This window comes from Pseudomonas sp. FW305-70, from assembly GCF_058783925.1.
Genome location: NZ_JBYSYZ010000009.1, coordinates 57,672 through 115,056 on the forward strand (window position 1 = coordinate 57,672; position 57,385 = coordinate 115,056).

Below are 57,385 nucleotides of genomic sequence, written 5' to 3' on the forward strand. Positions count from 1 at the left end.
GACGCCGTAGGTCATGATCTCGTTCAACCGCTGGCTAAGACGCTTGACCGTCTCCAGGCTACCTTTCGCTTCGATTGGACGAAGCAATGCGATCACCATCGGCGCGGTGATTTTTACGAGTGGTGTCGTCCTCAAGTCGGGCAACACGTGCAGCGTGAGCGACCGCCAGATGTCCTCGGCGTAGGCCGGGGTGACCGAGTCTTTTTTGAGCTCGAACCAGGCAGTGGCCACGTTCTCGAAGGTATGTTCCGTTTCTGCGCGCTTGGCTTCATTCAGCGTATTGCGCTGCACCTTCGGATCGATGCCCTGTGCGAGCAGCTCGCGCGCATCGACTGCCATCTTCCGTGCATTCGCCAGTGACAGTTCGGGGTAGGTCCCGAAGCCGATGTTGATGCGCTTCTTGGTCACCGGTTCGCGGTAGTTGAAATTCCACAGCAACGAGCCGTTGCTGCGTACGCGGAGCTGCAAACCGTCACCGTCCGTGAGGACGTAATCCTTGGACGCGGGTTTGACTCCCTTGAGCTGTCGATCGGAGAGGCGGAGGTTTTGAGCAGGCATGAGATTGTCCTCAGGCACTGATTCGGTATTCCAAAGATTAGCACCGGATGGACTGGAATACCGTCTGGAATACCCGAACGGCTGGAACTCAAAAACGCTCAAAAGACCGCAAAAGCGCTGGAGGCCGCGTATTTACTGGGCTTCAGGCACAAAAAAAGACGTCCGTGGACGTCTTTTTTTGATCATTTGGTGGAGCCGGGGGGATTTGAACCCCCGTCCGCCAGTACTCCGCTGTCGGTACTACATGCGTAGCCGTGTCTATTAAGTTAACCCTCAGCGACCCGACGGGCAGGGTGCTTTGGGCGAGTTGTGTAAGTTTTAGCCGCTTCGTCCACAACGTACTGCACGGCGATTCTGTTCTATATGACAATCACTTTGGGTTTACAGACATCCCCTGGTGATTGCTGGACCCGAAGGTACCAGAAGCTCAGGTCTAAGGCTGCTTACGCAGCGATAGCGAATTCCTGGCCGTATTTATCGTCATTGGCAACTATAAGTAGTTGCAACAGTGGATTTACGAGTTCTGTTACCAACTCGGCATGCACCTAAAGTTTCGCAACCGGCGTCGAATCCTAAACGGCCCCGAGCCTGGTGCTCTGTGAATCAAGTGAGCAACAAGCCTGTACAGTGTACGTCAACGCGACTCAGAAGGCCAACCCGAAGGTAGACCATCACACATTATGGGTTGGGTTCGTTGCGCTGTTTGTCAGCGAGTGCCAATGCCTGGGTGGCTTCGGTGACGCATTTTGTGTCGTCTCCGGAGGCTTGGGAGGCTTCGGCGCTGGACATCAGTCTTTTGATCTCCATGGCGGTGTTTCCGGAGGTCGCTGGCAGCGCATTCACTTTGCCTTTGAGCTCTTGCAGCTTGCTCGTGCAAAGGTTGTTGTCCGCCGCCAATGCAGGAGAGGCCAGCATTGCAGCGGAAATGAACAGACCAGCGAGTGTGGTGCGCTTCATGGGTATCACCTTGAACGGATAGGGCCTACCTCAAAGACTACGATTCAACACAAGAATTCGGTTTTTTCAGACAACGTGTCGGGCTTTTCCTGCGATGCGGGCGGTTACACATTCCCGGACCCCGAATGCAACAAAACCCGCCGTCGGCGGGTTTTGGTTTGCTTCGTATCGGATTACTTCCCGCCTTTTTTCGCGTCGGTGACGGCCTTGATGATGTCGTTGGTCTCGGCGACGCAATCATCAATGCCTGCCTTGGTGCCTTTTGCATGGTCAGCTTTGGCCTGCTTGACGGAGTTTTCTACCTGCTCAGTCATTTCCGGAGGAATCTGTGCCTTGGCGTTTTCGATGGTTTTCAGGTTGACAGCGCAAAGGTCTTCTTCTGCAGCAAACGAAGTGGAAGCCATCATGGAAGCAGTAATAAACAAACCTAACAGCACAGAACGATTCATGTGTATCTCCTTGAGCTGAAGGGCCAGGCATTGCTGGCCATCAAATCGGGCTACCGAGTGTTGGGAGAGTCCCGCATTTACGGGACTTGATCAGTGGACTGCGGCGGCACCTCAGGGTTCTGTTTTTTACTGTGGAGCTATCGATTCCGGCAAGTAGGTACATCTTTGCACCTTCCTTGGGTCCTGCTATCAGGGCACCCTAGCCTGGGTAACGCGGTCCACCAGATAGACTAGACCGTGGTAATCAATGCCGCCATGTTGCGTCAGCCCGATCTCACAAGTGCGACTGGTGGAAATCCCCTCGCTGCACTGCTGTACCGCGTCCTTGAGTGTGCGCAGCGAATGGGCATTCAATTGCGGCGTGGTGAAGCCCTTGTCGCCGGCGAAGCCGCAGCAGTGAATGCCTTCGGGAATGACCACGTTTTTGCTGCATTTGCGCGCCAGATCGATCAACGCCTGACTTTCGCCAAGGTGCTGAGTGCTGCAGGTGACGTGCACCGCAATCGGCGCTTCCTGTGGTGTGAAGTCGAGGCGATCCACCAAGTGCGTGCGGATGAAACGCACCGGGTCGTAGAGGTCCAGTCGAACATCGCCAAGGTCTTGAGTGAGCCGTAACGTACAGGGGCTGGTGTCGCAATAAATCGGGTCGAGCCCGCCGCGACTGGCGTGCAGCAAGGCGCCGATCAGCTCCTGGCGTTTGTGTTCGGCTTGTTCGGCGTAGCCTTTGGAGGCGAATGGCTGGCCGCAACAGAGGTTGTCCAGATTGTCCGGGAAGACCACCTGGTAACCGGCCTTTTCCAGCAGTCCGCGGGTTTTGTCGTACAACGACACCTGCTCTTTATCCCCCGCTGCTGGCCCCATGACCCGCGACACACACGCTGCCAGGTACACCACCCGCGGGCGTTCGTCCGACACGGCGGGACTGAAGCGGATGGCTTTTTCCGGCTGCGGCATGGCGTTGGTCCATTGCGGGACCTGACCTTTGGACAGCTTCGTCAGCGTCGCCGAGAGTTTTGCCAGGCGTGGCGCGCCCAACAACATCCGTGCGCCATTGGCGACGTGCAGGGTGAACCGCGCCCCTTGTAGCGCCGTGGCGAAATTTCCTTCAAGCCAGTTGGCGGTTTTCGTATGGGTTGCCGTGCGGCTACGGAGTTTTTTCACCAGCTCGCCGGTGTTGATGCCGACCGGGCAACGTTGCGCGCACAGGCCGGTGGCAGCGCAGGTATCGATGCCCTGGTACTCGTAAGCGGCTTCGAGTTCGGTGGTATCGATGCCGGCGCGTTTTCGCGCCTGAATGTCGCGCCAGATCACGATGCGTTGGCGTGGGCTCAGCGTCAGGCCCTTCGACGGGCAGACCGGTTCGCAGAAGCCACACTCGATGCACTTGTCCACAATCTCGTCGGCGGCCGGCAAGGGCTTGAGGTGCTTGAGGTGGATCTGCGGATCTTCGCTGAGCACCACGTCCGGGTTGAGAATCCCGTTGGGATCGAGCAGACGCTTGAGTTGCCACATCAGCTGGTAGGCATCGCTGCCCCATTCCAGCTCGACGAATGGCGCCATGTTGCGCCCGGTGCCATGTTCGGCTTTCAGCGAACCGCCGAACTCCACTGCCACCAATTGCGCCACGTCATCCATGAACGCCTGATAGCGTGCGACTTCTTGCGCGTTGTTGAAGCCTTGGGTGAAGACGAAGTGCAGATTGCCTTCCAGGGCGTGTCCGAAAAGGATCGCTTCATCGTAATGATGTTTGTCGAACAGTTCGATCAGGCGATTGACGCCGATGGCCAGTTGTTCGACCGGGAAGGTGACGTCTTCGATGATCACCGTGGTGCCGGTCTTGCGCACCGCACCGACGGCGGGGAAGGTGTCTTTGCGGATGGCCCAGAGACGGGCGTTTTCCTGTGGGTCCTCCGTGAAGTCGACCTGCTTTTCCACCGGGAACGCCTGTAGCGACGCCATGATCTGCGCCAGTTGTTCATGCAGCAGGGCGGACGAGGCGGCGCGGGATTCGATCAGCAAGGCGCAGGCATTGTTCGACAGATGCTGTACGAAAGGCGGCATGCCGGGTTTGTCCTGCACCGAGCGCAGGCTGCGCCGGTCCAACAGTTCCACGGCCGACACCGGTTGGCTTTTCAGTACGGTGACCGCGTTGCAGCAGGTCTCTACATCCGGGAAGACAATCAGGGCCGAGGCCTTGTTCGGGTGGTCGATCACCGTGTCGTAGGTCACCGCACTGATGAACCCGAGCGTGCCCTCGGAGCCCACCAGCAGGTGGCTCAAGATATCCACAGGCTCGTCGAAATCCACCAGGGCATTGAGCGACAGGCCGGTGGTATTTTTCAGACGGTATTTATGGCGGATTCTCGCAGCCAGATCAGCATTCGCGCGGGTCTCGCGCCCCAGCGTCGCCAGGCGCTCCAGCAGCGCGGCATGGCTTTGGCGAAACGCCGCGACGCTGGCGGCATCTTCAGTGTCGAGACGATTGCCGTCGGCCAGCACCAGACGAATGCCGGCCAGGGTGTGGTAGGTGTTTTGCGCCGTGCCGCAGCACATGCCGCTGGCGTTGTTGGCGACGATGCCGCCGATCTTGCAAGCGTTGATCGAGGCCGGGTCCGGGCCGATCTTGCGCCCGAACGGCGCCAGCCAGGCGTTGGCCTGGGCGCCGATCACACCCGGTTGCAAGCGGATTTGCGTGCCCTGGTCGCGGATCTCGCGTGCGTTCCAGTTGTCCCCCAGCACGATCAGCACCGAGTCGCTGATCGCCTGACCGGACAAACTGGTACCGGCGGCGCGGAAGGTCACCGGCACCTGATCGCGTTGCGCCAGTTGCAGCAGCGCCACCACTTCGTCTTCGGACTCGACGCGGATCACCAGTTGCGGAATCAATCGATAGAAACTGGCATCGGTGCCGAAGGCCAGGGTCGACAGCGGGTCGTCGAACCGTCGCTCTTGAGGAATCAGTTGCTGTGCATCTCGCAGGAAAGCGGCCGGTAGACTCATTGGTCCTCCAGGATCAGCACCACCAGGTCTTTCGGGCCGTGGGCGCCGTACGCCAGCACTTGCTCGATGTCGGCGGTCTTCGACGGGCCAGACACCAGCAGTGCGTTGGTCGGCATGCCTTGGGCCCATTCGAACTCCTGCTGCACCTGATAGAAGTTGTCGCGGATTTCACTGGCCTTGAGCAGGGCGAAATGCACCGGTGGCGCCAGGCTCATCAAGCGCGGTTCTTCCCGGGTCGGCCAGAGAATCAGGCTGCCGGTTGCCGCGATGGCACCGAGGCTGCCGGTCAGGCTCGCCGGCGTGTCGTTGAACAGCTCGGCTTTCCATTCTTCAACCGGGCGGTCGTAGGTCTTGAGCATCGGCAGATCGGGATTATTCGCCCAGTGCTGCGTGATGCGTTGACCGTGGGGCGTTGTCGGTGCGATCAGCAGGCTTGGCAACTGGCGGTCCCGCAGCAATTGCGCCAACAGCACCGGCCACTGTTCACCGGACGTCAGGTGGATTTCCGTGTGCACCGCTTCCATCAGTTTGCGTAGCTGTGGAATGCGTTGCTCAGGCGGGTAGGTGTAAGGCTGGGTCACCAGTTCGACATCAAAGTTGTCGGCCACCGGCGTGGTGCCTGTCAGACTTTTACGCAGTTTGGCGAGGATATTTTGCTTGGCGCTCATCAGCGGTCTCCCTTGGCAAAGTGCTCGCGGGCCATGTCATGCAGTGAGCGGGCGGCGGGTTTCGGTGCGCTGTGGTTTTGCGTCCACGGGCCGACATTGCTCGGCGTGAGGGCACGCAAACGGGTGGCGAAAAAACCGAACAGGCGATACAGCGTCGGCGAACTGTTGAGCTTCGCCCAGGCGTTCCAGAGGAACCGCTCCTTGCGCGAATACTTGCTGCCCTGGCCACGCATCACTTGATGGGGGCTGTCCGGGGCCTTGACGTTTTCTTCGCGCAGGCGTCGCAGCAACGCCGGGATCGGGATTTTTACCGGGCAGACTTCACCGCAGGCACCGCACAGCGAAGAAGCGCTCGGGTGATCCGGGACTTTCGCCAGGCCGACCATGTGCGGGGTGACGATTTTTCCGATAGGGCCGGGGTAAACCTCCCCATAGGCATGGCCGCCGATTCGGGTATACACCGGGCAATGATTCATACAGGCACCGCAGCGGATGCAGTTCAGGGTCTGGCGCAATTCGCTGTCGGCAAAGGCCTGGCTGCGACCATTGTCGAGCAGTACCAGGTGCACTTCCTGTGGGCCGTCGAGTTCATGCTCCTTGCGCGGGCCGGAGATCATGTTGACGTAGGTCGTGATCGGGATGCCCAGGGCCGAGCGGGTCAGTAGCGACAACAGCGGCACCACATCGCGCAGGTTTTCCACGACTTTTTCGATACCGGTGACGGCGATGTGCACGGGCGGTACGGTGGTGGTCATGCGCCCGTTGCCTTCGTTTTCCACCAGCAGCAGGGTGCCGGTTTCGGCTACGGCGAAGTTGACACCGGAGACGCCGATGTCCGCTTCGAAGAATTTCTGCCGCAAGACCTTGCGACCGATCTGAATGAGTTGGTCAACGTCCTTGGTGTATTCCACCCCAAGTTTGTCGTGGAACAAGGACGCGACCTGACCGGCATTCTTGTGGATTGCCGGCATGATTATGTGTGAAGGCTTCTCGTGGTCGAGCTGGACGATGTACTCGCCCATGTCCGATTCCAGGCATTCAATGCCCCGGTCAGCCAGAAAATGGTTCATCTCCATTTCTTCGCTGACCATCGATTTGCCCTTGATCACTTGCCGCCCCTCGTGAGCGCGGATGATCGAGAGGACGATGCCATTGGCCTCGTCCACCGTTTCCGCCCAGTGCACTGTCACACCGTTGCGGGTCAGGTTCTGTTCCAGTTGCTCGAGCAGGTCGGGCAACTTCGAGAGCGCGCGGGCACGGATTGCATTGCCCAATGCGCGCAAGTGTTCTCTTTCATGGGCATCGCTGAACGCCGCTGCCCGTTTGGTCATCAGTGAATCCATCGCCTTGCGAAAGTTGCCTCGCAATTGCGCGTCACCCAGCGCGTTGTGGGCGCGGGTGCGGAAATCTTCTTCTACGGCAACCGTAGGAATAATCGTGGAGGTGCTCATCGGGCACCTCCGGTACGCTGCCAGAGGAAGCTGGCCAGATGCTGACCGCGCAACGCTTCCTGCTGTTTTTCCAATGAGCCGTTGATGTTCATCAAACAGCCGCAATCGGCACTCAATACCTTGTGCGCGCCGGACTCCTTCAACGCCCGGGTCTTGTCAGCCACCATCGCGCCGGAAATGTCTGGCATACGGACGCTGAATGTTCCGCCAAAGCCACAGCATTCACTTTCGTGATCGTGATTGACCCGCTCCACATTGCTCAACTGCGACAATAACTCGCGGCCGTGCAGGTGGGTGTTCATTTCGCGGCGTGCCGAACACGAAGTGTGCAGCGCCACTTTCACCGGCTCGCCGCTGTCCTTGAGCTGCACCTTGCAGACGAACAGCAGGAACTCGGCCAGCTCAAAGGTTCTGGCAGCCAGCGCCTGAACCTGTTTCAACGTGTGCGGCTCGTCCTTGAACAAGTCGGCATAGTGTTCGCGCAACATCCCGGCACAAGAGCCTGACGGCACCACCACCGGATAATCCCCGGCAAACAGCGCCAGTTGCGAGCGCGCCACGGTCCGTGCCTGTTCGGTGTAACCCGAGGTGTAGGCCGGTTGTCCGCAGCAGCTTTGCCCTTGCGGGTACTCGACACGAATGCCTTCGCGTTCCAGCAGGTGGATCGCATCCATCCCGGCTTCGGGGTAGAACAAATCGACCACGCAGGTCCCGAACAGGTAGACCCGTGACGGTTTCTCGCTGGGGTATTGCCGAGGCTCGGGCAGTGGCGGGGCGACACGGGTCGCATTCGGCACAGCGTTGTAAAAAAGCTCGCTCATCAGGCGTGTCTCCGGGTGGTCCCGGTTATTCGTCTGTTGAGGCCGCTGAATATAGAGCCGGAAGCTTTCAGCAGCCTTACAGACCGGGGTGTGAATTGCGGACGCCGGGGGCGTGGCCCGGCGTCGGTTTTTGCCGTTTTGCTTGTAGTCCTTAGTGCACCAGCATGCCGGTGAACCAGTAGGCCTGAGCCAGGGTGATCAAGCCGACAATCGTTGCAAAGAATAGGCTGTGCTTGAGGGTAAAGCGGAACAGATCCGATTCCTTGCCCACCAGGCCGGTCGCGGCGCAGGCCACGGCGATCGATTGTGGCGAGATCATCTTGCCGGTCACGCCGCCGCTGGTGTTCGCCGCCACCAGCAAGGTGTCGTTGACACCGATCTGGTGCGCGGTGGTTGCTTGCAGCGAACTGAACAGAGCGTTGGACGAAGTATCGGAACCGGTGAGGAACACACCCAGCCAACCGAGGAACGGCGAGAAGAACGGGAAGGCTGCACCGGTGCCTGCCAACACCAAGGCCATGGTCGAGGACATGCCCGAGTAGTTGGTGACGAAGGCGAACGCCAGCACCATGCCGATGGACAGGATCGGCCAGCGCAGCTCGTAGAAGGTCTCTTTTAAAGTGGTAAGACCAGTTTTGATGTTGATCTTCAGCACCAGCATCGAGATCAGCGCCGAGAAGAAAATCGCTGTGCCGGTGGCGGAAATCGGGTCCAGTTTGAACACTGCCGGAAGGGCGGTTGGCGCGGCCACGATCGGCGCGACCTTGATCACCATCTGATCCAGGTGCGGAATGGCGAAGTTGAACACGAAGCTGTACATCGAACCGCCGGCGGCGAACATCGCCTTGAACGGCTTCAGGGTCCAGAGGGTGACCAGTACGGTCAGGATCAGGAATGGCGACCAGGCCTTGAAGATTTCCCCAAGGCTGTAAGGCGAAGCCACGGTTGTACGCTTCTGACCGAATCCACCGACGCTGGCGCTCACCACGGAGGCCGAGACAGCGCCGACGATGTGCTGGCCGGCGGCGCGTTTTGGTTGCCAGACTTTCAGGAACAGGGTCAGGGAAATCAGGCTGGCCAGGGCCGAGGTGATGTCCGGCAGTTCCGGGCCGATGAAGTTCGAGGTGAAGTACTGGGTCACGGCAAAGCTCAAACCGGCCACCAGGGCTGCTGGCCAGGTTTCCCGCACGCCGCGCAGGCCGTCCATCATGAACACCAGCCAGAACGGTACGAACAGCGACAGCAACGGCAGTTGGCGGCCGGTCATGGCGCCGATCTTGAACGCGTCGATACCGGTCACTTGCCCGGCCACGATGATCGGAATGCCCAAGGCGCCGAAGGCCACCGGCGCGGTGTTGGCGATCAGGCACAAGCCGGCGGCGTACAGCGGGTTGAAGCCCAGTCCTACAAGGAGTGCGGCGGTAATCGCCACTGGCGCGCCGAAACCGGCGGCACCTTCCAGGAATGCACCGAAGCAGAAGCCGATCAGCAGCACCTGCAAGCGTTGGTCGTCGGTGATCGACAGGACCGAACTGCGGATGACTTCAAACTGACCGCTCTTGACCGTCAGCTTGTAGAGGAACACCGCTGCCACGATGATCCAGGCAATCGGCCACAGGCCATAGGCGAAGCCATACCCGGCGGCGGCAAGCGCCATATCGACCGGCATCTGGAAAGCGAAGATCGCCACCAGGATCGACAACGCCAGGGTGATGCTGCCGGCCACGTGCCCTTTGAGGCGGAACACGGCCAGGGCGAGGAAGAAAAACACGATGGGGATGACGGCTGCGAGTGCGGACAGGCCGAGGCTGCCGAGCGGGGTATAGAGCTGTTGCCAGGTTTGCATATGGGGTGGCCCCTAATTGTTGTTGGTCAGGCACTGATCAGCGTTCTTGGATAATTGGTAAGACCAATTTACAATCGCTGTTGGCTAGGGTAAAAGCCTTGTAGGCGGTGTGTCAATTTGCCGCCCTAAAACTTTTGTCGAATGCAAAGTGCGCAGGTCGTCTGTCTGGCATGAACAAATGCGCTGTGACAGGTGCTGGTGTGGCGCCGATAGGCCAGAATAGAGCCCCGGCGAGCCGTCGGATCGTGGAGAAATCGAGTTATGGGGTTTGATCAGATTCGTCAGCGCCGTTTGTCTGACGATATTGTCGAGCAGCTTGAGGGCATGATCCTCGAGGGCACGCTGAAGGCCGGAGAGCGCTTGCCGGCCGAGCGCGCGTTGGCCGAACAATTTGGCGTGTCCCGCCCTTCGTTGCGTGAGGCCATTCAGAAGCTGACCGCCAAGGGGCTGCTGGTCAGTCGCCAGGGCGGCGGCAACTATGTGGTGGAATCACTGGGTACCACCTTCAGTGATCCCTTGTTGCATCTGCTGGAAAGCAATCCCGAGGCGCAGCGCGATCTGCTCGAGTTTCGCCATACGCTGGAGGCGTCCTGCGCCTACTACGCTGCGTTGCGCGCCACTGATGTGGATCGCGAGCGGCTGACCGCGGCATTCAATGCGTTGCAGGACTGTTATTCGCGTCACGAAGAGGTGAGTCGTGCCGAAGAGGGGGCCGCGGACGCAAGTTTTCACCTGGCGATCGCCGAGGCCAGCCACAACGCCGTGCTGCTGCATACCATTCGCGGGCTGTTCGACTTGCTCAAGCGCAACGTAGTGACCAACATCGGTGGCATGTACAAGCAGCGCACTGAAACCCGCGACATGCTGATCACGCAGCATCGGGAGTTGTACCAGGCGATTATCGAAGGGCGGGCTGAGCAGGCGCGGGAAGTTTCCAGTCGGCACATTCTGTACGTGCAGGAGGTGCTGGAAGAAGTGCGTCAGGAAGTGCAGCGCATGGCCCGGGCGGAGCGGCGCAAGGGGATGTAGTCAGTCGGATTTGTATGGCTTGTGGGATTGCTTTCGCGAGCAAGCCCGCTCCCACCGGTACACCGAAACCCTGTGGGAGCGGGCTTGCCCGCGAAGGGGACCTCAAGGCGAAAGTATTACTCTTCCTTGCCCTTGTTGCGCACCGCACGCTGCAACTCGCGACCCGCGTCGCGCTCGCGCTCGGTATCACGCTTGTCGTATTCCTTCTTGCCCTTGCCCAGGGCGATCTCGCACTTGACCATGTGCTTGCTCCAGTACCAGGACAGGCACACGCAGGCATAACCCTTTTGCTGCACGGCAGCGGCCAGCTTGTCCAGCTCGCGCCGGTTGAGCAGCAGCTTGCGGGTGCGCACCGGGTCAGCGATGACGTGGGTGCTGGCGGTCGTCAGGGGCGTAATGTGGCTGCCGAGCAGCCAGGCTTCGCCATCCTTGAGCAGGACATAACTGTCAACCAGTTGCAGCTTGCTTGCCCGCAGACTTTTTACTTCCCAGCCGGCCAGGACCAGACCGGCCTCGAACTTGTGCTCGATGAAGTAATCGTGTCGCGCCTTTTTATTTTGCGCGATGGTCCCTGTTGGGTGTTTCTTCTGTTTAGCCATAGGGGCGGCATTATAGGGAGTTACAACAGAGTCGGCTACGGGGTTGCTACGTGCTTGAGCAGGTTGATTGAATCCCGGACAATGCGGCCTCTTTTTTGAACGCTTGGGCGTGATAACGATGTCGACAGACAAGGTTTCTGTCCACGGCAGTTGGGCTAGCCGCTGGGTCTTCATACTCGCCGCGACCGGTTCGGCCGTGGGGCTGGGTAGTATCTGGAAATTCCCGTACATGGTCGGCGTCTATGGCGGCGGTGCCTTCGTGCTGATGTTCCTGGCCTGCATCGCGCTGATTGGCGTGCCGGTCATGCTGGCCGAAACGCTGATCGGTCGGCGTGCACGACAGAGCCCGGCCAATGCCTTGAAGGCGCTGGCGGTCGAGGCGGGGCACTCGGGCAAATGGTCCTGGGGCGCATTTGCCGGAATGATCACGGCGTTGCTGATCCTGTCGTTCTACAGTGTGGTGGGCGGCTGGTCGCTGGATTACATCATCGACATGGGGCGTGGCGACTTTCAGGGTGTGACCGCGGATCAGGTGGGGGCTTACTTCGGCAATGTCATTGCCGACCCCTGGCGCCTGACACTTTGGCACACGATTTTCATGCTGCTGTCAGCGGTGGTGATCGCAAGGGGCGTGGTCGCCGGGCTTGAGCGCAGTTTGCGCATCATGATGCCGTTGTTGTTCGTGATGGTCCTGGTGCTGCTGGGCTACAGCATGACCACGGGTCATTTCATGGAGGGCGTGCATTTCATGTTCGACTTCCACCCGGAAAAGGTTATGGATGGCTTGTTGCCCGCGATGGGGCATGCGTTCTTTTCCCTGAGCGTGGGCGTCGGTTCGATCATGATCTATGGCGCCTACATGCCGAAGAGCTCGTCGATATCGGGGACTGTCGTTGGGGTGGCGCTACTCGATACCTTCGTTTCCCTGGTGGCTGGCCTGGCATTGTTTCCGATTGTTTTCGCGGCGGGCCTGAACCCGAGCGAAGGACCGGGGCTGATGTTCGTCAGCCTGCCGTTTGCCTTCGGCAACGTGGCGTTCGGGCAATTGATGGGGGTGGTGTTCTTCGTGCTGGTGGCGGTCGCTGCCTGGAGTTCGGCGATTTCCCTGCTTGAACCGATGGTGGCCTACCTGGTGGAACGCACTAAAGTGAGTCGTGCCTGGGTCACCTTCTGGCTGGCTTTCAGCTGCTGGTTCGTCGGCCTGGGTACGGTGTTTTCCTTCAATATCTGGAAGGAGGCCAAGTTCTTCGTGAACGAAGGCGGGGTGTTCCACCTCTACCAATGGGGAGCAACCGGTGGTCTCGACTTCTTTGGCGTGATCGATTTCTTCACTTCGCGACTCATGCTACCGCTTGGCGGTTTGTGTTTCGTGGTGTTTGCGGGCTGGATCATGGGGCGTGAAGCGGTGCGCGACGAGTTGTCGATCCGCAACCCTGCGCTGTTTGGTCTGTCCTTGTTCTTGATGCGCTATGTGGCGCCCATCGGCATCCTTGTAGTGTTTGCCGCCCAGCTGTGGAAGTGACGCTGACATGACGACACACATTTCGCGTTCGGCCTTGCTGCCGTACCCGGCACAAGCGCTGTATGACCTGGTCAACGACGTGGCGCGCTACCCGGAGTTTCTGCCGTGGTGCTCGTCGGCCGAAGTCCTGGAGAGCTCACCCGAACATATGCGGGCGAGCGTTGGGGTGGCCAAGGGCGGCCTCAGCCAGCATTTCGTCACACGCAACACCCTGGTTCCTGGGCAGTCGATCGAAATGAACCTCGAAGAGGGCCCGTTCACCCAATTGCATGGCATCTGGGTATTCAAGGCGCTGACCGACAAAGCCTGCAAGATCAGTCTCGATTTGTCGTTCGATTACGCCGGGCCGCTGGTTCGTGCCACCTTGGGGCCGCTGTTCAACCAGGCTGCCAACACACTGGTGGATGCGTTCTGCCAGCGTGCCAAGCAGATACATGGTTGAGGTCATGATTGAAATCGAGGTGGTCTACGCGGCGGTAGACCGTCAGGTGCTGCTGACAGTGGTCGTGCCTGCCGGAACGTCCGTGCGTGCGGCCTTGCTCAGGTCGGCCGTGGACAAAGAGTTTCCGGAGCTGGATCTGGCCCATTGCCCTGTGGGGATCTTCGGCAAGGTGGTGGCTGACCCGGAGAGTCGGCCAGTCCAGGCCGGGGATCGTATCGAGATTTACCGACCACTGTTGGCCGATCCGAAAGAGGTGCGTCGTCTGCGCGCTGCAAAAGCTGCTGAAGCCAAAGCCAGGAATCAGTGAGGGGCTTGAACTTCAGGCAATAAAAAGCCCGGACATGCCGGGCTTTTTATTGCGTCGCAAATTATTGCGGCGAGGTGTCCAGTGGTTGCGGCGTCGGGACCGGCACGGTTTCTACGCCGTCGACGTCCTTCTGGATCTGGTCCAGTAGCGAACCTGGCTTGACCGGTTTTTCCGGTTTTGGTTTCTCGACGTTTTCTGCCGGGGCAGCCACTGTCGTGCCGCTGTCCTTGCCGAGAATGGCTTCGTCACGGCTCACGCCTGGCATGAAATCACCAGAGAGGCTGACAAGCTGATCATTTGGGTTGAAGATAACGCTGATGCGTTCCTGTTGGCGTTCACCGCCACCCGGTTGCAGGCTGTACAGATAATCCCAGCGATCGGCATGGAACGTGTCAGTCAGCAGAGGGTTGCCCATGATAAACCGTACTTGCTTGCGGGTCATTCCCGGGCGTAACTGGTCTATCATGTCCTGCGTGACGACATTGCCCTGCTGGATGTCGATTTTGTAAACCCCGGGGAATGAACAACCGGCGAGTGCGAGCAGTCCCACAAAGGTGAAACTGGTTAGCAAGAGCTTGGTGTTTTGCATCGGTGGGCGACTTCCACTATCTTGGCTGGGACAACGTAAACGCCGATCATACCCGCATTAAGAGAAGCTGCGAAGCAGCATCGCGAGAAAGCTGACCATGGTTGAAAATAGCGAACTACGCAAAGCCGGCCTCAAAGTGACCCTGCCACGGGTCAAAATTCTGCAAATGCTCGACTCCGCCGAGCAACGCCACATGAGTGCCGAGGATGTCTACAAGGCCCTTATGGAGGCTGGTGAGGACGTCGGTCTGGCCACGGTTTACCGTGTTCTGACCCAGTTCGAGGCAGCTGGCCTTGTGGTGCGGCACAACTTCGACGGAGGCCACGCGGTCTTCGAGCTGGACGACGGAAAGCATCACGACCATATGGTCAACGTCGAAACCAGCGAAGTGATCGAATTCTTCGATGAAGAAATCGAGCGGCTGCAGAAAGCAATCGTCGACAAGTATGGCTTCGAGATGGTTGATCACAATCTGGTGCTGTACGTACGCAAGAAAAAGTAAGCATGTCGCGCGAACATCCGTTCGCGAAACGAGCGAAGGCGACCCCAGGGTCGCCTTCGTGCTTTCTGCGGCATGTGCGGGTTTGCACATGGTTCCTACAGGGTTCGCTTTAGATTTTTGCAGTGACGACCATTTTCTTGGCGTGAGCCAGGGATTCCTTGGTGAGATCAATGCCGCCCAGCATCCGTGCGACTTCTTCGACGCGCTCGTTTTTGCTCAGTTTGGAAACCGCTGTGCGGGTGGCATCTTCGCCGCGTACTTTATGCACAAATAGATGCTGATGGCCTTGTGCTGCCACTTGCGGCAAGTGGGTCACAGTCAGCACCTGCCCACGCTCGCCGAGCCTGCGCAGCAACTGGCCGACGATTTCTGCGGTCGGGCCGCCAATGCCGACGTCGACTTCGTCGAACACCAGGGTCGGTACACGGGAGGTCTGTGCGGTGATCACCTGAATCGCCAGGCTGATCCGCGACAGTTCGCCGCCGGATGCCACTTTCGCCAGGGCCTTCAGCGGCTGGCCGGGGTTGGCGCTGACCAGCAGTTCTACCTGTTCGAGCCCGTTTGGCAGCAGTTCGTTGCCGCTGTTCGGGCGCAGTTCAATGGTGAAACGGCCGCCGGGCATGCCCAGTCGCTGGATTTCCTGCTCCACGGCGCTGGCCAGGCTGTTCGAGGCTTGATGCCTTAGATCGCTCAGTTCCCGGGCCTTTTCCTGGTAGTGCCGGGCATAGGACGACAGCTCATCGCTCAGGCGCTCGATGGATTCGTCGTTGGCGTTCAGGGTCTCGATTTCATCCAGCAGTTTCTGCTGCATCTCGGCCACTTCAGTCGGCTGGATGCGGTGTTTGCGTGCCAGGGTGTAGATCGCATCGAGGCGTTCTTCCAGGTATTGAAGGCGCGACGGATCGGCATCGAAATTGTCGAGGAAGCGGTTCAGTTCGCCCACGGCCTCTTCAACCTGGATCTGTGCGCTGGTCAGCAAACTGCTGGCTTCGCCCAGGGCGTCGATCGAGCTGTTCACGCTCGACAGGCGGTTGAGGCTGGCGGTGAGGGCGTTGAGGACATTCCCGGAATCACTTTCGCTGCATTGTTCGACGACTTGCCGGCAAATCCCCAGCAGGGTTTCGGCGTTGGTCAGGTTCTTGTGTTCCTGTTCCAGCTGCTCCAGCTCATTGTCACCGAGGCCAAGGTTTTCCAGTTCTTCGAGTTGATAGCTGAGCAATTGATGACGTGCACGTTGCTCGTCGCCGGAGTTGGAGAGCCGCTCCAGTTCCTGGCGGGTCTGGCGCCAGCGTTGGGCGGCGAGTTGAACCTGGCGGGCCAGATCCGTCGCGCCGGCATATTCATCGAGCAGGCGACGGTGGGTGTCGGTCTTGAGCAGGGATTGGTGTTCGTGCTGGCTGTGAATGTCGATCAGCAGTTCGCCCAGCGCCTTGAGATCGCCAAGCGGGCAGGGCGTGCCGTTGATGTAGCCACGCGAGCGACCTTCGGATGTGATCACCCGGCGCAGGATGCACGGGCCGTCGTTTTCGAGGTCGCGTTCGGCCAGCCAGGCGCTGGCTTCCGGAATGTCGGCCAGATCGAAGGTGGCCAGGATATCGGCCTTGTCGGCGCCCGGGCGGACCACGCCGCTGTCGGCACGATCGCCCAGGGTCAGGCCCAGCGCGTCGAGCATGATCGACTTGCCCGCGCCGGTTTCCCCGGTGATCACGCTCATCCCGCGATCGAGTTCGAGATCGAGATGTTCAACGATGGCGTAGTTGTGTACGGACAGGTGCACCAGCATATGGGCCGCTCCCAGGTGTTAGGTCTGGTTATTTATACAGTGTTTTGTTTCTGGCTGACAATGCCCCTCGTTAGCTCGATTCGATCGGTCCGACCAATCCCTTATCGCGAGCTGGCATGACAATGCGATTGTTTTTTGTAGGGTTAATCATCGGCGCCCCTTGAAGCCGGATTTTGCGGCCCCATATAGCTGGGCAGAAGCGCGAGTTGAGCTCGCGGACGATATTGAAAGGAGAAATCTATGGCTGACGAACAGACAGTGGATACGCAAAACCCAGACGCCAACCAGGCGCCCGAGGCTTCGGGTGAAGACCTGGCGGCTCGTGTACAAGTGCTCGAAGAGCAACTGGCAGGCGCTCAGGATCAGGCTTTGCGTGTAGCCGCCGATCTGCAGAACGTCCGCCGTCGCGCCGAGCAGGATGTGGAGAAGGCTCACAAGTTCGCGCTGGAAAAATTCGCCGGCGACCTGCTGCCGATCGTCGACAGCCTGGAGCGCGGCCTGGAGCTGTCCAGCCCGGACGACGAAAGCATCCGTCCGATGCGCGAAGGCATCGAGCTGACCCTGAAAATGTTCCACGACACTCTCAAGCGTTATCAGCTTGAAGCGATCGACCCGCATGGCGAACCGTTCAACGCCGTTCACCATCAGGCGATGGCCATGCAGGAAAGCGCCGATGTCGAGCCGAACAGCGTTCTGAAGGTGTTCCAGAAGGGCTATCAGCTCAATGGACGCCTGCTGCGCCCGGCGATGGTCGTGGTCAGCAAGGCGCCTGCGCCGGTTTCGCCTTCGATTGACGAACAGGCTTGAAATCCGCCGCAAGGCCCCCATTTATAAGTCAAGCGTTTAAGTGCTACCGCAGTTAGCCACCACTGCTGCGGCAACCAAATCCAAAGTTTCGGGAGAGTGAACATGGGCAAAATTATCGGTATCGACCTGGGGACTACCAACTCCTGCGTCTCCGTGCTGGAAAACGGCAAGGCAAAAGTTATTGAAAACGCTGAAGGCGCGCGTACCACGCCGTCGATCATCGCTTACGCCAACGATGGCGAAATCCTGGTTGGCCAGTCGGCCAAGCGTCAGGCCGTGACCAATCCGCACAACACCCTGTATGCGGTTAAGCGTCTGATTGGTCGTCGTTTTGACGAAGAAGTCGTGCAGAAAGACATCCAGATGGTCCCTTACAAGATCGTCAAGGCTGACAACAGCGACGCCTGGGTTGAAGTGAACGGCCAGAAAATGGCGCCGCCACAAATCTCGGCTGAAATCCTGAAGAAAATGAAGAAGACCGCCGAAGATTACCTCGGCGAGACCGTGACTGAAGCGGTGATCACCGTTCCGGCCTACTTCAACGACAGCCAGCGTCAGGCGACCAAAGACGCCGGCCGCATCGCCGGTCTGGACGTGAAACGTATCATCAACGAACCAACCGCTGCTGCTCTGGCTTACGGTATGGACAAGGCCAAGGGCGATCACACCGTGATCGTTTACGACTTGGGCGGCGGTACTTTCGACGTTTCCGTGATCGAGATCGCTGAAGTCGATGGCGAGCACCAGTTCGAAGTACTGGCCACCAACGGTGACACGTTCCTGGGCGGTGAAGACTTTGACATTCGTCTGATCGACTACCTCGTCGACGAATTCAAGAAAGAAAGCGGCATGAACCTCAAGGGTGACCCGCTGGCCATGCAGCGCCTGAAAGAAGCCGCTGAAAAAGCCAAGATCGAACTGTCCTCGAGCCAGTCGACCGACGTGAACCTGCCGTACATCACTGCAGACGCCACCGGTCCTAAGCACCTGAACGTGAAGATCTCCCGCGCCAAGCTGGAAGCATTGGTGGAAGACCTGGTTCAGCGCACCATCGAACCTTGCCGCATCGCAATGAAAGATGCCGGTATCGACGTTGGCGCGATCAACGACGTGATCCTGGTGGGCGGTCAGACCCGTATGCCACTGGTTCAGAAGCTGGTCACCGAGTTCTTCGGCAAAGAAGCGCGTAAAGACGTTAACCCGGACGAAGCAGTTGCCATGGGTGCTGCCATCCAGGGCGCGGTACTGGCCGGTGACGTGAAGGACGTTCTGCTGCTCGACGTCAGCCCGCTGACCCTGGGTATCGAAACCATGGGTGGCGTGATGACCGCGCTGATCGAGAAAAACACCACGATTCCTACCAAGAAATCGCAAGTGTTCTCGACTGCCGACGACAACCAGGGCGCCGTGACCATTCACGTGCTGCAGGGCGAGCGTAAGCAAGCCGCACAGAACAAGTCCCTGGGCAAGTTCGACCTGGCCGACATTCCACCAGCTCCACGTGGCGTGCCGCAGATCGAAGTGACCTTCGACATCGACGCCAACGGCATCCTGCACGTAGGTGCGAAGGACAAGGCCACCGGCAAGACTCAGTCGATCGTGATCAAGGCCAACTCCGGTCTGTCCGACGAGGAAATCGAACGCATGGTGCGTGATGCCGAGGCTAACGCCGAGGAAGACCGCAAGTTCGAAGAACTGGCCGCTGCCCGTAACCAGGGTGATGCACTGGTTCACTCGACGCGCAAAATGGTGACCGATGCCGGCGATAAAGTGACTGCCGAAGAGAAGACTGCAATCGAAGCTGCCGTAGTTGCCCTGGAAGCCGCCGTCAAAGGCGACGACAAGGCCGCTATCGACGCCAAGGTTGAAGAGCTGTCGAAAGTCTCCGCTCCAGTGGCGCAGAAGATGTACGCCGAACAGGCTCAGCCTGCTGAAGGCGCTGCACCGCAGGGCGAATCGGCTGAGAAGGCTGACGACGTTGTCGATGCCGAGTTCGAAGAAGTCAAAGACCACAAGTAAGTTGTTGGTCGGCCGGTTGACTGCCTTTAGGCGGTGACTGGTAGGATGTCGCCGCGCGGGAGCTTGCTCCCGCGTTGGCGTATCTGGAATACGCGAATTTTTACAGCATGCGACGAAGTTCGGATGCTGCTGGCATGGCCGGGAATGCTCCTGCTTTCCGAGCCGAAAGTGCCACTTTGAAACAAAGACCAGGATCGTTGAATTGACGTGAGTTGGGTCCGGGCCTGTATTGGGGCTCAACGAGTTCGGCAGACTCAGGAGGGTTTTGCCGGACGTCCTCAAGAGTGCAAAGACTTATGGCAAAGCGTGACTATTACGAAGTGTTGGGTGTTGAGCGTGGCTCAAGCGAAGCGGACCTGAAAAAGGCTTACCGTCGCCTGGCGATGAAGCACCACCCGGACCGTAATCCCGATGACAAGGCGTCGGAAGAGATGTTCAAGGAGGCCAACGAGGCCTACGAAGTGCTGTCGGATTCCAGCAAGCGCGCGGCGTACGACCAGTACGGCCATGCCGGTGTCGATCCGAGCATGGGCGGCGGCGGTGCCGGTTTCGGTGGCCAGAACTTCTCCGACATCTTTGGCGATGTCTTCAGTGACTTCTTCGGTGGCGGTCGCGGCGGTTCCCGTGGCGGCGCTCAGCGCGGCAGTGACTTGCGCTACACCCTGGAGCTGGACCTGGAAGAAGCGGTTCGCGGTACGACCGTGAACATCCGCGTTCCGACGCTGGTCAACTGCAAGCCTTGCGACGGCTCCGGTGCCAAGAAAGGTTCTTCGCCGGTGACCTGTCCGACGTGCGGCGGTATCGGTCAGGTGCGCATGCAGCAAGGCTTCTTCTCGGTGCAGCAGACCTGCCCGCGCTGCCATGGCCAGGGCAAGATCATTTCCGATCCGTGCGATTCCTGCCATGGCGAAGGTCGCGTCGAAGAGTACAAGACCCTGTCGGTGAAAGTGCCGGCCGGCGTTGATACCGGTGACCGCATTCGTCTGTCCGGCGAAGGCGAGGCGGGTGCCCAGGGTGGCCCGACTGGCGATCTGTACGTGGTGATCAACGTGCGCGAGCACTCGATCTTCCAGCGTGATGGCAAGCACCTGTTCTGCGAAGTGCCGATCAGCTTCGTCGACGCGGCGCTGGGTGGCGAGCTGGAGATTCCGACCCTCGATGGCCGGGTCAAGTTGAAGATTCCTGAGGGGACTCAGACCGGCAAGCAGTTCCGTGTGCGTGGCAAGGGTGTGGCGCCTGTACGTGGCGGTGGTGCGGGCGACTTGATGTGCCGTGTGGCGGTCGAGACGCCGGTCAACCTGAGCCGTCGCCAGCGTGAAATGCTCGAGGAATTCCGCAGTTCGCTGGCGGACGACAACAGCCATTCGCCGAAAACCACAGGCTGGTTCGAAGGCGTGAAACGCTTCTTCGGCGATTTGTAAGGAGACAGGCATGCGACGTATTGCAGTGATGGGCGCCGCCGGGCGCATGGGCAAGACCCTGATTGAAGCGGTGCAACAGGCGCCGGGCGCCGGGTTGACGGCGGCAGTGGATCGTCCTGACAGCACGCTGGTCGGTGCGGATGCCGGTGAGCTGGCGGCTATCGGTCGCATCGGCGTGCCGCTGTCCGGCGATCTGGATCGAGTGGTCGACGAGTTCGACGTGCTGATCGACTTCACGCACCCGACGGTGACCCTGAAGAACCTGGCTTTCTGCCGTAAACACGGCAAGGCGATGATCATCGGGACCACGGGCTTCAGTGTTGAAGAAAAGCAGTTGCTGGCGGAAGCGGGCAAGGACATTCCGATTGTCTTCGCGGCCAACTTCAGTGTCGGGGTCAACCTGTGCCTGAAGTTGCTCGACACGGCTGCTCGCGTATTGGGTGACGACGTCGATATCGAAATCACCGAGGCTCACCATCGGCATAAAGTCGACGCGCCGTCCGGCACTGCCGTGCGCATGGGCGAGGTGATTGCCGATGCGCTGGGTCGTGACCTGAAGAAAGTGGCGGTGTATGGTCGTGAAGGCCAGACGGGTGCGCGTGATCGTGAAACCATCGGCTTCGCCACTGTGCGTGCCGGCGACATCGTCGGTGATCACACCGTGCTGTTCGCCGCCGACGGCGAGCGTGTCGAGATCACCCACAAGGCGTCCAGTCGCATGACCTTCGCCAAGGGCGCGGTACGTGCTGCATTGTGGCTGGACGGGCGCGAACCTGGCCTTTACGACATGCAAGACGTGCTCGATCTGCGTTAAGATGCACCCGAAATCGGGCTCGCGCACAGCGTTTGAGCCCGGTTTTGTTCCGCCAAGCGACGTCCTGTCGCATTCTCCAGCCTTTAAGGCTCATTGGCGGTAGACCGAAAAGGCCTTTTTCTGTAAGCTACAGCTTTAGTGTGTCCACTAAAAGCGCGCAGAATAATTCAGTGAAGAAGCGGGGTGACGTGTCCATACGTCACTCCGCTTTTTTACAACCTGCGATCGCCCTTTCAGGCTTTATTTACGGGAGGTCTTCTTGACTAAGCCAGCCATACTCGCCCTTGCTGATGGCAGCATTTTTCGCGGCGAAGCCATTGGAGCCGACGGTCAGACCGTTGGTGAGGTGGTGTTCAACACCGCAATGACCGGCTATCAGGAAATCCTTACCGATCCTTCCTACGCCCAACAGATCGTTACCCTGACTTATCCGCACATCGGCAACACCGGCACCACGCCGGAAGACGCCGAGTCCAACCGCGTCTGGTCCGCTGGCCTGGTCATCCGTGACCTGCCTCTGGTGGCGAGCAACTGGCGTAACACGATGTCCCTGTCCGATTACCTGAAGGCCAACAACGTTGTGGCCATCGCCGGTATCGACACCCGCCGCCTGACGCGCATCCTGCGTGAAAAAGGCGCGCAGAACGGCTGCATCATGGCCGGTGACAACATTTCCGAAGAGGCCGCCATCGCCGCCGCCCAGGGTTTTCCTGGTCTGAAAGGCATGGATCTGGCGAAGGTTGTCAGCACCAAGGACAGCTACGAATGGCGCTCGACTGTCTGGGATCTGAAAACCGACAGCCACGCGACCATCGAGGCTTCCGAGCTGCCGTACCACGTGGTTGCCTACGACTACGGCGTCAAGGTGAACATCCTGCGCATGCTGGTCGAGCGCGGTTGCCGCGTGACCGTGGTGCCGGCGCAAACCCCTGCTGCCGATGTGCTGGCGCTGAAGCCGGACGGCGTGTTCCTGTCCAACGGCCCTGGTGATCCGGAGCCATGCGACTACGCGATCCAGGCGATCAAGGACGTGCTGGAAACCGAGATCCCGGTCTTCGGTATCTGCCTCGGTCACCAACTGCTGGCCCTGGCCTCCGGTGCCAAGACCCTGAAAATGGGTCACGGTCACCACGGCGCCAACCACCCGGTCCAGGACCTGGACACCGGTGTGGTGATGATCACCAGCCAGAACCACGGTTTTGCCGTGGACGAAGCCACCCTGCCAGCCAACGTTCGCGCGATCCACAAATCGCTGTTCGACGGCACCCTGCAAGGGATCGAGCGTACCGACAAGAGCGCCTTCAGCTTCCAGGGTCACCCGGAAGCCAGCCCTGGCCCGAACGACGTGGCGCCATTGTTCGATCGCTTCATCAACGAGATGGCCAAGCGACGCTGATCGCTCGCCTTGATGTAGCAAAGCTTGAGGGTGGCCCCACACTGGCGGCCCCCTCAAGTCTTCAGAGATTGAACAAGACGGCTTGCCGACTGACCTGCGGATTTGAGTGACAAACCCATGCCAAAACGTACAGACATTAAAAGCATCCTGATTCTCGGCGCTGGCCCGATCGTGATCGGCCAGGCCTGCGAATTCGACTACTCCGGCGCCCAGGCCTGTAAAGCCCTGCGCGAGGAGGGTTACCGCGTCATCCTGGTGAACTCCAACCCGGCCACCATCATGACCGACCCGGCCATGGCCGACGCCACCTACATCGAGCCGATCAAGTGGCAGACCGTTGCCAAGATCATCGAGAAAGAACGTCCGGACGCGCTGCTGCCGACCATGGGTGGCCAGACCGCCCTGAACTGCGCCCTGGACCTGGAGCGCGAAGGCGTTCTGGAGAAGTTCGGCGTAGAGATGATCGGTGCCAACGCCGATACCATCGACAAGGCTGAAGACCGTTCGCGTTTCGACAAGGCGATGAAGTCCATCGGCCTGGCGTGCCCGCGTTCCGGTATCGCTCACAGCATGGAAGAGGCCAACGCGGTCCTCGAGAAGCTCGGCTTCCCGTGCATCATCCGTCCGTCCTTCACCATGGGCGGCACCGGTGGCGGTATCGCTTACAACCGTGAAGAGTTCGAAGAAATCTGCGCCCGTGGTCTGGACCTGTCGCCAACCAAAGAGCTGCTGATCGACGAATCGCTGATCGGCTGGAAAGAATACGAGATGGAGGTTGTCCGCGATAAGAAGGACAACTGCATCATCGTCTGCTCCATCGAAAACTTCGACCCGATGGGCGTGCACACCGGTGACTCGATCACCGTGGCTCCGGCACAGACCCTGACCGACAAGGAATACCAGATCCTGCGTAACGCCTCCCTGGCGGTGCTGCGCGAGATCGGCGTGGAAACCGGTGGTTCCAACGTTCAGTTCGGTATCTGCCCGAACACCGGCCGCATGGTCGTGATCGAAATGAACCCGCGCGTATCCCGTTCCTCGGCGCTGGCTTCGAAAGCCACTGGCTTCCCGATCGCCAAGGTCGCGGCCAAGCTGGCTGTGGGCTACACCCTCGACGAGCTGTCGAACGACATCACCGGCGGCAAGACCCCGGCGTCTTTCGAACCGTCCATCGACTACGTCGTGACCAAGCTGCCACGTTTTGCCTTCGAGAAGTTCTCCAAGGCTGATGCACGCCTGACCACTCAAATGAAGTCGGTCGGTGAAGTCATGGCCATCGGCCGTACCTTCCAGGAATCCTTGCAGAAAGCCCTGCGCGGCCTGGAAGTCGGTGTTTGCGGCCTGGACGAGAAGGTTGATCTGAGCAACCCGGAAAGCATGAGCGTGCTCAAGCGCGAGCTGACCGTGCCGGGCGCCGAGCGTATCTGGTATGTGGCGGACGCCATGCGCGCCGGCATGAGTGTTGAAGACATCTTCGGCATGACCATGATCGATCCTTGGTTCCTGGTGCAGATGGAAGACCTGATCAAGGACGAAGAGAAGGTCAAGACCCTGGGTCTGACCAGCATCGACCGTGACCTGATGTTCCGCCTCAAGCGCAAAGGCTTCTCCGACATGCGCCTGGCCAAGCTGCTGGGTGTGACCGAGAAGGCCTTGCGTGCCCATCGTCACAAGCTGGAAATCTTCCCGGTCTACAAGCGCGTCGACACCTGCGCTGCCGAGTTCGCCACTGACACCGCTTACCTGTACTCGACGTATGAAGAAGAGTGCGAAGCGGCGCCATCGGGTCGCGACAAGATCATGATCCTGGGCGGCGGTCCGAACCGTATCGGCCAGGGCATCGAGTTCGACTACTGCTGCGTACACGCGGCACTGGCCCTGCGCGATGACGGTTATGAAACCATCATGGTCAACTGCAACCCGGAAACCGTTTCCACCGACTACGACACCTCCGATCGCCTGTACTTCGAGCCGGTGACCCTGGAAGACGTGCTGGAAATCGTTCGCGTCGAGAAGCCGAAAGGCGTGATCGTCCAGTACGGCGGCCAGACCCCGCTGAAACTGGCTCGCGCGCTGGAAGCCGCTGGCGTGCCGATCATCGGTACCAGCCCTGACGCCATCGACCGTGCCGAAGACCGTGAGCGCTTCCAGCAAATGGTTCAGCGCCTGAACCTGCGTCAGCCGCCAAACGCCACCGTGCGCAGCGAAGACGAAGCCATTCGTGCCGCGGCCAAGATCGGTTACCCGTTGGTGGTGCGCCCGTCCTACGTACTGGGCGGTCGTGCGATGGAAATCGTCTACGAAGAAGAAGAACTCAAGCGCTACCTGCGTGAAGCGGTTCAAGTGTCCAACGACAGCCCGGTGCTGCTGGACCACTTCCTCAACTGCGCCATCGAGATGGACGTGGATGCGGTCTGCGACGGTAAAGATGTGGTAATCGGCGCGATCATGCAGCACATCGAGCAGGCCGGTGTTCACTCCGGTGACTCCGCGTGCTCGCTGCCGCCGTACTCGCTGCCGGCGCACATCCAGGACGAGATGCGCGAACAGGTCAAGAAAATGGCCCTGGAACTGGGCGTGGTCGGCCTGATGAACGTGCAGTTGGCGCTGCAAGGCGAAGACATTTACGTCATCGAAGTCAACCCGCGCGCTTCCCGTACCGTACCGTTCGTGTCCAAGTGCATCGGTGTTTCCCTGGCGATGATCGCAGCACGCGTGATGGCCGGTAAAACCCTGAAAGAGCTGGGTTTCACCAAGGAAATCATCCCGAACTTCTACAGCGTGAAAGAGGCGGTGTTCCCGTTCGCCAAATTCCCTGGCGTTGACCCGATCCTCGGCCCAGAGATGAAGTCGACCGGTGAGGTGATGGGCGTGGGCGACACCTTCGGTGAAGCGTTCGCCAAGGCCCAGATGGGTGCCAGCGAAGTGTTGCCGACCGGCGGTACTGCGTTCATCAGCGTACGTGACGACGACAAGCCGCTGGTTGCAGGCGTGGCCCGTGATCTGATCAACTTGGGCTTCGAAGTGGTTGCCACTGCCGGGACTGCCAAGCTGATCGAGGCTGCAGGTCTGAAGGTGCGCCGTGTGAACAAGGTGACCGAGGGTCGTCCGCACGTGGTCGACATGATCAAGAATGACGAAGTCACGCTGATCATCAACACCACCGAAGGTCGACAGTCGATCGCTGATTCGTACTCCATTCGTCGTAATGCCCTGCAGCACAAGATTTACTGCACCACCACCATTGCTGCTGGCGAAGCCATCTGCGAAGCGCTGAAATTCGGTCCCGAGAAGACCGTGCGCCGCTTGCAGGATCTACACGCAGGATTGAAGGCATGAGCATAACGAAGTACCCAATGACCGTTCAGGGCGCTCGCGCCCTGGAAGAAGAGCACACTCACCTGACCAAGGTCGTTCGTCCGAAGCTCAGCCAGGACATCGGTACGGCCCGCGAGTTGGGTGACTTGAAGGAAAACGCCGAATACCACGCTGCCCGCGAGCAGCAGGGTATGGTCGAGGCGCGGATCCGTGACATCGAAGGCCGCATGCAGAACGCGGTGATCATCGATGTGACGACCATTCCTCACACCGGCAAGGTGATTTTCGGCACCACCGTCGAAATCGCCAACGTCGAAACCGATGAAAGCGTGACTTACCAGATCGTTGGTGAGGACGAGGCTGACATCAAGCTGGGCAAGATTTCCGTCGGTTCGCCGATCGCTCGCGCCTTGATTGCCAAGGAAGAGGGTGATGTGGTCGCCGTGAAAACGCCTGGCGGTGTTATCGAGTACGAGATTGTCGAAGTTCGCCACGTCTGAAGGCCGGCGCCCGTTTCGTGCGGGCGCCATGCTTTGGCAGCTGACCCAGATGTTGTGGGTCGGTGGCTGGTGGCTGTTGCAAGTGGGTCTGTTGCCGGTGCTAGGCCGAATTGGCCTGGCGCCGCTGCTGATCGACGAAATTGCAGGCACGTTCAATGCGTTGGTAGTGGGATTCGCTACGGCGTGTTTGATTTTTCAGGCTTTGGTGCTGATGAAGGCCGAGGGCCTTGTCAGTCTATGGCGGGATATACGCGGGCAACTGCTGTTGATGGCACTGTATGCGTGCGCGATGTACTTCGTGGTGCGCTTCGGTTGGCCGGATGCGCTGCGTTGGCAGGCGTTCAGCTATCTTGTCCTGGGCTTTTCCGGGCTGGTGCTGGTGTTGCAGCCGGTGCCGGGGTGGAGTGGCAGGGTGCGCCAGGCACACCCTTGACCCTTGCCATCACTTGAAGCGATGGACGTTCGACAGCTGCTTGTTGACGCTGAAGTTCTTGCGGTAGATCAGTGCCATCTTGCCGATGACCTGGACCAGATCCGCTTTGCCGACCTTGCAGAGCTCTGCAATGGACGCCAGGCGCGATTCGCGATCGAGGATGTTGAGCTTGATCTTGATCAGCTCGTGATCCGCCAAAGCGCGTTCGAGTTCGGCTAACACACCTTCAGTCAAACCATTGTCTGCCACAATCAAAACCGGTTTCAGATGGTGGCCAATGGATTTGTACTGTTTCTTCTGCTCTTGAGTGAGCGGCATAATCTGACCCCTGCGTCTGATCTTGTAAAAAGCGGCGGCCAGTTTACCCGAGCGAGTCCGGGACCGCCCAGTTAATCACGACCCGTTTTAATTCCGAGGTATCCCGTGGCCCGTTCCAAGACAAGCCTTAAGTGGCTGCAAGAGCATTTCAACGACCCATTCGTCAAAATGGCACAGAAAGACGGGTACCGTTCCCGCGCTAGCTACAAACTGCTGGAGATCCAGGAAAAGGACCGTTTGATCCGCCCGGGCATGAGCGTGATCGACCTGGGTGCGGCTCCGGGTGGCTGGTCGCAGGTGACCAGTCGTCTGATTGGCGGGCAGGGCACACTGATCGCTTCTGACATTCTTGAAATGGACAGCATCCCCGACGTCACCTTTATTCAGGGCGACTTTACCGAGGATGCCGTGCTGGCCCAGATCCTCGACGCGGTCGGAAATAAAGAAGTAGACCTTGTGATTTCCGACATGGCCCCCAATATGAGTGGATTGCCGGCCGTTGATATGCCGCGCGCGATGTTCCTGTGCGAATTGGCACTGGATCTGTCGACGCGGGTGCTCAAGCCCGGTGGTGATTTTTTGATCAAGATCTTCCAGGGCGAAGGTTTCGACGAATTCCACAAGAGCGTTCGCCAGCAGTTCGAGAAGGTGCAGATGCGCAAGCCGACCTCGTCGCGCGACCGTTCTCGCGAGCAGTACCTGCTGGGTCGCGGTTTCCGCGGTCGCAGTGAGGAATGAGTGAATTTTCGATCGGGGTGATAGGATTTTTGTATTACGCCTTGTCAGAATTAGCGAATATTGTGTAGGAAGTGTTTCACAAAGGGTTACAGACGGCGCCTGCCAAGTCGTAGGTAATGTAGTAAGTTAGGCCGGTGAATATCATGCGAAGCGCGCGCCAGTAGCGGAGCTTGCTTCAGAGGGTAGTTAATTGAACGATATGGCAAAGAATCTGATCCTGTGGTTGATCATCGCGGCTGTCCTGGTGACGGTGATGAACAACTTCTCCAGCCCTAACGAGCCGCAGACCCTCAACTATTCCGACTTCATCCAGCAGGTCAAGGATGGCAAGGTCGAGCGCGTGGCGGTTGATGGCTACGTGATTACCGGCAAACGCAACGATGGCGACAGCTTCAAGACCATTCGCCCGGCGATCCAGGACAACGGCCTGATCGGCGATCTGGTGGACAACCACGTCGTGGTCGAAGGCAAGCAGCCTGAGCAGCAAAGCATCTGGACCCAACTCCTGGTCGCCAGCTTCCCGATCCTGGTGATCATCGCCGTGTTCATGTTCTTCATGCGGCAGATGCAGGGCGGTGCGGGTGGCAAGGGCGGGCCGATGAGCTTTGGCAAGAGCAAGGCGCGCCTGCTCTCCGAGGATCAGGTGAAAACTACCCTGGCTGACGTTGCCGGTTGCGACGAAGCCAAGGAAGAAGTCGGTGAGCTGGTCGAGTTCCTGCGCGATCCGGGCAAGTTCCAGCGCCTGGGTGGCCGCATTCCTCGCGGTGTGCTGATGGTCGGTCCTCCGGGTACCGGTAAAACCCTGCTGGCCAAGGCGATCGCTGGCGAAGCCAAAGTGCCTTTCTTCACCATTTCCGGCTCCGACTTCGTCGAGATGTTCGTCGGTGTGGGTGCCAGCCGTGTTCGCGACATGTTCGAACAGGCCAAGAAACACGCTCCATGCATCATCTTCATCGACGAAATCGATGCGGTCGGTCGCCATCGTGGCGCTGGCATGGGTGGTGGTCACGACGAGCGCGAGCAGACGCTCAACCAGTTGCTGGTCGAGATGGACGGCTTCGAAATGAATGACGGCATCATCGTGATTGCCGCGACCAACCGTCCTGACGTGCTGGACCCTGCGTTGCTGCGTCCAGGCCGTTTCGACCGTCAGGTTGTGGTCGGTCTGCCGGACATTCGTGGCCGCGAACAGATTCTCAAGGTTCACATGCGTAAAGTGCCAATGGGTGACGACGTTGCTCCGGCCGTGATCGCACGTGGTACCCCGGGCTTCTCCGGTGCCGACCTGGCCAACCTGGTGAACGAGGCATCGCTGTTCGCTGCCCGTGCAGGCAAGCGCATCGTTGAGATGAAAGAGTTCGAACTGGCAAAAGACAAGATCATGATGGGCGCCGAGCGCAAGTCCATGGTCATGTCCGAGAAAGAAAAGCAGAACACGGCTTATCACGAAGCGGGCCACGCCATTGTGGGGCGCGTCGTGCCTGAGCATGATCCGGTGTACAAGGTGTCGATCATCCCGCGCGGTCGTGCGTTGGGTGTGACCATGTTCCTGCCGGAAGAGGATCGTTACAGCCTGTCCAAGCGTGCATTGATCAGCCAGATCTGCTCGTTGTATGGCGGTCGTATCGCAGAAGAAATGACCCTGGGCTTCGATGGCGTGACCACCGGTGCTTCCAACGACATCATGCGTGCCAGCCAGATTGCGCGGAACATGGTGACCAAGTGGGGTCTTTCGGAAAAACTCGGCCCGTTGATGTATGCCGAAGAAGAGGGTGAAGTGTTCCTCGGTCGCGGCGGTGGCGGTCAAAGTGCAAGCTTCTCCGGTGAGACGGCCAAGCTGATCGACTCCGAAGTGCGCAGCATCATCGATCAGTGCTACGGCACGGCGAAGCAGATCCTCACCGACAACCGTGACAAGCTCGATGCCATGGCTGACGCCTTGATGAAGTACGAAACCATCGATGCCGAGCAGATCGACGACATCATGGCGGGTCGTACGCCTCGCGAGCCGCGCGACTGGTCGGGTGGCACGGGTACTTCCGGCACCCCGCCGGTGGTACAGGATGAGCGTCCGGAAACACCGATCGGCGGTCCTGCTGCTGACGTATAAGGTTTGAAATGACTTCTGTTCAGTCCTCGACCCGGTTGCCTTGCGGCAACCGGGTTCTTGATTTGGCCCAGACGCATGTCATGGGTATCCTCAATGTCACTCCAGATTCGTTCTCCGATGGTGGTCAATACAGCCAGCTCGACGCGGCCTTGCGCCACGCCGAAGCCATGGTGGCGGCCGGCGCGACGCTGATCGATGTCGGTGGCGAATCCACCCGTCCTGGTGCCAGGGCGGTTTCGCCGCTGGAGGAGCTGGAGCGCGTAGCGCCGATTGTCGAGCGCATTGCTCGCGAGCTGGACGTCATCATCTCGGTCGATACCTCAACGCCAGCCGTCATGCGTGAAACTGCGCGTCTGGGTGCCGGGTTGATCAATGACGTACGTTCGTTGCGTCGCGATGGTGCGCTGGATGCTGCGGCGGCCATCGGTCTGCCGGTTTGCCTGATGCATATGCTGGGCGAGCCAGGCGATATGCAGGACAATCCGCAGTATCAGAACGTTACAAGGGAAGTCGGTGAGTTTCTCGCCGAGCGCATGGTTCAGTGTTCATTGGCGGGTATTCCAGCGGAGCGGATCATTCTTGATCCCGGCTTTGGTTTCGCCAAGACCTTGCAGCACAATCTGAGCTTGTTCAAACATATGGAAGCCCTGCATGCCCTGGGGCGGCCCCTGTTGGTCGGGGTTTCGCGAAAGAGCATGATTGGTCAGGCATTGAATCGTCCGGTGGAAGACCGGCTGTATGGCGGTTTGGCGCTCGCGGCGCTGGCTTCGGCGAAAGGTGCGCGTATATTGCGCGTCCATGATGTAGCCGAAACAGTGGATGTGGTGCGGATGATCGCCGCAGTGGAATCAGCCGAATAAGAATGATGGAGCACTTATGAGCAAAAAATATTTTGGCACCGATGGTATTCGTGGGCGTGTCGGTGAATACCCGATTACTCCTGATTTCATGCTCAAGCTCGGCTGGGCTGCCGGCATGGCGTTCCGCAAGATGGGCGCCTGCAAGGTATTGGTAGGCAAGGACACCCGGATCTCCGGCTACATGTTCGAGTCCGCACTTGAGGCGGGGCTTACCTCCGCAGGTGCCGATGTGATGCTCCTGGGACCAATGCCGACCCCGGCGATCGCCTACCTGACGCGCACCTTTCATGCCGAGGCCGGCATCGTGATCAGTGCGTCGCACAATCCGCATGATGACAACGGCATCAAGTTCTTCTCCGGCAAAGGCACCAAGCTTCCGGATGAGGTTGAGCTGATGATCGAAGAGTTGCTCGATACGCCAATGACCGTGGTGGAGTCGAGCAAGATCGGCAAGGTGTCGCGAATCAACGATGCGTCGGGGCGCTATATCGAATTCTGCAAGAGCAGCGTGCCCACCGGCACCAGCTTCACTGGCCTGAAGATCGTGATCGACTGCGCTCACGGTGCGACTTATAAAGTGGCGCCGAGTGTGTTCCGTGAGCTGGGCGCGGAAGTCGTCGTACTGTCGGCGCAGCCGAACGGGTTGAACATCAACGACAATTGCGGTTCGACCCACATGGGGCCGCTGCAGGCTGCCGTCGTGGCTGAGCATGCTGATCTGGGTATCGCCTTCGATGGTGATGGCGATCGCGTTCAGATGGTCGACCACACGGGTGCGGTGGTCGATGGCGACGAGTTGCTGTTCATCATTGCCCGTGATCTGCATGAGCGCGACAAGCTGCAGGGCGGCGTGGTCGGAACCCTGATGAGTAACCTGGGGCTGGAATTGGCCCTGGCTGACCTCGGTGTTCCCTTCGTGCGTGCCAATGTCGGTGACCGCTATGTGATTGCCGAATTGCTGGAGCGCAACTGGATCGTGGGTGGTGAAAACTCCGGACACATCGTGTGCTTCAGTCACACCACCACGGGTGATGCAATCATTGCTGCGCTGCAGGTGCTGATCGCGCTGAGCACGCGGGATGAAAGTCTGGCGCAGGCTCGTCAGGCGCTGCGCAAGTGCCCTCAGGTACTGATCAATGTGCGCTTCGGCGGTGGTGCAAACCCCCTTGAGCATCCATCGGTCAAGGAGGCCAGCGAGCGTGTAACCCAGGCGATGGCAGGGCGTGGGCGTGTGTTGTTGCGCAAGTCCGGAACCGAACCGCTGGTGCGTGTGATGGTCGAAGGCGAAGACGAAACCCTGGTTCGCGGCTATGCCGAAGAGCTGGCAAAACTGGTTACTGAAGTTTCTGCCTGAATTCGGCTTGCCAGCCTTGATTGTGTTGGGTAACATCTGCGCCCACTTTGACCGACGAGGTACAGCATGCGTCGCCCTATGGTAGCTGGTAACTGGAAGATGCACGGTACCCGCGCCAGCGTCGCTGAGCTGATCAACGGCCTTCGTGACTTGGCCTTGCCGAGCGGTGTTGATGTCGCGGTATTCCCGCCTTTTCTGCATATCAATCAAGTGATTGATGGCCTGAAAGGAAAGTCGATTTCGGTCGGCGCGCAGAATTCTGCGGTGGAGTCCGGGCAAGGTGCGTTGACTGGTGAAGTTGCACCGAGTCAGTTGGTGGATGCAGGTTGTTCCCTGGTGCTTGTCGGGCACTCCGAGCGCCGCCAGATCATGGGCGAGCAGGACGGAATGCTGATCCGCAAGTTTGCAGCGGCGCAGGCATGTGGCTTGATTCCGGTGTTGTGCATAGGGGAAACCCTTGAGCAGCGTGAAGCCGGAAAGACTCTTGAGGTTGTCTCGCGTCAGCTGGGCAGTATCATTGAGGAGCTGGGTGTCGGTGCCTTTGCCAAGGCAGTGATCGCTTACGAGCCGGTCTGGGCCATTGGTACCGGGCTGACTGCAACGCCGCAACAGGCGCAGGATGTGCACGCAGCCATTCGCGCCCAGTTGGCGGCAGAGAATTCTGAAGTCGCACAAGGTGTGCGGCTTCTATACGGCGGCAGCGTGAAGGCGGCCAATGCGGTCGAACTGTTCGGCATGCCGGATATCGATGGGGGTCTCATTGGTGGGGCTTCCCTGAATGCAGATGAGTTCGGTGCGATTTGTCGCGCCGCGGGAAACTGAAAAAATGCTGGAAACAGTCGTAGTCGTTTTTCATCTGCTGGGTGCATTGGGCGTAGTAGCTCTGGTTTTGCTGCAGCAGGGTAAAGGTGCGGACGCTGGTGCGTCTTTCGGAGCAGGTGCTTCAAATACTGTGTTCGGAAGCCAAGGTTCCTCTACCTTTCTTAGTAAGTTTACTGCTATACTTGCCGCAGGTTTTTTCATAACCAGCTTGGGGTTAGGTTACTTTGCTAAAGAGAAGGCTCAACAGCTGACTCAAGTAGGTCTCCCAAATCCAGCGGTACTGGAAGTTCCAAAGCAACAACCGGCTTCTGATGATGTCCCGGTGCTTCAAGAGCAAAAGTCGGCTACTCCAGCGACTGACGTGCCTCCAGCTCAAGAGCAGAAGTAAGAAGGGTTTCAAACGTAGTATTGCCGAGGTGGTGGAATTGGTAGACACGCAACCTTGAGGTGGTTGTGCCCATAGGGTGTAGGGGTTCGAGTCCCCTTCTCGGTACCAATTAGTCAGGAGAGCCCGCTGTTGCGGGCTTTCTTGCAGGTGGAAGGTTACATTGACCCTGTAGGGGATCGGTCGTATACTTCCGCCCCAGCTTTGTCGCGGGGTGGAGCAGTCTGGTAGCTCGTCGGGCTCATAACCCGAAGGTCGTCGGTTCAAATCCGGCCCCCGCAACCAGTTTAAGGAGCCCCTTTTAAGGGGCTTTTTGTTAGCTGGACACTTTCTACGCCGCTGTTCGACGGCGTTTCAAGGATGGGCGTTTCGCCCATTTTTTTATTTTGCATAGCATGCACATACATGCACTAGGGGGTTCAGGTGTCGAGCAAGCTAGAAGAGTTGCAGGCCTTGCTGGCCCCGGTGGTCGTGGCCCTAGGCTATGAATGCTGGGGTATCGAGTTTTCGGCTCAGGGTCGTCACTCGATGTTGCGCGTTTATATCGATAAAGAAGGCGGCGTGCTGGTGGACGATTGTGCCATCGTCAGCCGTCAGATCAGCGGTGTGCTGGATGTTGAAGATCCGATCTCCGTTGAATACACCCTTGAAGTTTCCTCGCCTGGCATGGAACGCCCTCTGTTCACTCTTGAGCAGTTTGCAAAATTTGCCGGTGAACAAGTGAAGATCAAGCTGCGCTCGCCTTTTGAAGGACGACGCAACTTTCAGGGCCTTCTGCGCGGCGTAGAAGAGCAGGATGTCGTGGTGCAGGTAGAAGACCATGAGTTCCTGTTGCCGATCGATATGATCGACAAGGCCAACATTATTCCCAGTTTTGACTGAGGCGTGCCAGATACTGCGGATCCCGCGGATCCAATGGCTTGCGAAAGGCGAGGCGTACGATGAGCAAAGAAGTACTGCTGGTTGTTGAGTCGGTATCCAACGAAAAGGGTGTACCGGCAAACGTGATTTTTGAAGCGCTGGAGCTGGCCCTGGCCACTGCGACCAAAAAGCGTTTCGAAGACGAAGTTGATCTGCGTGTGGAAATCAATCGCCACACGGGTGCCTACGAGACTTTCCGTCGCTGGACGGTCGTCGAAGAGGCAGACCTGGACGATCCGGCCATCGAAACCTGGCCGAGCAAGGTTGCCGAAACGCACCCTGGCGCCAAGGTCGGTGACGTTGTCGAAGAGAAAATCGAGTCCATCGAATTCGGCCGCATTGCTGCACAGACTGCCAAGCAAGTCATCGTGCAGAAAGTTCGCGAAGCCGAGCGCGCTCAGGTTGTTGACGCTTATCGCGAGCGCCTGGGTGAAATCATCTCCGGCACCGTGAAAAAAGTCACCCGCGACAACGTGATCGTTGATCTGGGCAACAACGCCGAAGCGTTGCTGGCCCGTGAAGACATCATTTCTCGCGAAACTTTCCGGGTTGGCGTGCGTCTGCGTGCGCTGCTCAAGGAAATCCGCACCGAGAACCGCGGCCCGCAGCTGATCCTGTCGCGTACCGCGCCGGAAATGCTGATCGAGTTGTTCCGCATCGAAGTGCCGGAAATTGCCGAAGGCCTGATCGAAGTGATGGCTGCGTCCCGTGATCCGGGATCCCGCGCCAAGATCGCCGTCCGCTCCAAGGACAAACGCATCGACCCGCAAGGCGCTTGCATCGGTATGCGCGGTTCGCGCGTCCAGGCAGTGTCGGGTGAGTTGGGCGGTGAGCGTGTTGACATCGTTCTGTGGGACGACAACCCGGCTCAGTTCGTGATCAACGCCATGTCCCCGGCCGAGGTTGCGGCAATTATCGTTGACGAAGATGCCCATGCAATGGACATCGCCGTTGGCGCAGACAATCTGGCTCAGGCCATTGGTCGCGGTGGTCAGAACGTGCGTCTGGCCAGCCAGTTGACTGGCTGGACCCTGAACGTGATGACCGAATCGGACATCCAGGCTAAGCAGCAAGCAGAAACCGGCGACATCCTGCGCAACTTCATCGACGAGCTGGAAGTCGACGAAGAGCTGGCTCAGGTGCTGGTAGATGAAGGCTTCACCAGCCTGGAAGAGATTGCCTACGTACCGCTGGAAGAAATGCTCAACATCGACGGCTTTGACGAGGAAATCGTCAACGAGCTTCGCGCTCGTGCCAAGGATCGCTTGTTGACCAAAGCCATCGCTACTGAGGAAAAGCTGGCAGACGCCCATCCGGCCGAAGACCTGCTCTCGCTTGAGGGTATGGACAAGGATTTGGCGATGGAACTGGCGGTGCGCGGCGTAGTTACCCGCGAAGACCTGGCCGAGCAGTCTATTGACGACCTGCTCGACATCGACGGCATTGACGATGATCGTGCCGGCAAGTTGATCATGGCCGCCCGAGCCCACTGGTTCGAGTAATTAGGCGCGGCCTGAGGAGAGAAGTGCATGACGCAAGTCACGGTGAAACAACTGGCCGATGAGGTCAAAACACCGGTAGAGCGCCTGTTGCAGCAGATGCGTGAGGCAGGTCTGCCGCACACCGCCGCCGAAGAAAGTGTGACTGACAGTGAGAAGCAATCGTTGCTGACTCACTTGAAAAGCAGCCACAAGGCGAAAGTGGAAGAACCACGCAAGATTACGCTGCAGCGTAAAACCACCAGCACCCTGCGGGTTGCTGGCAGCAAAAGCATCAGCGTTGAAGTACGCAAGAAGAAAGTCTTCGTACAGCGCAGCCCGGAAGAAATCGAAGCCGAGCGCAAGCGTGAACTGGATGAACGTCGCGCAGTAGAAAATGCTGCACGTCAGAAGGCTGAAGAAGAAGCCAAGCGTCGCGCCGAAGAAGAAGCGCGTCGCCAGCCTGCTGCTGCGCCGACCGCTCCAGCTGAACCTGTTGCAGCGCCTGCTGTGGTAGCCGAGCCAGTGCGTGAAAGCGCACCGGTTGTGGCCGCTGCTCCGGCACCTGCTGCAGACACTCGCAAGCGCGACGAACAGCGTCGTCCGGACAAACCACGTGCCGACGACAACAATCGTCGCGGTGGTGGCGATGGCGAGCGCAAAAACGCTCCGCATCGTGCTTCGGTCAAGGAAAAGGCGCCAGCGCCACGCGTTGCCCCACGTACTACCGACGAAGAAAGCGATGGCTTCCGTCGTGGTGGTCGCGGCAAGGCCAAGCTGAAGAAGCGCAACGCCCACGGTTTCCAGAGCCCGACCGGCCCTGTCGTGCGCGAAGTGAAGATCGGCGAGACCATCACTGTGGGCGATCTGGCCCAGCAGATGTCGGTCAAGGCTGCTGAAATCATCAAGTTCATGTTCAAACTGGGTACTCCAGCGACCATCAACCAGGTACTGGATCAGGAAACTGCCCAACTGGTTGCCGAAGAGCTGGGCCACAAAGTGACCCTGGTCAGCGACACCGCCCTGGAAGATTCCCTGGCCGAGTCCCTGAAGTTTGAAGGCGAAGCCGTTTCCCGTGCTCCAGTCGTGACCGTAATGGGCCACGTTGACCACGGTAAAACTTCCCTGCTCGACTACATCCGTCGTGCCAAGGTTGCTGCTGGCGAAGCCGGTGGTATTACCCAGCACATCGGCGCATACCACGTTGAAACCGACCGTGGCATGGTGACGTTCCTCGACACCCCTGGTCACGCCGCGTTTACCGCGATGCGTGCCCGTGGTGCCAAGGCGACCGACATCGTGATCCTGGTGGTTGCAGCGGACGACGGCGTGATGCCGCAAACCATCGAAGCTGTTCAGCATGCTCAGGCTGCTGGCGTTCCGCTGGTTGTCGCTGTGAACAAGATCGACAAACCAGGTGCTGACCTCGATCGCATCCGTAGCGAACTGTCGGTACACGGCGTGACTTCCGAAGAGTGGGGTGGCGATACTCCATTCGTACCGGTTTCGGCGAAGATGGGTACCGGTGTAGACGAACTGCTCGAAGCCGTTCTGCTGCAAGCTGAAGTCCTGGAACTGACTGCAACCCCATCGGCTCCTGGCCGTGGTGTCGTGGTTGAATCCCGCCTGGACAAGGGCCGTGGCCCGGTGGCTACCGTGCTGGTTCAAGACGGTACCCTGCGTCAGGGCGACATGGTCCTGGTCGGTTCGAACTATGGCCGCGTTCGCGCCATGCTCGACGAGAACGGCAAGCCAATCAAGGAAGCCGGTCCGGCCATCCCTGTCGAGATTCTCGGCCTGGACGGTACCCCGGACGCTGGCGACGAGATGAGCGTGGTTGCCGACGAGAAGAAAGCCCGTGAAGTGGCTCTGTTCCGTCAAGGCAAGTTCCGCGAAGTCAAACTGGCTCGCGCTCACGCCGGCAAGCTGGAAAACATCTTCGAAAGCATGGGTCAGGAAGAGAAGAAGACGCTCAACATCGTCCTCAAATCCGACGTCCGTGGTTCGCTCGAAGCGTTGAACGGCGCCTTGAACGGCCTGGGTAACGACGAAGTGCAAGTGCGTGTGGTCGGTGGCGGCGTCGGTGGTATCACCGAATCCGATGCCAACCTGGCACTGGCCTCCAACGCTGTACTGTTCGGCTTCAACGTGCGTGCCGATGCCGGCGCGCGCAAGATCGTCGAGCAGGAAGGTCTGGATATGCGTTACTACAACGTGATCTACGACATCATCGAAGACGTCAAGAAAGCCCTGACCGGCATGCTCGGCAGCGATGTTCGCGAGAACATCCTGGGCATCGCCGAAGTGCGTGACGTGTTCCGCTCGCCGAAGTTTGGCGCGATCGCCGGTTGCATGGTTATCGAAGGTGTTGTGCACCGTAACCGTCCAATCCGTGTACTGCGTGAAGACATCGTTATCTTCGAAGGCGAGCTGGAATCCCTGCGCCGCTTCAAGGATGACGCTTCCGAAGTACGTGCCGGCATGGAATGCGGTATCGGCGTGAAGAGCTACAACGACGTCAAGGTCGGTGACAAGATCGAAGTCTTCGAGAAGGTGCAGGTTGCTCGCAGCCTCTAACTCGCGCACTTCAGGAGCCGTGACGGGGAGCCGCATGCAAATGCGCAATTCGTCACCAGGACTCTAAACGCAACGCCCGGTCTGGCTTTTGTCAGGCCGGGCGTTTGCCGCTTTCAGACCTTGCGGGTTTCACCGTGGGGCAGTTACAGGTAACAAGACATGGCAAAAGAATACAGCCGTACCCAACGTATCGGCGATCAGATGCAGCGTGAGCTGGCACAACTGATCCGTCGTGAAGTCAAAGACCCGCGCGTCGGCCTGGTCACCATTACTGCAGTGGAAGTCAGCCGTGACGTCGGTCACGCCAAGATCTTCATCACCGTGATGGGTCAGGACAGCGCCGAAGAAATCGCACAAAGCATCAAGGTGCTGAACTCCGCCGCCGGTTTCCTGCGCATGCAGCTGGCTCGCGAGATGAAGCTGCGCAGCGTTCCACAGCTGCACTTCCACTACGACGAAAGCGTCGTGCGTGGTGCGCATCTGTCGGCATTGATCGAGCGCGCAGTGGCTGAAGACAATCAGCATCCGGTTACGGCAGAAGCCGAAGACACCAAGGAGTAATCGGTGGCTCAGGTCAAACGTATCCGTCGCAACGTCAGCGGCATTATCCTTCTCGACAAGCCGCTGGGGTTCACCTCCAACGCGGCCTTGCAGAAGGTTCGCTGGTTGCTGAACGCCGAAAAGGCAGGTCATACCGGCAGTCTCGATCCCTTGGCCTCCGGCGTGTTGCCGCTGTGCTTCGGCGAGGCCACCAAGTTCTCGCAATACCTGCTCGACTCCGACAAGGGTTACGAAACCCTGGCGCAACTGGGCAAGACCACCACCACGGCGGATGCCGAAGGTGAAGTTTTGCAGGAGCGCCCGGTGACCGTTGGTCGCTCCGATATCGAGGCTGTACTGCCGAAATTTCGTGGGCAAATCAGTCAGATACCGCCGATGTACTCGGCGCTCAAGCGTGATGGCCAGCCGCTGTACAAGCTGGCTCGTGCAGGCGAAGTAGTGGAGCGCGAACCGCGTTCTGTTACTATTACGCGCTTGGAATTGCTGGCCTTCGAAGGAGATACTGCGCGGCTGGCGGTGGATTGCAGCAAAGGCACCTATATCCGTACCCTGGTGGAGGATATCGGTGAGCAACTCGGTTGTGGCGCTTACGTTGCTGAACTGCGACGTACCCAGGCCGGGCCATTCACCCTGGCGCAGACGGTTACTCTCGAAGAGCTGGAAGCTGTACATGCCGAAGGCGGCAACGAAGCGGTCGATCGCTTCCTGATGCCATCGGACAGCGGCCTGCTGGATTGGCCACTGTTGCAGTTCTCGGAAGCGAGTGCGTTCTACTGGCTCAACGGCCAGCCGGTACGTGCCCCGGATGCACCGAAGTTCGGCATGGTGCGGGTACAGGATCACAATGGTCGCTTCATCGGTATCGGTGAAGTGAGCGAAGACGGGCGCATCGCGCCGCGTCGACTGATTCGGTCAGAATGACCGAACGAGGGTGGCTGTTAACAGGCACGGTCACTACTCATTTTTAGATACAGGGATTTGTCCCTGGCCTGTTGAAACTGTTTTTCGACAAACAGTTTCCTGATAAAAGGATTGCCTCATGGCTCTCGACGTTCAAGAAAAAGCTCAAATCGTTGCTGACTACCAGCAAGCTGTTGGTGACACTGGTTCGCCAGAAGTGCAAGTTGCACTGCTGACCGCCAACATCAACAAGCTGCAAGGTCACTTCAAGGCCAACGGTAAAGACCACCACTCCCGTCGTGGTCTGATCCGCATGGTTAACCAGCGTCGTAAGCTGCTGGACTACCTGAAAGGCAAGGATCTGGGTCGCTATCAGACTCTGATCGGTCGCCTGGGTCTGCGTCGCTAATAAGCGATTGCGCTAGAGGTTGGTTGTCTGTCGTGCGCCAGCGGGTTTCCCGCCGGCGCATGGCAGGCTCCCAGCCTCAAGTTTTATCTGGATACCTGCTTTGCCTGAGTAACACCTGGACAAGCCGGTCGGGCCGATTCCCGACATTGCCCAAGAATTTCGCAAGAAACCAGTTCCCCCAAGAGCCACAAAGAAGGTAGGACACCGTGAACCCGGTAATCAAAAAATTCCAGTTCGGTCAGTCGACCGTTACCCTCGAGACTGGCCGTATCGCCCGTCAGGCCTCCGGCGCAGTATTGGTCACCGTTGACGACGACGTCAGCGTATTGGTGACCGTAGTCGGTGCCAAGCAAGCCGATCCAGGCAAGGGCTTCTTCCCTCTGTCTGTTCACTACCAGGAAAAGACTTACGCTGCCGGCAAGATTCCTGGCGGTTTCTTCAAGCGCGAAGGCCGTCCTTCCGAGAAAGAAACCCTGACTTCCCGACTGATCGACCGTCCGATCCGTCCGCTGTTCCCTGAAGGTTTCATGAACGAAGTGCAGGTTGTCTGCACCGTCGTTTCCACCAGCAAGAAGACCGATCCGGACATCGCTGCGATGATCGGTACCTCGGCTGCCCTGGCGATCTCCGGCATTCCTTTCGATGGCCCGATCGGCGCTGCCCGCGTTGCGTTCCACGAAAGCACCGGCTACCTGCTGAACCCGACTTACGAGCAGCAAGCTGCTTCGAGCCTGGACATGGTCGTTGCCGGTACTTCGGACGCCGTGCTGATGGTTGAATCGGAAGCCAAAGAGCTGACCGAAGACCAGATGCTGGGCGCGGTACTGTTTGCTCACGACGAGTTCCAGGTTGTGATCAACGCGGTCAAAGAACTGGCTGCCGAAGCTGCCAAGCCAACCTGGACCTGGGCTCCTGCACCAGAAGCCACCGAACTGCTGGGCGCTATCCGTGCCGAGTTCGGCGAAGCGATCTCCCAGGCCTACACCATCACCGTCAAGGCCGACCGTTACGCTCGCCTGGGCGAGCTGAAGGACCAGGTCGTTGCCAAGCTGTCCGGTGAAGAAGGCCAGCCTTCTTCCAGCGAAGTCAAAGCGGCTTTCGGCGAAATCGAATACCGCACCGTTCGCGAAAACATCGTAAACGGCAAGCCACGTATCGACGGTCGCGACACCAAGACCGTACGTCCGTTGAACATCGAAGTCGGTGTTCTGCCAAAAACCCACGGATCGGCTCTGTTCACCCGTGGCGAAACCCAGGCTCTGGTCGTTGCAACGCTGGGTACTGCCCGTGATGCACAGCTGCTCGATACCCTGGAAGGCGAGAAAAAAGACCCGTTCATGCTGCACTACAACTTCCCTCCGTTCTCGGTGGGCGAGTGTGGTCGCATGGGTGGTGCTGGTCGTCGTGAAATCGGTCACGGCCGTCTGGCCCGTCGTTCGGTTTCGGCCATGCTGCCTGCCGCTGACGTGTTCCCGTACACCATCCGTGTAGTGTCGGAAATCACCGAATCCAACGGTTCGAGCTCGATGGCTTCCGTTTGCGGTGCTTCCCTGGCCCTGATGGACGCTGGCGTTCCAATGAAGGCGCCGGTTGCCGGTATCGCCATGGGCCTGGTTAAAGAAGGCGAGAAGTTCGCCGTCCTGACCGACATCCTGGGTGACGAAGACCACCTGGGCGACATGGACTTCAAGGTAGCCGGTACCGCCAAAGGCGTCACCGCGCTGCAGATGGACATCAAGATCAAGGGCATCACCGAAGAAATCATGGAGATCGCTCTGGGCCAAGCCCTGGAAGCGCGCTTGAACATCCTCGGCCAGATGAACCAGATCATTGGCCAGTCGCGTACCGAACTGTCGGCCAACGCTCCGACCATGATCGCGATGAAGATCGACACCGACAAGATCCGTGATGTTATCGGTAAAGGTGGCGCGACCATCCGTGCGATCTGCGAAGAAACCAAGGCTTCGATCGACATCGAAGACGACGGTTCGATCAAGATCTTCGGCGAAACCAAGGAAGCTGCTGAAGCTGCACGTCAGCGCGTTCTGGGTATCACCGCTGAAGCCGAGATCGGCAAGATCTACGTCGGCAAGGTTGAGCGCATCGTCGACTTCGGCGCATTCGTCAACATCCTGCCGGGCAAGGACGGTCTGGTTCACATCTCGATGCTGAGCGACGCTCGCGTAGAGAAAGTGACCGACATCCTGAAAGAAGGTCAGGAAGTGGAAGTGCTGGTACTGGACGTGGACAACCGCGGTCGTATCAAGCTGTCCATCAAAGACGTGGCAGCAGCCAAGGCTTCGGGCGTTTAATCGCGCCTTACGCCTGATCGCTTCAGCGTTGTAAAAAATGCCCCGCCGTGAAAACGGCGGGGCATTTTTTTTGTCTGCGAAACATCGAGACATTGCGCGAAGTTGCCGGACCTCGATAGCAATGCTAGGTTTAGCCCACCGCCCGTGTAGCTCAGCCGGTAGAGCAGCGCACTCGTAACGCGAAGGTCGCAGGTTCGATTCCTGTCTCGGGCACCATCTCCCCTCTGGTTATTTCACCTTTCTGCTCAAGTCTTCGACGGTCCGCTTGAGGTTGTCGGGTTCGCGGTCCTGATCGCTGACTTCCCGTTTCAGGCTGGAAATCCCGCTGCTGTCTGAACTTCTCGCCGCCATCAGCGCATCCTGTGCACAACTTTTTGTGGGGAGATGTAAAGAGACGTGCAAATCGTCCGACAAACATCCTATATTCGGAGCCTGCATGAGCTTCGCCCAGCAGTTTTCAGATGATCCCGAATGGTTCTGAAGGCCAGACAGACCGGGCTACAAGCGGTTCTTCTGCGTCAGAGAGATCCTTGATGATCCAGATCCATCTTCCATTCCCCAGATCAGCGAGAACAACATGACCGTAAAAGAATTGAGCCAAGAAAAAAGACACGAAGAAGCCCTCAAGAAGTACGTGCTGGACGCGCCCGAATTGATGGACGAGATCAAGGACTTGAGTCCGGACGATCAGAAAGACCAGATTCAATGGGCCTTCGAGGATGAAGCCGAAGCCCAGGGCTTGCAGCCGTGGGAGCTGACGCTCAAGTACACCTCGACCCCGGAGGAGTACGAGACAGAACGCCTGAAGTTGCACAAAGAAGCGGCCGAGGTGCTGGGCGTCGAGTGGGAAGAATACTGCGAGATGAACAATCTGGTAGTTTGAGAGCAACTTCAAGCTTCAAGCTTCAAGCGGCAAGCTTCAAGTCAAGGCAGATCCGCTTGAAGCTTGCAGCTTGTCGCTATTAACTGCTTCTCAAATACTCAAACGCATCGACAGATCGACCGCCTTCACATCCTTGGTCATTGCACCGATCGAAATGTAATCCACCCCGGTCCGGGCAATTGGCAGCAACGTGCTCTCGTTGATCCCGCCGCTGGCCTCCAGCTTGGCCTTGCCGGCATTCAGGCGCACGGCTTCGCGCATGTCGTCCAGGCTCAGTTCGTCGAGCATGATGATGTCGGCACCGGCCGCGAGCGCTTCTTTCAGTTCATCCAGGCTTTCCACTTCAATCTCGACCGGCTTGCCCGGGGCGATCTTGTGCGCGGCCGCGATGGCCTGCGCGATGCCGCCGCTGGCGGCGATGTGGTTTTCCTTGATCAGGAAGGCGTCATACAGGCCGATGCGGTGGTTGTGGCAACCGCCGCAGGTTACGGCGTACTTTTGCGCCAGGCGCAGCCCCGGCAGCGTTTTGCGGGTGTCGAGCAGCTTGACCTGAGTCTCGGCCACGAAGTCCGCCAGGTATTGCGCGCGGGTGGCGACGCCCGAGAGCAGTTGCAGGAAGTTCAGGGCGCTGCGTTCGCCGGTCAGCAGTGAGCGTGCCGGGCCTTCGAGGTGGAACAGCACCTGATTGGGCGTCACCCGTTCACCGTCGGCTACCTGCCAGTGCACCGCCACCCGTGGGTCCAGTTGCCGAAACACGTTATCCACCCAGGCGGTGCCGCTGATGACGGCCGCATCGCGGGTGATGATGGTGGCTGTGGCCAGGCGTTCGGCCGGGATCAACTGCGCGGTGATGTCGCCGCTGCCGATGTCTTCAAGCAACGCACGGCGCACGTTGGCTTCGATTTCGGCGGTCAGATCGGCGAGACGTAGATTCGGCATAACGGACTCCACAAACAAAGTGGCTCGATTATAGGGCCATGGCATGGACCAACCCAAGGCATCAGAGCATTACGTTGGCAATGGCGCCTGCATTTGGTCGAATCCCTGAGGGTGTCGGTGTGGGCCATCGATACCGAGCAAACGCCTGTTTGAGATGAGGTGCAGAGTCTTCTGGCGCAAGGGTGAGCTTTTACAAGATAATTCGCCTTGTATTTGACGTCATCGATTTGACGATTCGAAGCATTACCGTTCCAGGGAGGCCGAATGCACAACGACGGGAATGTAGTGCCTTTGCACAAGGCAACTACCGACCAGGTGGCTCACTCGCCACTCGCCCGACTGCCGGCGATTCTTCTCCAGGTCCGCGACAAGGCCGCACAACAGCTGCGACACGGATTGCAGGCGTTGTTCGATAACGCCGACGACACCCTCTTCGAAATGGCCGACCGAGCTCGCTGTGACGTTGAGCAGAACATCTTCTTTCAAACAATGCGCGATTTGCGTCTCAAGCACAAAAGCATCGAGCGGGTGTTTCTCGAGCAGTTCTTCGGTGCGTTCATCCGGCTTGCCCAATACGACCCTGCCATTGCCGCCATGCCCCAGGCCTTGGCGGCCAATGCATCCTTGGCGCAAACCGATGACGAGCGGGAGCGTTCAGTCGCGGTGGATGCGATGGTCAGCCGGGTGCTGGACCGCGACGGGTTGGTCCTGGATCAACTGACGGCCCGACTCTGCGCCTTGTCAGGCAAGGCGCTGGGCGATCTGCACAACCCCATGAGCCCGGCGATGCTCTGCGAATACTTCTTGCAGGCTGCACGCCAGCTGGGGCTGGAGATCAAGGTCAAGCTGATCATCCTCGGGTTGTTCGAGCGTTATGTCCTGAGCGACACCGATCGGCTTTACGCTGAAGCCAATCAACTGCTGCTCGCAACCGGTGTGTTGCCTGACCTTAAACCGGCCCCGATGCGTAGTGCCACGGGCCGACCCGACAGCGCCTTCGTCGAATCGACCGATGGGGCCGTCACCGCGGCCTGCTTGCCCATCGATGACAATGTCCAGGAGGTTTTCGCCGCGTTGCAGGCCCTGCTGTTCAACGTTCGCGGCAGCCTGTCGCCAACGCTGGAAGTCAGTGCCACTGCGCTGCCGATATCCACGCGCGATCTGTTGCGCCTGCTGTCGCATTTGCAGCAATACGTGCCGGCTCCGGAAGTCGTGGACGATTTTGACCTGCGCAACCAGCTCGAACAGTTACTCACCCGGGTCAGCGTCAAAAGTGGCAGGTCGCGGGTTCTCGGGGAGGCCGATGAAGATGTGATCAACCTGGTCGCCATGCTGTTCGAATGCATGCTCGATGATCGCAATCTGCCGGATCCGCTCAAGGCGCTGATCGGCCGACTGCAGATTCCACTGGTCAAGGTGGCGGTGCTCGACAAGAGTTTCTTCAGTCGTAGCAGTCATCCGGCACGACGCCTGCTCAACGAAATCGCCAGCGCGGCAATGGGTTGGGACGCCTGTGACGATCATCAGCGTGACAGCCTGTACGTGCGCATCGATCAGGTCGTACAGCGTTTGTTGAATGACTTTGTCGATGACCCCGCGATATTTTCCGAACTGCTGGCCGACTTTCTCGCGTTTACCCAGGACGAGCGCCGTCGCAGCGAGCTGCTCGAGCAGCGCATTCGTGATGCCGAGGAAGGACGGGCCAAGACCGGGCTGGCCCGCCAGCGTGTCGAGCAGGTGCTGAATCAGGCGTTGTTTGGCAAGTTCCTGCCGCAAGGCGTGCTGGGGTTTGTCCAGGAGGCCTGGAGCAAAGTACTGCTGCTGACGTACCTCAAGCATGGCGATCAGTCGGCAGAGTGGCATGCCGATGTGCGTACCCTGGAGCAATTGGTCTGGAGCGTTCAGCGTCACCACGAGTCCGATGCGGCCAGGATGTTGGCCGCCCTGGTACCGGATTTGCTCAAGTCGTTGCGCGACGGGCTGAACTCATCGGCGTTCGATCCGTTTGCCGCCAGCGAATTTTTCAGCGAGCTGGAAAGCTTGCACGTTCAGGCAGCGGGTGGCTCATCCGCCAGTGCGTCGCTGATGATCGAGGTGCTGACGCCTGTCGTCCTGCACATGGCTGACGAAAGTCAGGTGCACAGTGAGCCGATACGTTTGCTGGCGGACGATGCGGGGTTGCGTCAGGTCGATAAAATGCTTCCGGGCTGTTGGGTCGAGTTTCAGGAAGACCCGGAAAACAGCCTTCGCTGGAAACTGGTGGCTATCATTGCAACCACCGGCCAATACATCTTCGTCAACCGCACCGGCATGAAAGTGCTCGAGCGCAGTCGCCCTGACCTGGCCCTGGAGCTGCGCAATGGCGTGGCGCGAGTGCTTGACGACACCTTGCTGTTCGAGCGAGCTCTCGAGCGGGTGATCGGCAACCTAAAGCGCCTCAAGCGCGGCAAGTGATCGCGCCTTGAGGGAATATCGCGGCATACTGTGCCAACACAGTCGACGTTGAAGGAATCGGTATGCAGTTGGACCCCGCGAGCGGTTGGATTCAGGGTGTGCATGTCTGCCCCTCACCCAACTTCAATGCGCGCCCCACAGACGAGATTTCCCTGCTGGTGATCCACAACATCAGCCTGCCACCGGCGCAGTTCGCCACGGGCAAGGTGCAGGAGTTTTTCCAGAATCGCCTGGATGTCACCGAACATCCCTATTTTGAAGGGATTGCGGATTTGCGGGTGTCCGCGCACTTTCTGATCGAGCGTGACGGAACGGTCACCCAGTTTGTTTCATGCCTTGAGCGTGCGTGGCATGCAGGGGTCTCGAGCTTCGAGGGGCGGGAAACCTGTAACGATTTTTCCGTGGGCATCGAGCTCGAAGGCACGGATGATCTGCCGTTCACCGACGCGCAATACGGCGCGTTGACGGCCCTGACCCGTCAGTTGCAACGGACGTTCACGGCGATCACTACAGAGCGCATCTGCGGGCACAGCGACATTGCACCCGGGCGCAAAACCGATCCAGGGCCGGCGTTCGACTGGGCACGCTATCGTGCCGCCCTGGCACAAGAGGATGGGCAATGAGTTTTCTGGTGTTGCTATTGGCGGTGTGGATCGAAAAGTTCTCGGCCCTGCGCCATCAGGTTCAGCGTGACAGTGGCTGGACGCGCGAGCTGAACAAGCTTGAGGCCAGCCCGCGGCTTTCGGGCCGGCCATGGCTGGTGTTGTCGGTGGTGGTCTTGTTGCCGGTGGCGTTGCTGGGATTGCTGCTGGTCGTCATCGAGCCGGTTGCCTACGGGTTGCTCGCGTTGCCGATCCATTTGCTGGTCGTGATCTACAGCCTGGGGCGCGGTGATCTGCTGGGCGATCTCGGGCCGTTCCGCGATGCCTGGCGTCGGGAGGATCTGCAAGCAGCGGCCCTTGTCGCCAAGCGCGATCTGGATATCTGTGCAGACAGTGGCGAGCAGTTGCTGGAGCAGGTCGAAGGGCATTTGCTGTGGGAGGCCTACCAGAGCTTTTTCGCGGTGATTTTCTGGTACTTCCTGTTGGGGCCGGTCGCGGCGCTGAGTTATCGGCTGCTGGCGCTGGCCGAAGAACACGGGAAAAACCCGGCGCTGGTCGAGCGCGCCGGGCAACTGCGTCACGCCTTCGACTGGTTGCCGGTGCGTCTGCTGGCGGCGAGCCTGGCGTTGGTCGGCAATTTTGTCGCGGTCAGTCGGGTGATGCTGCATGAACTGCTGAACTGGAACATCAGCGCCGCGCAATTGATCGTGAAGGTCGGGCTTGTGGCCGGTGAAATTCCGGCACCGGTGGCCGGCGTGGAAGGTATCAACAACCTGGACCGCATCTGGGCGCTGCTGCTGCGTGCGGCGGTCCTCTGGTATGCCGGGTTTGCGTTGTGGACGGTCTTGCATTAGTCCTGCACTGAGCCATTGTGGCGAGGGGGCTTGCCCCCCCCCCCGCCACAGGGTGATCACTTGCCTGAAGTGCTTCGCCCTGTCGTTAACCTTAAGTTACAAAACTTCCTGCCGATTTAAGTTATACAGAGATAGCGCCGCATAGTGGCTATCTGCTGTCTGTCTGCGCCTGCCAATAAAAAAAATAAGAAATTGAAGGGAGACATCCAGTGAAGAGCTTGCTCTATCCCGCTGTCGCACTGATGAATCGCCTGAGCTTCGGCATGAAGTTCAGCCTGATCAGCGTACTGTTCCTGGTGCCGATGCTGGTGACCAACTTCTATCTGGTGCGTGACTCCTACCGCGAATTCCAGGGCACGCGCATCGAACTGCAAAGTCTCGACCTGTTGGGCAGCAGCCTGGCGTTACGGCGCGATCTGGAAACCCTGAACAACCTGGTGCAGATCAATGTCAGCCTCGGCCAATCCGGGAAGGCCGGCAATGTCGAATCGAAAATCAGCACCCTCGAACAGAATATTCTGACTCGCCTGCAAGGGCTGACGGCGATGACCAGCGACCCGGAGCAGGTCGCGGTGTTTGATGGCAAGCGCGATGAGATGATCGCCGGGTTCAAGGCCCAGCAAATGGAAAACTCCCTGCAGAGCAAAAGCGCCCTGATCGGCAAGCTTGTGGGCAGCGCGCAGATTTTCAGCCAGCTCATCACCAGCCAGTCCGGCCTCAGCCGCGACAACCAGAGCGACATGCGCCAGTTGAGCGAACTCGTCACCCTCGTCACACCACGTGTCACCCAGATTCTGGGCGAAGGTCGGGCAATGGGGTCTTACTCGTTGGGGCAGGGTTTCATCAACTCGGCGTCGAGTACCCGTTTCGATGAATTGCTGGCGCAGATTGAAAAGCTCCAGGCCGAATATGGCCTGAAGTTGCAGGACGCCTTGGGGGCCAGCAACGCCGCCCGCGATACCCTGGCCGCTCAGGCCGATAGCAGCCGGGCATCCTTGAAGAAGGCCAGCGAGCTGTTCGAAGAGCAAGTGGTCATGGCCGATACCCTCGATGCGCCGTGGCAGGGCTTTTACGATCAGGTCAGCGCCCTGATGGATCAGACTTACCAACTCAACGAAGCAACCCTCAAGTATCTGGGCCCGCAGTTGCAGCAACGCCTGGACCAGAATCGCACGCACATGGTCTTGCAGGCCGTGGCGTTATCAGTCGTATTCGTGTTGATCTTTTATCTCTACGGCGCTTTCTATGTCTCGACCCGCACCACGCTCAAGCGCCTTGGAGCGGTGATGGACAAGGTGGCGGCCGGCGACATGACCGTGACCTTCAGCGCCCATAGCCGTGACGAACTGGGCGAGTTGGGTGAGGTGTTCAACGGCACCGTGAAGAAAATCCATGACCTGATCGAACGGGTGGGGCAGACCGTCAGTGAAGTCGAGCGCCAGGCCGGTCAGGTGCAAAACGTTTCCGCGCAAAGCAACCAGGCCGTCGCCGGGCAGCGCACACAGATCGAACAAGTGGCTACGGCGATGAACCAGATGTCGGCCACTTCCCAGGAGGTCGCGCGCAGTGCTGCTGCGGCGGTGAGCAGCGCCCACAGTGTCAACGACGAAACCATCAGCGGTCGCGGTCTGGTGGAGTCGCAGCAAGGCAGCATTGCCGCACTGGCCATCGAAATCGATCAGTCGGTGCGGGTGATCAATCAACTGGCCAGCGACAGCCAGTCCATCAGCCGTGTTCTGGAAGTGATCAAGAGCATCGCCGAGCAGACCAACCTGCTGGCACTCAATGCCGCTATCGAGGCCGCCCGGGCCGGTGAGCAGGGGCGCGGTTTCGCCGTGGTCGCCGATGAAGTCCGGACCCTGGCCAAGCGTACCCAGCAATCGACCGAAGAAATCGAGCAGATGATCGCCAAGCTCCATGGCGGAGTCGGCGCGGCGGTCAAGGCCATGGGCACCAGCCATGAAATGGCCAACGGCACGGTGGGGCAGTCGGAGAAGGTCCAGCGGGCGCTGGAAAATATTCTGGGAGCGGTCGGCATGATCGTCGACCAGAACCAGCAGATTGCCGCCGCGGTGGAGCAACAAACCGCCGTGGCCCACGATATCGACCAGAACATCGTCGAGATCAATCGCGCCGGTGAACGTACCGCTGAAGGTGCGCACCAGACCGAAGACGCCAGCCGGGCGTTGTCGGCTCAGGTCGTGGAGTTGAAACAGTTGATCAGTGCGTTCCGGGTCTGAAATTCTCCTCGGGACCCTGTGGGAGCGGGCTTGCCCGCGAAGACGGCGGCACATCTAACATTAATGTGACTGAAAGATCGCTTTCGCGAGCAAGCCCGCTCCCACAGTTGGCGGGTGCTGGCAGTTATGACCAGTTAAACAACTCGCAGGCATTGGCTGTACTGGCCGCGGCCAATTGCTTGGGGCTGATCGCCATGATGCCGGCCAGCGCCGCGCAGATCGCCGGCAAGTGTGCCGGGCTGTTGCGCTGGCCGGGGAACATGGCGGGCGCCATGTCCGGCGAGTCGGTTTCCAGCACCACCGAATCCAGAGGCAGCTCAGCGAGCACGCGGTGCATGCGCAGCGCCTGTGGCCAGGTCGGGGCACCGCCAAGGCCGAGCTTGAAACCGAGCTTGATGTATTCCCGCGCCTCCTCCTTGCTGCCGGCGAAGGCGTGGATGATCCCGGCACGTTTCAGGCGAAACCGTTTAAGTGTGGCAATCACCGCCGCATGGCCACGCCGCACATGGATCAATGCCGGAAGATTGAAGTCCGCCGCCAGTTGCAATTGTGCCTCGAACAACGCCTGTTGGCGGTCGCGGTCGAGGGATTCGATGAAGTAGTCCAGGCCGATCTCGCCCACTGCACACAGTTGCCGATGGCCGGCCAGACGGGTCAGCCAGTCACCGAGTTCGCTCAGGTGTTGCGGGCGATGATCGTCCAGATACACCGGATGCAGCCCGAACGCGGCGTGCAGGTCGGGGTCACTCTGCACCAACTCCCAGACCCGTTGCCAATTGGCCTGGTAAACCCCCAGCACCACGATCCGCCGCACCCCGAGGGCGCGGCTTTCGGCCAGCAACGCCTGGCGGTCAGCGTCGAAGTCCGGAAAATCCAGATGGGTGTGGGTATCGATCAGCTCCACGGTTCAGTCCTGGCGAATACGCTGCTTGAACGTGCGCGCAATGGCTTGTACGCCGGGCCGGTAATCCGACTGCTCAATGGCTGCCAGGGCCAGCGCGAGGGCCTTGTCGGCGATCAACTGGTGTTGTTGCGCCATGGCATTGACCGGCAATGGCAGGAAGTCCAGCAACTGGGTGTCACCGAATGTGCCGAGGCGCAGCGGGCGGTTTTTCAACGGGAAGTCGTGCAGCGCATCGAACACGCCCTGAAGCAGCACGTAGGAGGTGGTCACCAACGCATCGGGCAAATGGCCCAGGCGCAGCAGCAACTCTTCCATCAATTGTTTGCCGCACTCGCGGCTGAAGGATTCGCCTTCTTCGATCAGTACTTCGCCGTTGAACCCGGTGAGGGCCTCATTGAAGCCCGCGGCGCGTTCCCGGCTGATGCTCAGTTCCGGGCGGGCACCGATCAGGGCGATCTGTTTGGGCTGCGGCTCCAGCAGGCTGCGGGTCAGTTGCAGGCTGGCCTCGCGGTCGTCGCTGATCACGGAGCAGAAGTGCTCGGGCTCCATGACCCGGTCGATGGCAATGATCGGTATGCCCTTGGCTTGCAACTGATGATAGCTGTCGTCGCCGGCCGGCAGGCAGCTGGCAACGATCAGCGCGTCGCAGCGCCGGGCGCGGAACAGTTGCAGCAATTGCCGCTCGCTGTCCGGGGCATCGTCGGAACTGGCGATCAGCAGCTGATAACCGCGGGCGCGTGCGCCTTGTTCGAGCAATTTGGCGATTCGCGCGTAACTGGGGTTTTCCAGATCCGGCAGAATGAACCCCAACGTGCGCGTGTGTCGGCTGCGCAAGCCGGCGGCCTGTGGGTTAGGCGTGAAGCCATGTTGTTCGACGACCGCGCGCACGCGTTCGACGGTGGCGCTACTGATGCGCTGTTGTTCGGCCTTGCCATTGATGACATAGCTGGCGGTGGTGACGGACACACCGGCCAACTGGGCAATATCACTGAGTTTCAACCCGCTGTTTCCTTGTTTTTTCGAGATTGCCTCGACATTTTCGTCAATCCTAACCGATTAAGGCAGGCGACCATTGTCGCAACGCATCCGACAAGTTGGACTTCAAGGATGGGCCAATATCGAGTAACGTGCCAATCGATCTAGATTAAACGTTTCAGCAGGCGTATTTTCTACGTATTAGGTGCCTTTGGCCGGTTCTGCCGTGAAACCGCCAAAAGCGATGACCAAGCGCCTAAGCTGACTCATTCAAAACAATACCTGGTGCCCCAAGGCGCCAAAAAGGAGAAAGCATGCTCGAGCTCACTGTAGAGCAGATTTCCATGGGCCAGTCGGCTGTGGATAAATCCGCAGCGCTGCAATTGCTGGCTCGGCATCTGGTCGCCGACGGCCTGGTTGCCGAGGGTTATCTGGCCGGTTTACAGGCGCGGGAGGCCCAGGGCTCGACCTTTCTCGGTCAAGGTATTGCCATCCCCCACGGTACCCCCGAAACCCGCGACCTGGTGTTCACCACCGGTGTGCGCCTGATGCAGTTCCCTGAAGGTGTGGACTGGGGCGACGGTCATATCGTTTACCTGGCGATCGGTATCGCTGCCAAATCCGATGAGCATCTGCGCCTGTTGCAATTGCTGACCCGCGCCCTCGGCGAGACTGACCTGGGCCAGGCCCTGCGTCGCGCCGGTTCCGCTGAAGCGCTGCTGAAATTGCTGCAAGGCGCGCCGCAGGAGCTGGCGCTGGATGCGCAGATGATCGGCCTCGGTGTGGCGGCCGAAGATTTCGAGGAGCTGGTGTGGCGTGGCGCACGTTTGTTGCGCCAGGCCGACTGCGTGAGCAATGGTTTTTCCGCCGTGCTGCAACAGGTTGAAGCGTTGCCGTTGGGCGATGGCCTGTGGTGGCTGCACAGCGAGCAAACGGTGAAACGCCCCGGTCTGGCCTTCGTCACCCCGGACAAACCACTGCGCTATCTCGGCCAGCCGCTCAATGGACTGTTCTGCCTGGCCAGCCTCGGTGAAGCCCATCAAGCCCTGCTCGAGCGCCTGTGCGCGTTGTTGATCGAAGGCCGTGGCCATGAGTTGGGGCGGGCCACCAGCAGTCGCAAAGTTCTCGAAGTGCTCGGTGGTGAAGTGCCCGCCGACTGGCCCAGTGCGCGCATTGCCTTGGCCAATGCCCATGGTTTGCATGCGCGGCCGGCGAAGATCCTCGCGCAACTGGCGAAAAGTTTTGAGGGTGAAATCCGCGTGCGGATCGTCGACGGCCACGACAGCGCGGTGTCGGTGAAGAGCCTGAGCAAACTGCTCAGCCTCGGCGCCCGTCGCGGGCAGGTCCTGGAATTCATCGCCGAACCGGGCATCGCGGCTGATGCATTGCCGGCCCTGTTGGCCGCCATCGAAGAAGGCCTCGGTGAAGAAGTCGAGCCGCTGCCGCCAGTCAGCCAGGTACGGGAAGTCGTTGCCGATATGGCCGAAGTGATCCTCGCCCCGATATCCGGCAGCGTGGTCCAGGCCATTGCCGCCGCCCCGGGCATTGCCATCGGTCCGGCGCATATTCAAGTCCTGCAAAGCATCGATTACCCGTTGCGCGGTGAATCCGCCGCCATCGAGCGTGAACGTCTCCAGCACGCGCTGGCGCAGGTGCGCCGGGACATCCAGGGATTGATCGAACGCAGCAAAAGCAAAGCCATTCGCGAAATCTTCATCACCCACCAGGAGATGCTCGACGACCCGGAACTGACCGATGAGGTCGATACGCGTCTCAAGCAGGGCGAAAGCGCGGAGGCTGCGTGGATGGTCGTGATTGAAGCGGCGGCCCTGCAGCAGGAAGCGTTGCAGGATGCCTTGCTCGCCGAGCGCGCTGCCGACTTGCGCGACATCGGGCGTCGCGTATTGCTGCAACTCAGTGGCATCGAAACCCCGAGCGAGCCGGATCAACCGTACATTCTGGTGATGGACGAGGTCGGCCCGTCCGACGTCGCGCGTCTGGACCCGGCTCGCGTGGCCGGGATTCTCACCGCACGGGGCGGCGCTACGGCGCACAGTGCGATTGTTGCCCGGGCCCTGGGAATTCCGGCATTGGTCGGCGCCGGCCCCGGCGTGTTGCTGCTGGCGTCGGGTACGCCATTGCTGCTCGATGGCCAGCGTGGGCGTCTGCATGTGGACGCTGACGCGATGACCTTGCAGCGCGCCACGACCGAACGCGATACCCGCGAGCAGCGCTTGAAGGCAGCCGCCGAGCAACGCCACCAGCCGGCACTGACCACCGACGGCCATGCCGTCGAAGTGTTCGCCAATATCGGCGAAAGTGCCGGCGTCACCAGTGCGGTGGAGCAGGGCGCCGAAGGTATCGGCCTGTTGCGCACCGAACTGATTTTCATGGCCCACCCGCAAGCGCCCGACGAGGCGACCCAGGAAGTCGAGTACCGCCGCGTCCTCGACGGTCTGGCCGGGCGACCGCTGGTGGTGCGTACTCTCGATGTCGGTGGCGATAAACCGCTGCCGTACTGGCCGATTGCGAAGGAAGAAAACCCCTTTCTCGGCGTGCGTGGCATTCGCCTGACCTTGCAGCGCCCGCAGATCATGGAAGCGCAACTGCGTGCCTTGCTGCGGGCTGCCGACAACCGTCCGCTACGGATCATGTTCCCGATGGTCGGCAGCGTTGACGAGTGGCGCCAGGCCCGTGACATGACCGAACGTCTGCGCCTGGAAATCCCGGTTGCCGACCTGCAACTGGGGATCATGATCGAAGTGCCGTCGGCGGCCTTGCTGGCGCCTGTACTGGCCAAAGAGGTCGACTTTTTCAGCGTCGGTACCAACGACCTGACCCAATACACGCTTGCCATCGACCGTGGCCATCCGACGCTGTCGGCCCAGGCCGATGGCTTGCATCCGGCGGTGCTGCAACTGATCGACATCACCGTACGCGCGGCCCATGCCCACGGCAAATGGGTCGGCGTGTGCGGCGAGCTGGCAGCCGACCCGCTGGCGGTGCCGGTACTGGTCGGCCTCGGGGTGGATGAGCTCAGTGTGGGCGCGCGCAGTATTGCCGAGGTCAAGGCGCGGATTCGCGAACTGGGCTTCACTCAGACTCAAACCCTTGCCCGACAGGCCTTGGCCGTGGGCAGCGCCAATGAAGTGCGCGCACTCGTGGAGGCCCTGTAATGGCACGGATTCTCACCCTGACCCTCAACCCGGCGCTGGACCTGACCGTGCAGTTGCCGCGCCTTGAAGCCGGCCAGGTCAATCGCAGCGATGTCATGCACACCCACGCCGCCGGTAAAGGTGTGAACGTGGCGCAAGTGCTGGCCGACCTCGGGCATCAGTTGACCGTCAGTGGTTTTCTTGGCGAAGACAACCTGCAAGCGTTTGAAACGCTGTTCGCCAAACGCGGTTTTGCCGACGCCTTCATCCGCGTTCCCGGTGAAACCCGCAGCAACATCAAACTGGCGGAAAGCGACGGACGCATCACCGACATCAACGGACCGGGGCCGCAGGTCAGCGAAGCGGCGCAGCAGGCCTTGATCGATCGACTGGAGCAGATTGCCCCGGGGCACGATGCGGTGGTGGTCGCCGGAAGCTTGCCCTTGGGCGTCAGTGCGCAGTGGTTGCAGGCACTGATTTTGCGCTTGAAGGCGCTGGGTCTGAACGTTGCCCTCGATACCAGCGGCGATGCGTTGCGTGCAGCGCTCAAAGCGGGACCCTGGCTGATCAAACCCAACGCCGAAGAGCTGGCCGAGGTGCTGGACTGCGAGGTCGTGTCGGTCAGTGCCCAGGCCTTGGCAGCGGAGCGTTTGCACGCCCAAGGCATCGAGCATGTGGTGATTTCCCACGGCGCCGAAGGCGTGAACTGGTTCAGCGTCGGCTCGGCTCTGCATGCCACGCCACCCAGGGTCAGCGTCGCCAGCACGGTGGGCGCGGGTGATTCGTTGCTGGCGGGGATGCTTCACGGTTTGCTCAGTGCCGATACACCGGAGCAAACCTTGCGCACCGCCACGGCGATTGCCGCGATGGCAGTGACCCAGATCGGATTCGGCATTGGCGATGCAGCGCAACTGGCGCAGCTCGAACAGGGTGTGCGCGTGCGTCCCCTGACAGAACAATAAGAGGGTTTGTCATGAAGTTAGCCATCATCACGGCCTGCCCGAACGGCATGGTCACCAGTGTGCTGTGTGCCCGGTTGCTTGATGCCGCGGCCCAGCGTCAGGGCTGGAGCACCAGTGTCGAAATCACCGATGTCGCACATCCGGAAAAGCAATTGTCGGCGGCCACCCTCGATGCGGCCGAGTGGGTGCTGCTGGTGACCAGCGCGCCCGTGGACATGGCGCGGTTTGTTGGCAAGCGAGTGTTCCAGAGCACCCCGGCCCAGGCCCTGCAAGACGTGGAAGCCGTGCTGCAACGTGGTGCGCAGGAAGCGCAGGTTTACGCCGCTTCTGAAGCGGTCATCGAGCCAGTGGCTGTAGCCCGGAACGCGCCGCGACTGGTGGCCGTCACCGCATGCCCGACGGGCGTCGCTCACACGTTCATGGCCGCCGAGGCTTTGCAGC

At 59.5% G+C, this 57,385-nt stretch carries 50 protein-coding genes, 3 tRNA genes and 1 other RNA gene (2 of these 54 only partly in view); 37 read left to right on the plus strand and 17 right to left on the minus strand.

Going from position 1 to position 57,385, the window contains the following annotated elements; genetic code table 11:
- The 9 genes from AC3WN7_RS09450 to AC3WN7_RS09490 all read right to left on the minus strand — a co-directional run.
- Positions 1-558: the 5' portion of an integrase domain-containing protein gene (locus AC3WN7_RS09450; protein WP_102674131.1), read on the minus strand. The gene continues 699 nt to the left of window position 1, outside the view; the window shows 558 of its 1,257 coding nt (coding positions 1-558); its start codon is at positions 556-558; its stop codon lies beyond the left edge, outside the window.
- Between the two features lie 187 nt (positions 559-745).
- Positions 746-1,142, minus strand: a transfer-messenger RNA (tmRNA) gene (gene ssrA / locus AC3WN7_RS09455).
- A 94-nt stretch (positions 1,143-1,236) separates the two neighbouring features.
- A complete protein-coding gene (locus AC3WN7_RS09460; protein WP_102674130.1) occupies positions 1,237-1,515 on the minus strand; it encodes a PA2433 domain-containing protein in 279 nt (92 codons plus the stop codon).
- Positions 1,516-1,688: 173 nt separating this feature from the next.
- Positions 1,689-1,964: a PA2433 domain-containing protein gene (locus AC3WN7_RS09465; RefSeq protein ID WP_095965959.1), complete on the minus strand. Its 276-nt coding sequence runs from the start codon at positions 1,962-1,964 to the stop codon at positions 1,689-1,691.
- A 189-nt stretch (positions 1,965-2,153) separates the two neighbouring features.
- Positions 2,154-4,964, minus strand: coding sequence for an FAD-binding and (Fe-S)-binding domain-containing protein (locus AC3WN7_RS09470; protein ID WP_102674129.1), 2,811 nt, complete (start codon positions 4,962-4,964; stop codon positions 2,154-2,156).
- Positions 4,961-5,632, minus strand: a complete 672-nt coding sequence (locus AC3WN7_RS09475; RefSeq protein WP_102674128.1) for a LutC/YkgG family protein — start codon at positions 5,630-5,632, stop codon at positions 4,961-4,963. The genes AC3WN7_RS09470 and AC3WN7_RS09475 overlap by 4 nt, the downstream gene beginning before the upstream one ends.
- A complete protein-coding gene (locus tag AC3WN7_RS09480) occupies positions 5,632-7,083 on the minus strand; it encodes a LutB/LldF family L-lactate oxidation iron-sulfur protein (RefSeq protein WP_102674127.1) in 1,452 nt (483 codons plus the stop codon). Before AC3WN7_RS09480 ends, AC3WN7_RS09475 begins: the two co-directional genes overlap by 1 nt.
- Positions 7,080-7,904: a (Fe-S)-binding protein gene (locus AC3WN7_RS09485; RefSeq protein ID WP_095965955.1), complete on the minus strand. Its 825-nt coding sequence runs from the start codon at positions 7,902-7,904 to the stop codon at positions 7,080-7,082. Before AC3WN7_RS09485 ends, AC3WN7_RS09480 begins: the two co-directional genes overlap by 4 nt.
- Positions 7,905-8,055: 151 nt before the next feature.
- Positions 8,056-9,750: a lactate permease LctP family transporter gene (locus AC3WN7_RS09490; RefSeq protein WP_102674126.1), complete on the minus strand. Its 1,695-nt coding sequence runs from the start codon at positions 9,748-9,750 to the stop codon at positions 8,056-8,058.
- A 261-nt stretch (positions 9,751-10,011) separates the two neighbouring features.
- On the opposite strand from AC3WN7_RS09490, the gene AC3WN7_RS09495 reads away from it, so the two are divergent.
- Positions 10,012-10,779: a GntR family transcriptional regulator gene (locus AC3WN7_RS09495; protein WP_102674125.1), complete on the plus strand. Its 768-nt coding sequence runs from the start codon at positions 10,012-10,014 to the stop codon at positions 10,777-10,779.
- Positions 10,780-10,895: 116 nt separating this feature from the next.
- On the opposite strand, the gene smpB is transcribed toward AC3WN7_RS09495, so the two are convergent.
- Positions 10,896-11,378, minus strand: a complete 483-nt coding sequence (gene smpB / locus AC3WN7_RS09500; RefSeq protein WP_095965952.1) for an SsrA-binding protein SmpB — start codon at positions 11,376-11,378, stop codon at positions 10,896-10,898.
- 118 nt (positions 11,379-11,496) lie between these two features.
- On the opposite strand from smpB, the gene AC3WN7_RS09505 reads away from it, so the two are divergent.
- From AC3WN7_RS09505 to AC3WN7_RS09515, 3 genes are read left to right on the plus strand one after another with little or no spacing between them, the layout of a single operon-like run.
- Positions 11,497-12,900, plus strand: coding sequence for a sodium-dependent transporter (locus AC3WN7_RS09505; RefSeq protein WP_102674124.1), 1,404 nt, complete (start codon positions 11,497-11,499; stop codon positions 12,898-12,900).
- A 7-nt stretch (positions 12,901-12,907) separates the two neighbouring features.
- Positions 12,908-13,342: a type II toxin-antitoxin system RatA family toxin gene (locus tag AC3WN7_RS09510; RefSeq protein ID WP_046038689.1), complete on the plus strand. Its 435-nt coding sequence runs from the start codon at positions 12,908-12,910 to the stop codon at positions 13,340-13,342.
- Complete coding sequence (locus AC3WN7_RS09515; protein WP_102674123.1) at positions 13,335-13,649, plus strand: RnfH family protein; 315 nt, start codon at positions 13,335-13,337, stop codon at positions 13,647-13,649. The genes AC3WN7_RS09510 and AC3WN7_RS09515 overlap by 8 nt, the downstream gene beginning before the upstream one ends.
- 61 nt (positions 13,650-13,710) lie before the next feature.
- Here the strand turns inward: AC3WN7_RS09515 and AC3WN7_RS09520 are convergent, their stop codons facing one another.
- Complete coding sequence (locus AC3WN7_RS09520; RefSeq protein WP_007973139.1) at positions 13,711-14,238, minus strand: outer membrane protein assembly factor BamE; 528 nt, start codon at positions 14,236-14,238, stop codon at positions 13,711-13,713.
- Between the two features lie 97 nt (positions 14,239-14,335).
- On the opposite strand from AC3WN7_RS09520, the gene fur reads away from it, so the two are divergent.
- The gene (gene fur, locus AC3WN7_RS09525) at positions 14,336-14,740 is read left to right on the plus strand and encodes a ferric iron uptake transcriptional regulator (protein WP_003197684.1); all 405 of its coding nucleotides are present in this window, start codon (positions 14,336-14,338) and stop codon (positions 14,738-14,740) included.
- 109 nt (positions 14,741-14,849) lie between these two features.
- Here the strand turns inward: fur and recN are convergent, their stop codons facing one another.
- Positions 14,850-16,523: a DNA repair protein RecN gene (gene recN, locus AC3WN7_RS09530; protein ID WP_102674122.1), complete on the minus strand. Its 1,674-nt coding sequence runs from the start codon at positions 16,521-16,523 to the stop codon at positions 14,850-14,852.
- Positions 16,524-16,763: 240 nt separating this feature from the next.
- Here recN and grpE point away from each other — a divergent pair, with 240 nt between their 5' ends.
- The 8 genes from grpE (at position 16,764) to AC3WN7_RS09570 (ending at position 27,231) form a co-directional block, all read left to right on the plus strand.
- Positions 16,764-17,330 carry a nucleotide exchange factor GrpE gene (gene grpE, locus AC3WN7_RS09535; protein ID WP_007973134.1) on the plus strand — a complete coding sequence of 189 codons (567 nt, stop codon included), beginning with the start codon at positions 16,764-16,766 and terminating at the stop codon, positions 17,328-17,330.
- Between the two features lie 102 nt (positions 17,331-17,432).
- Positions 17,433-19,349 carry a molecular chaperone DnaK gene (gene dnaK, locus AC3WN7_RS09540; RefSeq protein WP_007973133.1) on the plus strand — a complete coding sequence of 639 codons (1,917 nt, stop codon included), beginning with the start codon at positions 17,433-17,435 and terminating at the stop codon, positions 19,347-19,349.
- A 296-nt stretch (positions 19,350-19,645) separates the two neighbouring features.
- Entirely contained in the window at positions 19,646-20,770 is a 1,125-nt protein-coding gene (dnaJ, locus tag AC3WN7_RS09545; protein WP_007973132.1) for a molecular chaperone DnaJ, read from the plus strand.
- 10 nt (positions 20,771-20,780) lie between these two features.
- Positions 20,781-21,584: a 4-hydroxy-tetrahydrodipicolinate reductase gene (gene dapB, locus AC3WN7_RS09550; RefSeq protein ID WP_007973131.1), complete on the plus strand. Its 804-nt coding sequence runs from the start codon at positions 20,781-20,783 to the stop codon at positions 21,582-21,584.
- 259 nt (positions 21,585-21,843) lie between these two features.
- The gene (gene carA / locus AC3WN7_RS09555; protein ID WP_095965946.1) at positions 21,844-22,980 is read left to right on the plus strand and encodes a glutamine-hydrolyzing carbamoyl-phosphate synthase small subunit; all 1,137 of its coding nucleotides are present in this window, start codon (positions 21,844-21,846) and stop codon (positions 22,978-22,980) included.
- A gap of 117 nt (positions 22,981-23,097) precedes the next feature.
- A complete protein-coding gene (gene carB / locus AC3WN7_RS09560; protein WP_015093434.1) occupies positions 23,098-26,319 on the plus strand; it encodes a carbamoyl-phosphate synthase large subunit in 3,222 nt (1,073 codons plus the stop codon).
- Positions 26,320-26,321: 2 nt separating this feature from the next.
- Positions 26,322-26,798 carry a transcription elongation factor GreA gene (gene greA, locus AC3WN7_RS09565; RefSeq protein WP_032829443.1) on the plus strand — a complete coding sequence of 159 codons (477 nt, stop codon included), beginning with the start codon at positions 26,322-26,324 and terminating at the stop codon, positions 26,796-26,798.
- 28 nt (positions 26,799-26,826) lie between these two features.
- A complete protein-coding gene (locus AC3WN7_RS09570) occupies positions 26,827-27,231 on the plus strand; it encodes an MFS transporter (RefSeq protein ID WP_102674166.1) in 405 nt (134 codons plus the stop codon).
- Positions 27,232-27,240: 9 nt separating this feature from the next.
- Here AC3WN7_RS09570 and AC3WN7_RS09575 read toward each other — a convergent pair whose 3' ends face one another.
- Positions 27,241-27,549: a YhbY family RNA-binding protein gene (locus tag AC3WN7_RS09575; RefSeq protein WP_007942889.1), complete on the minus strand. Its 309-nt coding sequence runs from the start codon at positions 27,547-27,549 to the stop codon at positions 27,241-27,243.
- 105 nt (positions 27,550-27,654) lie between these two features.
- On the opposite strand from AC3WN7_RS09575, the gene rlmE reads away from it, so the two are divergent.
- From rlmE to AC3WN7_RS09655, 16 genes are all read left to right on the plus strand, one after another.
- Positions 27,655-28,287, plus strand: a complete 633-nt coding sequence (rlmE, locus tag AC3WN7_RS09580; RefSeq protein ID WP_007988685.1) for a 23S rRNA (uridine(2552)-2'-O)-methyltransferase RlmE — start codon at positions 27,655-27,657, stop codon at positions 28,285-28,287.
- 199 nt (positions 28,288-28,486) lie between these two features.
- Positions 28,487-30,397, plus strand: a complete 1,911-nt coding sequence (gene ftsH, locus AC3WN7_RS09585) for an ATP-dependent zinc metalloprotease FtsH (protein WP_015093436.1) — start codon at positions 28,487-28,489, stop codon at positions 30,395-30,397.
- Between the two features lie 8 nt (positions 30,398-30,405).
- The gene (gene folP, locus AC3WN7_RS09590) at positions 30,406-31,257 is read left to right on the plus strand and encodes a dihydropteroate synthase (RefSeq protein WP_102674121.1); all 852 of its coding nucleotides are present in this window, start codon (positions 30,406-30,408) and stop codon (positions 31,255-31,257) included.
- 16 nt (positions 31,258-31,273) lie between these two features.
- A complete protein-coding gene (glmM, locus tag AC3WN7_RS09595) occupies positions 31,274-32,611 on the plus strand; it encodes a phosphoglucosamine mutase (protein ID WP_095965944.1) in 1,338 nt (445 codons plus the stop codon).
- Between the two features lie 66 nt (positions 32,612-32,677).
- Positions 32,678-33,433 (plus strand): triose-phosphate isomerase, encoded by a 756-nt coding sequence (gene tpiA / locus AC3WN7_RS09600; RefSeq protein WP_095965943.1) that lies wholly within the window; start codon positions 32,678-32,680, stop codon positions 33,431-33,433.
- A gap of 4 nt (positions 33,434-33,437) precedes the next feature.
- Positions 33,438-33,821, plus strand: a complete 384-nt coding sequence (gene secG / locus AC3WN7_RS09605) for a preprotein translocase subunit SecG (RefSeq protein WP_010463489.1) — start codon at positions 33,438-33,440, stop codon at positions 33,819-33,821.
- A gap of 22 nt (positions 33,822-33,843) precedes the next feature.
- Positions 33,844-33,929 (plus strand) — tRNA-Leu (locus tag AC3WN7_RS09610).
- Between the two features lie 97 nt (positions 33,930-34,026).
- Positions 34,027-34,103 (plus strand) — tRNA-Met (locus AC3WN7_RS09615).
- Between the two features lie 138 nt (positions 34,104-34,241).
- A complete protein-coding gene (gene rimP / locus AC3WN7_RS09620; RefSeq protein WP_007973115.1) occupies positions 34,242-34,700 on the plus strand; it encodes a ribosome maturation factor RimP in 459 nt (152 codons plus the stop codon).
- Between the two features lie 59 nt (positions 34,701-34,759).
- Positions 34,760-36,241 carry a transcription termination factor NusA gene (gene nusA / locus AC3WN7_RS09625; RefSeq protein ID WP_007973112.1) on the plus strand — a complete coding sequence of 494 codons (1,482 nt, stop codon included), beginning with the start codon at positions 34,760-34,762 and terminating at the stop codon, positions 36,239-36,241.
- A 27-nt stretch (positions 36,242-36,268) separates the two neighbouring features.
- The gene (infB, locus tag AC3WN7_RS09630) at positions 36,269-38,794 is read left to right on the plus strand and encodes a translation initiation factor IF-2 (RefSeq protein ID WP_007973110.1); all 2,526 of its coding nucleotides are present in this window, start codon (positions 36,269-36,271) and stop codon (positions 38,792-38,794) included.
- A 159-nt stretch (positions 38,795-38,953) separates the two neighbouring features.
- The gene (rbfA, locus tag AC3WN7_RS09635) at positions 38,954-39,355 is read left to right on the plus strand and encodes a 30S ribosome-binding factor RbfA (protein WP_008047443.1); all 402 of its coding nucleotides are present in this window, start codon (positions 38,954-38,956) and stop codon (positions 39,353-39,355) included.
- 3 nt (positions 39,356-39,358) lie between these two features.
- Positions 39,359-40,276 (plus strand): tRNA pseudouridine(55) synthase TruB, encoded by a 918-nt coding sequence (gene truB / locus AC3WN7_RS09640; RefSeq protein ID WP_007973105.1) that lies wholly within the window; start codon positions 39,359-39,361, stop codon positions 40,274-40,276.
- Between the two features lie 118 nt (positions 40,277-40,394).
- Positions 40,395-40,664, plus strand: a complete 270-nt coding sequence (gene rpsO / locus AC3WN7_RS09645) for a 30S ribosomal protein S15 (RefSeq protein ID WP_015093441.1) — start codon at positions 40,395-40,397, stop codon at positions 40,662-40,664.
- 206 nt (positions 40,665-40,870) lie between these two features.
- Positions 40,871-42,976 (plus strand): polyribonucleotide nucleotidyltransferase, encoded by a 2,106-nt coding sequence (pnp, locus tag AC3WN7_RS09650; RefSeq protein ID WP_007915263.1) that lies wholly within the window; start codon positions 40,871-40,873, stop codon positions 42,974-42,976.
- Positions 42,977-43,116: 140 nt separating this feature from the next.
- Positions 43,117-43,192: transfer RNA gene (locus AC3WN7_RS09655), tRNA-Thr, on the plus strand.
- Positions 43,193-43,204: 12 nt separating this feature from the next.
- Here the strand turns inward: AC3WN7_RS09655 and AC3WN7_RS09660 are convergent.
- The gene (locus tag AC3WN7_RS09660; RefSeq protein WP_256585663.1) at positions 43,205-43,327 is read right to left on the minus strand and encodes a hypothetical protein; all 123 of its coding nucleotides are present in this window, start codon (positions 43,325-43,327) and stop codon (positions 43,205-43,207) included.
- A gap of 226 nt (positions 43,328-43,553) precedes the next feature.
- Here AC3WN7_RS09660 and AC3WN7_RS09665 point away from each other — a divergent pair, with 226 nt between their 5' ends.
- Positions 43,554-43,859 (plus strand): DUF6388 family protein, encoded by a 306-nt coding sequence (locus AC3WN7_RS09665; protein WP_102674120.1) that lies wholly within the window; start codon positions 43,554-43,556, stop codon positions 43,857-43,859.
- Between the two features lie 90 nt (positions 43,860-43,949).
- Here the strand turns inward: AC3WN7_RS09665 and nadC are convergent, their stop codons facing one another.
- Positions 43,950-44,798: a carboxylating nicotinate-nucleotide diphosphorylase gene (nadC, locus tag AC3WN7_RS09670; RefSeq protein ID WP_015093443.1), complete on the minus strand. Its 849-nt coding sequence runs from the start codon at positions 44,796-44,798 to the stop codon at positions 43,950-43,952.
- A gap of 264 nt (positions 44,799-45,062) precedes the next feature.
- On the opposite strand from nadC, the gene AC3WN7_RS09675 reads away from it, so the two are divergent.
- From AC3WN7_RS09675 to AC3WN7_RS09690, 4 genes are all read left to right on the plus strand, one after another.
- Positions 45,063-47,252: a DUF1631 domain-containing protein gene (locus AC3WN7_RS09675; RefSeq protein WP_102674119.1), complete on the plus strand. Its 2,190-nt coding sequence runs from the start codon at positions 45,063-45,065 to the stop codon at positions 47,250-47,252.
- Positions 47,253-47,314: 62 nt separating this feature from the next.
- Positions 47,315-47,875 carry a 1,6-anhydro-N-acetylmuramyl-L-alanine amidase AmpD gene (gene ampD, locus AC3WN7_RS09680; protein WP_095965940.1) on the plus strand — a complete coding sequence of 187 codons (561 nt, stop codon included), beginning with the start codon at positions 47,315-47,317 and terminating at the stop codon, positions 47,873-47,875.
- Positions 47,872-48,708 carry a regulatory signaling modulator protein AmpE gene (gene ampE, locus AC3WN7_RS09685; protein WP_102674118.1) on the plus strand — a complete coding sequence of 279 codons (837 nt, stop codon included), beginning with the start codon at positions 47,872-47,874 and terminating at the stop codon, positions 48,706-48,708. Before ampD ends, ampE begins: the two co-directional genes overlap by 4 nt.
- Positions 48,709-50,243: 1,535 nt before the next feature.
- Positions 50,244-50,948 (plus strand): methyl-accepting chemotaxis protein, encoded by a 705-nt coding sequence (locus AC3WN7_RS09690; protein WP_492575265.1) that lies wholly within the window; start codon positions 50,244-50,246, stop codon positions 50,946-50,948.
- 124 nt (positions 50,949-51,072) lie between these two features.
- Here the strand turns inward: AC3WN7_RS09690 and AC3WN7_RS09695 are convergent, their stop codons facing one another.
- A complete protein-coding gene (locus tag AC3WN7_RS09695) occupies positions 51,073-51,852 on the minus strand; it encodes a TatD family hydrolase (RefSeq protein ID WP_102674690.1) in 780 nt (259 codons plus the stop codon).
- A gap of 3 nt (positions 51,853-51,855) precedes the next feature.
- On the minus strand, positions 51,856-52,851 hold the full coding sequence (gene cra, locus AC3WN7_RS09700) for a catabolite repressor/activator (protein WP_095965936.1): 996 nt from the start codon (positions 52,849-52,851) through the stop codon (positions 51,856-51,858).
- Positions 52,852-53,141: 290 nt separating this feature from the next.
- On the opposite strand from cra, the gene ptsP reads away from it, so the two are divergent.
- The 3 genes in view from ptsP to AC3WN7_RS09715 are tightly spaced (at most 11 nt apart) and all read left to right on the plus strand, a layout consistent with a single transcriptional unit that may run on beyond the window.
- Positions 53,142-56,003 carry a phosphoenolpyruvate--protein phosphotransferase gene (ptsP, locus tag AC3WN7_RS09705; protein ID WP_102674689.1) on the plus strand — a complete coding sequence of 954 codons (2,862 nt, stop codon included), beginning with the start codon at positions 53,142-53,144 and terminating at the stop codon, positions 56,001-56,003.
- Positions 56,003-56,944 (plus strand): 1-phosphofructokinase, encoded by a 942-nt coding sequence (gene pfkB / locus AC3WN7_RS09710; protein WP_102674688.1) that lies wholly within the window; start codon positions 56,003-56,005, stop codon positions 56,942-56,944. Before ptsP ends, pfkB begins: the two co-directional genes overlap by 1 nt.
- 11 nt (positions 56,945-56,955) lie before the next feature.
- Positions 56,956-57,385, plus strand: partial view of a PTS fructose-like transporter subunit IIB gene (locus AC3WN7_RS09715; RefSeq protein ID WP_102674687.1) — the 5' portion only. It continues 1,310 nt past the right edge of the window; the window shows 430 of its 1,740 coding nt (coding positions 1-430); it begins with the start codon at positions 56,956-56,958; its stop codon lies beyond the right edge, outside the window.

Excerpts from the sequence above, each read along its gene's own strand:
- dapB (WP_007973131.1), top strand. The coding sequence starts at position 20,781 with ATGCGACGTATTGCAGTGATGGGCGCCGCCGGGCGCATGGGCAAGACC.
- folP (WP_102674121.1), top strand. The coding sequence starts at position 30,406 with ATGACTTCTGTTCAGTCCTCGACCCGGTTGCCTTGCGGCAACCGGGTT.
- AC3WN7_RS09460 (WP_102674130.1), bottom strand. The coding sequence starts at position 1,515 with ATGAAGCGCACCACACTCGCTGGTCTGTTCATTTCCGCTGCAATGCTG.
- carB (WP_015093434.1), top strand. The coding sequence starts at position 23,098 with ATGCCAAAACGTACAGACATTAAAAGCATCCTGATTCTCGGCGCTGGC.
- recN (WP_102674122.1), bottom strand. The coding sequence starts at position 16,523 with ATGCTGGTGCACCTGTCCGTACACAACTACGCCATCGTTGAACATCTC.
- smpB (WP_095965952.1), bottom strand. The coding sequence starts at position 11,378 with ATGGCTAAACAGAAGAAACACCCAACAGGGACCATCGCGCAAAATAAA.
- dnaJ (WP_007973132.1), top strand. The coding sequence starts at position 19,646 with ATGGCAAAGCGTGACTATTACGAAGTGTTGGGTGTTGAGCGTGGCTCA.
- ampE (WP_102674118.1), top strand. The coding sequence starts at position 47,872 with ATGAGTTTTCTGGTGTTGCTATTGGCGGTGTGGATCGAAAAGTTCTCG.
- AC3WN7_RS09675 (WP_102674119.1), top strand. The coding sequence starts at position 45,063 with ATGCACAACGACGGGAATGTAGTGCCTTTGCACAAGGCAACTACCGAC.
- grpE (WP_007973134.1), top strand. The coding sequence starts at position 16,764 with ATGGCTGACGAACAGACAGTGGATACGCAAAACCCAGACGCCAACCAG.
- nadC (WP_015093443.1), bottom strand. The coding sequence starts at position 44,798 with ATGCCGAATCTACGTCTCGCCGATCTGACCGCCGAAATCGAAGCCAAC.
- AC3WN7_RS09575 (WP_007942889.1), bottom strand. The coding sequence starts at position 27,549 with ATGCCGCTCACTCAAGAGCAGAAGAAACAGTACAAATCCATTGGCCAC.
- AC3WN7_RS09485 (WP_095965955.1), bottom strand. The coding sequence starts at position 7,904 with ATGAGCGAGCTTTTTTACAACGCTGTGCCGAATGCGACCCGTGTCGCC.
- AC3WN7_RS09520 (WP_007973139.1), bottom strand. The coding sequence starts at position 14,238 with ATGCAAAACACCAAGCTCTTGCTAACCAGTTTCACCTTTGTGGGACTG.
- dnaK (WP_007973133.1), top strand. The coding sequence starts at position 17,433 with ATGGGCAAAATTATCGGTATCGACCTGGGGACTACCAACTCCTGCGTC.
- AC3WN7_RS09475 (WP_102674128.1), bottom strand. The coding sequence starts at position 5,632 with ATGAGCGCCAAGCAAAATATCCTCGCCAAACTGCGTAAAAGTCTGACA.
- AC3WN7_RS09495 (WP_102674125.1), top strand. The coding sequence starts at position 10,012 with ATGGGGTTTGATCAGATTCGTCAGCGCCGTTTGTCTGACGATATTGTC.
- nusA (WP_007973112.1), top strand. The coding sequence starts at position 34,760 with ATGAGCAAAGAAGTACTGCTGGTTGTTGAGTCGGTATCCAACGAAAAG.
- infB (WP_007973110.1), top strand. The coding sequence starts at position 36,269 with ATGACGCAAGTCACGGTGAAACAACTGGCCGATGAGGTCAAAACACCG.
- AC3WN7_RS09510 (WP_046038689.1), top strand. The coding sequence starts at position 12,908 with ATGACGACACACATTTCGCGTTCGGCCTTGCTGCCGTACCCGGCACAA.
- AC3WN7_RS09515 (WP_102674123.1), top strand. The coding sequence starts at position 13,335 with ATGGTTGAGGTCATGATTGAAATCGAGGTGGTCTACGCGGCGGTAGAC.
- secG (WP_010463489.1), top strand. The coding sequence starts at position 33,438 with ATGCTGGAAACAGTCGTAGTCGTTTTTCATCTGCTGGGTGCATTGGGC.
- AC3WN7_RS09470 (WP_102674129.1), bottom strand. The coding sequence starts at position 4,964 with ATGAGTCTACCGGCCGCTTTCCTGCGAGATGCACAGCAACTGATTCCT.
- tpiA (WP_095965943.1), top strand. The coding sequence starts at position 32,678 with ATGCGTCGCCCTATGGTAGCTGGTAACTGGAAGATGCACGGTACCCGC.
- AC3WN7_RS09480 (WP_102674127.1), bottom strand. The coding sequence starts at position 7,083 with ATGAGCACCTCCACGATTATTCCTACGGTTGCCGTAGAAGAAGATTTC.
- rpsO (WP_015093441.1), top strand. The coding sequence starts at position 40,395 with ATGGCTCTCGACGTTCAAGAAAAAGCTCAAATCGTTGCTGACTACCAG.
- AC3WN7_RS09570 (WP_102674166.1), top strand. The coding sequence starts at position 26,827 with ATGCTTTGGCAGCTGACCCAGATGTTGTGGGTCGGTGGCTGGTGGCTG.
- glmM (WP_095965944.1), top strand. The coding sequence starts at position 31,274 with ATGAGCAAAAAATATTTTGGCACCGATGGTATTCGTGGGCGTGTCGGT.
- ptsP (WP_102674689.1), top strand. The coding sequence starts at position 53,142 with ATGCTCGAGCTCACTGTAGAGCAGATTTCCATGGGCCAGTCGGCTGTG.
- AC3WN7_RS09665 (WP_102674120.1), top strand. The coding sequence starts at position 43,554 with ATGACCGTAAAAGAATTGAGCCAAGAAAAAAGACACGAAGAAGCCCTC.
- rbfA (WP_008047443.1), top strand. The coding sequence starts at position 38,954 with ATGGCAAAAGAATACAGCCGTACCCAACGTATCGGCGATCAGATGCAG.
- fur (WP_003197684.1), top strand. The coding sequence starts at position 14,336 with ATGGTTGAAAATAGCGAACTACGCAAAGCCGGCCTCAAAGTGACCCTG.
- AC3WN7_RS09490 (WP_102674126.1), bottom strand. The coding sequence starts at position 9,750 with ATGCAAACCTGGCAACAGCTCTATACCCCGCTCGGCAGCCTCGGCCTG.
- AC3WN7_RS09465 (WP_095965959.1), bottom strand. The coding sequence starts at position 1,964 with ATGAATCGTTCTGTGCTGTTAGGTTTGTTTATTACTGCTTCCATGATG.
- ftsH (WP_015093436.1), top strand. The coding sequence starts at position 28,487 with ATGGCAAAGAATCTGATCCTGTGGTTGATCATCGCGGCTGTCCTGGTG.
- AC3WN7_RS09690 (WP_492575265.1), top strand. The coding sequence starts at position 50,244 with ATGTCGGCCACTTCCCAGGAGGTCGCGCGCAGTGCTGCTGCGGCGGTG.
- ampD (WP_095965940.1), top strand. The coding sequence starts at position 47,315 with ATGCAGTTGGACCCCGCGAGCGGTTGGATTCAGGGTGTGCATGTCTGC.
- AC3WN7_RS09505 (WP_102674124.1), top strand. The coding sequence starts at position 11,497 with ATGTCGACAGACAAGGTTTCTGTCCACGGCAGTTGGGCTAGCCGCTGG.
- AC3WN7_RS09660 (WP_256585663.1), bottom strand. The coding sequence starts at position 43,327 with ATGGCGGCGAGAAGTTCAGACAGCAGCGGGATTTCCAGCCTGAAACGG.
- pfkB (WP_102674688.1), top strand. The coding sequence starts at position 56,003 with ATGGCACGGATTCTCACCCTGACCCTCAACCCGGCGCTGGACCTGACC.